This is a genomic window from Kitasatospora sp. NPDC058444 (assembly GCF_042721415.1).
Lineage (GTDB): Bacteria > Actinomycetota > Actinomycetes > Streptomycetales > Streptomycetaceae > Kitasatospora.
The window spans coordinates 115,343-172,306 of sequence record NZ_JBHXLL010000005.1 but is presented as its reverse complement, the minus strand read 5'-3'; the positions used below and the strand labels follow the sequence as shown (position 1 = coordinate 172,306).

At 75.2% G+C, this 56,964-nt stretch carries 50 protein-coding genes (2 of these 50 only partly in view); 32 read left to right on the top strand and 18 right to left on the bottom strand.

All coding sequences use genetic code 11. From position 1 onward, the window contains the following. Nucleotides 1–173, top strand: the 3' portion of a protein-coding gene (locus ACFWP2_RS08285) for a GNAT family N-acetyltransferase (protein WP_380449460.1). The gene continues 598 nt to the left of window position 1, outside the view; only the last 173 of its 771 coding nucleotides appear in the window; its start codon lies beyond the left edge, outside the window; its stop codon occupies nt 171–173. A gap of 115 nt (nt 174–288) precedes the next feature. Here the strand turns inward: ACFWP2_RS08285 and ACFWP2_RS08280 are convergent, their stop codons facing one another. Next, entirely contained in the window at nt 289–1,221 is a 933-nt protein-coding gene (locus ACFWP2_RS08280) for a LysR family transcriptional regulator (protein ID WP_380449459.1), read from the bottom strand. Nucleotides 1,222–1,481: 260 nt separating this feature from the next. Between ACFWP2_RS08280 and ACFWP2_RS08275 the strand changes: the two genes are divergently transcribed. After that, entirely contained in the window at nt 1,482–2,060 is a 579-nt protein-coding gene (locus tag ACFWP2_RS08275; RefSeq protein ID WP_380449458.1) for an SRPBCC family protein, read from the top strand. 103 nt (nt 2,061–2,163) lie between these two features. Further along, a complete protein-coding gene (locus ACFWP2_RS08270) occupies nt 2,164–2,505 on the top strand; it encodes a hypothetical protein (RefSeq protein WP_380449457.1) in 342 nt (113 codons plus the stop codon). A gap of 32 nt (nt 2,506–2,537) precedes the next feature. Here the strand turns inward: ACFWP2_RS08270 and ACFWP2_RS08265 are convergent, their stop codons facing one another. After that, nucleotides 2,538–5,081 carry an FtsX-like permease family protein gene (locus ACFWP2_RS08265; RefSeq protein WP_380449456.1) on the bottom strand — a complete coding sequence of 848 codons (2,544 nt, stop codon included), beginning with the start codon at nt 5,079–5,081 and terminating at the stop codon, nt 2,538–2,540. Further along, nucleotides 5,075–5,821, bottom strand: coding sequence for an ABC transporter ATP-binding protein (locus tag ACFWP2_RS08260; protein WP_380449455.1), 747 nt, complete (start codon nt 5,819–5,821; stop codon nt 5,075–5,077). Before ACFWP2_RS08260 ends, ACFWP2_RS08265 begins: the two co-directional genes overlap by 7 nt. Before the next feature lie 110 nt (nt 5,822–5,931). Between ACFWP2_RS08260 and ACFWP2_RS08255 the strand changes: the two genes are divergently transcribed. Both ACFWP2_RS08255 and ACFWP2_RS08250 read left to right on the top strand, forming a co-directional pair. Beyond that, on the top strand, nt 5,932–7,203 hold the full coding sequence (locus ACFWP2_RS08255) for a sensor histidine kinase (RefSeq protein WP_380449454.1): 1,272 nt from the start codon (nt 5,932–5,934) through the stop codon (nt 7,201–7,203). Next, nucleotides 7,185–7,838, top strand: coding sequence for a response regulator (locus tag ACFWP2_RS08250; protein ID WP_380449453.1), 654 nt, complete (start codon nt 7,185–7,187; stop codon nt 7,836–7,838). Before ACFWP2_RS08255 ends, ACFWP2_RS08250 begins: the two co-directional genes overlap by 19 nt. A gap of 77 nt (nt 7,839–7,915) precedes the next feature. Here the strand turns inward: ACFWP2_RS08250 and ACFWP2_RS08245 are convergent, their stop codons facing one another. Together ACFWP2_RS08245 and ACFWP2_RS08240 are read right to left on the bottom strand one after the other, a co-directional pair. Then, nucleotides 7,916–8,563 (bottom strand): ankyrin repeat domain-containing protein, encoded by a 648-nt coding sequence (locus ACFWP2_RS08245; RefSeq protein ID WP_380449452.1) that lies wholly within the window; start codon nt 8,561–8,563, stop codon nt 7,916–7,918. Nucleotides 8,564–8,755: 192 nt separating this feature from the next. Beyond that, the gene (locus ACFWP2_RS08240; protein ID WP_380449451.1) at nt 8,756–9,247 is read right to left on the bottom strand and encodes an HPP family protein; all 492 of its coding nucleotides are present in this window, start codon (nt 9,245–9,247) and stop codon (nt 8,756–8,758) included. Nucleotides 9,248–9,303: 56 nt separating this feature from the next. Here ACFWP2_RS08240 and ACFWP2_RS08235 point away from each other — a divergent pair, with 56 nt between their 5' ends. Next, nucleotides 9,304–10,608: an amidohydrolase gene (locus ACFWP2_RS08235; RefSeq protein ID WP_380449450.1), complete on the top strand. Its 1,305-nt coding sequence runs from the start codon at nt 9,304–9,306 to the stop codon at nt 10,606–10,608. Nucleotides 10,609–10,818: 210 nt separating this feature from the next. Here ACFWP2_RS08235 and ACFWP2_RS08230 read toward each other — a convergent pair whose 3' ends face one another. Beyond that, nucleotides 10,819–12,273, bottom strand: coding sequence for an erythromycin esterase family protein (locus tag ACFWP2_RS08230; protein WP_380449449.1), 1,455 nt, complete (start codon nt 12,271–12,273; stop codon nt 10,819–10,821). Between the two features lie 262 nt (nt 12,274–12,535). Then, nucleotides 12,536–12,835, bottom strand: coding sequence for a hypothetical protein (locus tag ACFWP2_RS08225; protein ID WP_380449448.1), 300 nt, complete (start codon nt 12,833–12,835; stop codon nt 12,536–12,538). 310 nt (nt 12,836–13,145) lie between these two features. On the opposite strand from ACFWP2_RS08225, the gene ACFWP2_RS08220 reads away from it, so the two are divergent. From ACFWP2_RS08220 to ACFWP2_RS08205, 4 genes are all read left to right on the top strand, one after another. Then, a complete protein-coding gene (locus ACFWP2_RS08220) occupies nt 13,146–14,381 on the top strand; it encodes a glycosyltransferase (RefSeq protein ID WP_380449447.1) in 1,236 nt (411 codons plus the stop codon). Nucleotides 14,382–14,816: 435 nt separating this feature from the next. Beyond that, nucleotides 14,817–15,380 carry a DUF6461 domain-containing protein gene (locus tag ACFWP2_RS08215; RefSeq protein ID WP_380449602.1) on the top strand — a complete coding sequence of 188 codons (564 nt, stop codon included), beginning with the start codon at nt 14,817–14,819 and terminating at the stop codon, nt 15,378–15,380. Between the two features lie 441 nt (nt 15,381–15,821). Further along, complete coding sequence (locus ACFWP2_RS08210; RefSeq protein ID WP_380449446.1) at nt 15,822–17,411, top strand: alpha/beta hydrolase; 1,590 nt, start codon at nt 15,822–15,824, stop codon at nt 17,409–17,411. Nucleotides 17,412–17,696: 285 nt separating this feature from the next. Continuing rightward, the gene (locus tag ACFWP2_RS08205; protein ID WP_380449601.1) at nt 17,697–18,251 is read left to right on the top strand and encodes a DsbA family protein; all 555 of its coding nucleotides are present in this window, start codon (nt 17,697–17,699) and stop codon (nt 18,249–18,251) included. Between the two features lie 73 nt (nt 18,252–18,324). Here the strand turns inward: ACFWP2_RS08205 and ACFWP2_RS08200 are convergent, their stop codons facing one another. Next, complete coding sequence (locus tag ACFWP2_RS08200) at nt 18,325–18,870, bottom strand: DUF1707 domain-containing protein (protein ID WP_380449445.1); 546 nt, start codon at nt 18,868–18,870, stop codon at nt 18,325–18,327. 732 nt (nt 18,871–19,602) lie between these two features. Between ACFWP2_RS08200 and ftsH the strand changes: the two genes are divergently transcribed. The 4 genes from ftsH to ACFWP2_RS08180 all read left to right on the top strand — a co-directional run bounded on the left by ftsH (nt 19,603) and on the right by ACFWP2_RS08180 (nt 24,371). Further along, nucleotides 19,603–21,555, top strand: coding sequence for an ATP-dependent zinc metalloprotease FtsH (ftsH, locus tag ACFWP2_RS08195; RefSeq protein WP_380449444.1), 1,953 nt, complete (start codon nt 19,603–19,605; stop codon nt 21,553–21,555). Between the two features lie 65 nt (nt 21,556–21,620). Further along, a complete protein-coding gene (gene nadE, locus ACFWP2_RS08190) occupies nt 21,621–22,460 on the top strand; it encodes an ammonia-dependent NAD(+) synthetase (protein WP_380449443.1) in 840 nt (279 codons plus the stop codon). Further along, nucleotides 22,457–23,437, top strand: coding sequence for an ADP-ribosylglycohydrolase family protein (locus ACFWP2_RS08185; RefSeq protein ID WP_380449442.1), 981 nt, complete (start codon nt 22,457–22,459; stop codon nt 23,435–23,437). Before nadE ends, ACFWP2_RS08185 begins: the two co-directional genes overlap by 4 nt. 166 nt (nt 23,438–23,603) lie before the next feature. After that, a complete protein-coding gene (locus ACFWP2_RS08180; protein WP_380449441.1) occupies nt 23,604–24,371 on the top strand; it encodes an SDR family NAD(P)-dependent oxidoreductase in 768 nt (255 codons plus the stop codon). 34 nt (nt 24,372–24,405) lie between these two features. Here ACFWP2_RS08180 and ACFWP2_RS08175 read toward each other — a convergent pair whose 3' ends face one another. Together ACFWP2_RS08175 and ACFWP2_RS08170 are read right to left on the bottom strand one after the other, a co-directional pair. Continuing rightward, entirely contained in the window at nt 24,406–25,098 is a 693-nt protein-coding gene (locus tag ACFWP2_RS08175; RefSeq protein WP_380449600.1) for a hypothetical protein, read from the bottom strand. Nucleotides 25,099–25,534: 436 nt separating this feature from the next. Then, nucleotides 25,535–25,972: a DUF5997 family protein gene (locus tag ACFWP2_RS08170; protein WP_380449440.1), complete on the bottom strand. Its 438-nt coding sequence runs from the start codon at nt 25,970–25,972 to the stop codon at nt 25,535–25,537. 58 nt (nt 25,973–26,030) lie between these two features. Here ACFWP2_RS08170 and ACFWP2_RS08165 point away from each other — a divergent pair, with 58 nt between their 5' ends. Together ACFWP2_RS08165 and ACFWP2_RS08160 are read left to right on the top strand one after the other, a co-directional pair. Then, nucleotides 26,031–26,855, top strand: a complete 825-nt coding sequence (locus ACFWP2_RS08165) for a LysR family substrate-binding domain-containing protein (protein ID WP_380449439.1) — start codon at nt 26,031–26,033, stop codon at nt 26,853–26,855. Nucleotides 26,856–26,909: 54 nt separating this feature from the next. Then, a complete protein-coding gene (locus ACFWP2_RS08160; protein WP_380449438.1) occupies nt 26,910–27,491 on the top strand; it encodes a DUF421 domain-containing protein in 582 nt (193 codons plus the stop codon). A 97-nt stretch (nt 27,492–27,588) separates the two neighbouring features. Here ACFWP2_RS08160 and ACFWP2_RS08155 read toward each other — a convergent pair whose 3' ends face one another. Both ACFWP2_RS08155 and ACFWP2_RS08150 read right to left on the bottom strand, forming a co-directional pair. Then, entirely contained in the window at nt 27,589–28,314 is a 726-nt protein-coding gene (locus ACFWP2_RS08155; RefSeq protein ID WP_380449437.1) for a rhomboid-like protein, read from the bottom strand. 138 nt (nt 28,315–28,452) lie between these two features. After that, the gene (locus tag ACFWP2_RS08150; RefSeq protein WP_380449436.1) at nt 28,453–29,802 is read right to left on the bottom strand and encodes a cytochrome P450; all 1,350 of its coding nucleotides are present in this window, start codon (nt 29,800–29,802) and stop codon (nt 28,453–28,455) included. Nucleotides 29,803–30,157: 355 nt separating this feature from the next. Here ACFWP2_RS08150 and ACFWP2_RS08145 point away from each other — a divergent pair, with 355 nt between their 5' ends. Beyond that, entirely contained in the window at nt 30,158–31,561 is a 1,404-nt protein-coding gene (locus ACFWP2_RS08145) for an amidase (protein WP_380449435.1), read from the top strand. Between the two features lie 27 nt (nt 31,562–31,588). On the opposite strand, the gene ACFWP2_RS08140 is transcribed toward ACFWP2_RS08145, so the two are convergent. After that, on the bottom strand, nt 31,589–33,529 hold the full coding sequence (locus ACFWP2_RS08140) for an FUSC family protein (RefSeq protein ID WP_380449434.1): 1,941 nt from the start codon (nt 33,527–33,529) through the stop codon (nt 31,589–31,591). Nucleotides 33,530–33,963: 434 nt separating this feature from the next. On the opposite strand from ACFWP2_RS08140, the gene ACFWP2_RS08135 reads away from it, so the two are divergent. The 6 genes from ACFWP2_RS08135 (at nt 33,964) to ACFWP2_RS08110 (ending at nt 40,687) form a co-directional block, all read left to right on the top strand. Beyond that, nucleotides 33,964–35,073 carry a phytanoyl-CoA dioxygenase family protein gene (locus ACFWP2_RS08135; protein ID WP_380449433.1) on the top strand — a complete coding sequence of 370 codons (1,110 nt, stop codon included), beginning with the start codon at nt 33,964–33,966 and terminating at the stop codon, nt 35,071–35,073. Continuing rightward, nucleotides 35,055–36,368 carry a DUF6271 family protein gene (locus ACFWP2_RS08130; protein WP_380449432.1) on the top strand — a complete coding sequence of 438 codons (1,314 nt, stop codon included), beginning with the start codon at nt 35,055–35,057 and terminating at the stop codon, nt 36,366–36,368. The genes ACFWP2_RS08135 and ACFWP2_RS08130 overlap by 19 nt, the downstream gene beginning before the upstream one ends. A gap of 147 nt (nt 36,369–36,515) precedes the next feature. Next, nucleotides 36,516–37,730 (top strand): type III PLP-dependent enzyme, encoded by a 1,215-nt coding sequence (locus tag ACFWP2_RS08125; RefSeq protein ID WP_380449599.1) that lies wholly within the window; start codon nt 36,516–36,518, stop codon nt 37,728–37,730. After that, a complete protein-coding gene (locus ACFWP2_RS08120; RefSeq protein ID WP_380449431.1) occupies nt 37,727–38,356 on the top strand; it encodes a GNAT family N-acetyltransferase in 630 nt (209 codons plus the stop codon). The genes ACFWP2_RS08125 and ACFWP2_RS08120 overlap by 4 nt, the downstream gene beginning before the upstream one ends. Further along, complete coding sequence (locus ACFWP2_RS08115; RefSeq protein WP_380449598.1) at nt 38,356–39,576, top strand: MFS transporter; 1,221 nt, start codon at nt 38,356–38,358, stop codon at nt 39,574–39,576. The genes ACFWP2_RS08120 and ACFWP2_RS08115 overlap by 1 nt, the downstream gene beginning before the upstream one ends. Before the next feature lie 370 nt (nt 39,577–39,946). Then, nucleotides 39,947–40,687: a PIG-L deacetylase family protein gene (locus ACFWP2_RS08110; RefSeq protein ID WP_380449430.1), complete on the top strand. Its 741-nt coding sequence runs from the start codon at nt 39,947–39,949 to the stop codon at nt 40,685–40,687. A 93-nt stretch (nt 40,688–40,780) separates the two neighbouring features. Here ACFWP2_RS08110 and ACFWP2_RS08105 read toward each other — a convergent pair whose 3' ends face one another. From ACFWP2_RS08105 to ACFWP2_RS08095, 3 genes are all read right to left on the bottom strand, one after another. After that, a complete protein-coding gene (locus tag ACFWP2_RS08105) occupies nt 40,781–41,437 on the bottom strand; it encodes a DedA family protein (RefSeq protein WP_380449429.1) in 657 nt (218 codons plus the stop codon). Nucleotides 41,438–41,481: 44 nt separating this feature from the next. Continuing rightward, on the bottom strand, nt 41,482–41,676 hold the full coding sequence (locus ACFWP2_RS08100; RefSeq protein ID WP_380449428.1) for a DUF1918 domain-containing protein: 195 nt from the start codon (nt 41,674–41,676) through the stop codon (nt 41,482–41,484). Nucleotides 41,677–41,813: 137 nt separating this feature from the next. Continuing rightward, entirely contained in the window at nt 41,814–42,476 is a 663-nt protein-coding gene (locus ACFWP2_RS08095; RefSeq protein ID WP_380449427.1) for a TetR family transcriptional regulator, read from the bottom strand. A gap of 376 nt (nt 42,477–42,852) precedes the next feature. Between ACFWP2_RS08095 and ACFWP2_RS08090 the strand changes: the two genes are divergently transcribed. Genes ACFWP2_RS08090 through ACFWP2_RS08060 form a run of 7 tightly spaced genes read left to right on the top strand, consistent with a single transcriptional unit; the run spans nt 42,853 to nt 52,597 of the window. Continuing rightward, nucleotides 42,853–43,773: a phytanoyl-CoA dioxygenase family protein gene (locus ACFWP2_RS08090; RefSeq protein WP_380449426.1), complete on the top strand. Its 921-nt coding sequence runs from the start codon at nt 42,853–42,855 to the stop codon at nt 43,771–43,773. Between the two features lie 11 nt (nt 43,774–43,784). Continuing rightward, nucleotides 43,785–44,363 carry a DUF6309 family protein gene (locus ACFWP2_RS08085; RefSeq protein WP_380449425.1) on the top strand — a complete coding sequence of 193 codons (579 nt, stop codon included), beginning with the start codon at nt 43,785–43,787 and terminating at the stop codon, nt 44,361–44,363. After that, nucleotides 44,360–48,871, top strand: coding sequence for an AMP-binding protein (locus ACFWP2_RS08080; protein WP_380449424.1), 4,512 nt, complete (start codon nt 44,360–44,362; stop codon nt 48,869–48,871). The genes ACFWP2_RS08085 and ACFWP2_RS08080 overlap by 4 nt, the downstream gene beginning before the upstream one ends. Before the next feature lie 11 nt (nt 48,872–48,882). Beyond that, complete coding sequence (locus ACFWP2_RS08075) at nt 48,883–50,157, top strand: aspartate aminotransferase family protein (RefSeq protein WP_380449597.1); 1,275 nt, start codon at nt 48,883–48,885, stop codon at nt 50,155–50,157. A gap of 14 nt (nt 50,158–50,171) precedes the next feature. Then, nucleotides 50,172–51,035, top strand: a complete 864-nt coding sequence (locus ACFWP2_RS08070) for a TauD/TfdA family dioxygenase (protein WP_380449423.1) — start codon at nt 50,172–50,174, stop codon at nt 51,033–51,035. Further along, on the top strand, nt 51,032–51,817 hold the full coding sequence (locus tag ACFWP2_RS08065) for an SDR family oxidoreductase (protein ID WP_380449422.1): 786 nt from the start codon (nt 51,032–51,034) through the stop codon (nt 51,815–51,817). The genes ACFWP2_RS08070 and ACFWP2_RS08065 overlap by 4 nt, the downstream gene beginning before the upstream one ends. Before the next feature lie 3 nt (nt 51,818–51,820). Then, nucleotides 51,821–52,597, top strand: a complete 777-nt coding sequence (locus tag ACFWP2_RS08060; RefSeq protein WP_380449421.1) for a class I SAM-dependent methyltransferase — start codon at nt 51,821–51,823, stop codon at nt 52,595–52,597. A gap of 66 nt (nt 52,598–52,663) precedes the next feature. Here the strand turns inward: ACFWP2_RS08060 and ACFWP2_RS08055 are convergent, their stop codons facing one another. After that, nucleotides 52,664–53,350, bottom strand: a complete 687-nt coding sequence (locus ACFWP2_RS08055; RefSeq protein ID WP_380449420.1) for a Tat pathway signal sequence domain protein — start codon at nt 53,348–53,350, stop codon at nt 52,664–52,666. A 365-nt stretch (nt 53,351–53,715) separates the two neighbouring features. Here ACFWP2_RS08055 and ACFWP2_RS08050 point away from each other — a divergent pair, with 365 nt between their 5' ends. Beyond that, complete coding sequence (locus ACFWP2_RS08050) at nt 53,716–54,585, top strand: NAD-dependent protein deacetylase (protein WP_380449419.1); 870 nt, start codon at nt 53,716–53,718, stop codon at nt 54,583–54,585. Nucleotides 54,586–54,696: 111 nt separating this feature from the next. On the opposite strand, the gene ACFWP2_RS08045 is transcribed toward ACFWP2_RS08050, so the two are convergent. Beyond that, entirely contained in the window at nt 54,697–55,353 is a 657-nt protein-coding gene (locus tag ACFWP2_RS08045; protein WP_380449418.1) for a hypothetical protein, read from the bottom strand. An 863-nt stretch (nt 55,354–56,216) separates the two neighbouring features. On the opposite strand from ACFWP2_RS08045, the gene ACFWP2_RS08040 reads away from it, so the two are divergent. Beyond that, nucleotides 56,217–56,964, top strand: the 5' portion of a protein-coding gene (locus ACFWP2_RS08040; protein ID WP_380449417.1) for an MFS transporter. 542 nt of this gene lie beyond the right edge of the window; 748 of the gene's 1,290 nt are visible here — the first part of the coding sequence; its start codon is at nt 56,217–56,219; the stop codon falls past the right edge of the window.

Genomic DNA, 56,964 nt, shown 5'->3' with positions numbered 1-56,964 from the left:
ACCGCGGCGCGGGGCACGGCGACACCCTGCTGGCGACCGGCCTGGCGCTGGCGGCCGAGGCCGGCATCCCCCGGCTGTTCCTGCTCGCGGACGCGGCGGACTGGCCGCGCGCGTGGTACGGCCGCCGGGGCTTCACAGAGATCGGGTGCGGCCACTCCTTCTACGGCTGCTGAATTCTCGTGGCCGCCGGGCGGCCCGGACTGCCACGGCAGTTGCGCCGCGAGGTGGCGCTCGCGGTGCAGGGCGGGGACCGGGCGGCCCGGCAGGATGAGGGGCGGCCTTGGCCGGTCACATCCCGGCAGTCCCCTCCTCCGGGCCGGCGGCCGGCAGGGGTTCGCGGCCGCAGTGGGCGGCGACGGTGTCGGCGAAGGCGCGGGCGAGCGGGCCGAGGTTGTCCCAGTCCCGGACGGCCCAGCCGGCGGTGAGGGCGGGCAGGTCGGGCAGCGGGAGCAGCCGCAGGCCGGGGTGGCCGGGGCCCTGCCACTGCGGGAGGGCGGGGACGACGGCGTGGCCGAGGCCGAGCCCGGCGAGCAGGATCGCGGTGTCCCAGTCCGCGACGCTGGTGTCGAAGACCGGCCGGACGCCCGACTTCCCCAGCCAGGCCTCGACCTGGGAGCGGGAGACGGAGTTCTGCGGCAGCCCGATCAGCCGGGCGTCCTGGAGGTCGGCGGGCCCGATCCGGGCCCGGGCGGCGAGCGGGTCGCCTGCCGCGACCGCGAGCACCCAGGGCAGGTCGACCACCGGCCGCTGGTCGATGCCCCGGGCCGGGACGCCGAGGGTGATCCAGGCGAGGTCGGCCCGGCCGGCGTTGAGCGACTCCAGGCAGCTGCGGCTGGAGACCTCGGTCTGGAACTCCAGGCTGACCCGGGGGAAGCGCCGCCGGAAGTCCACCACGGCCGCGGACATGAAGTGCCGGATGCTGGTGGCCCCGGTGGTGATCCGTACGGATCCGCCCTCGCCGCGCGCGAGTTCGGCGATCCGGTGCAGCGCGTGGTCGATGCCGCCGAGCCCGGTGGCGACCGCCGTGCGCAGCAGGTTCCCCGCCTTGGTGGGGACGACCCCGCGCGGATGGCGCTCAATCAGGGCGACGCCGACCTCCCGTTCGAGCCGTTTCACGTGCTGGCTGACGGCGGACTGGGTGCAGCCGAGGTCGCGGGCTACGGCACTGAGCGAGCCCGCCCGGCAGACGGCGGCGAAGACGCGGAGGTCGTCGATGGTCACGGGGACCCAAGGTATCGCTTGGGGATTCCCCAGCAAATCGGCGGATTGACTTGGGTGTTCCGCCGGATCGATCATCGACCCAGGGCCCAGGGCGGCAACCCGCCCGCTGTCCTCCCCGGCGTTCCGGACGCCGTGGCGGGGCACGGGCGGGTGTCGACCCGCATCCGAGCAGGACGACAGGACGATGAGCACGCCGGTGCGCACCTTGGTGCGCACCTCGCCGTGCGAGAGCGATGACATGTGACGGAGGGGGAGCGGACATGCGGTACGCCGATGGTCCGGGTACGCAGTGCGAGGTGCTCGTCGGGGCACCGGTGGACCGGGTGTGGGAGCTGGTGACGGACATCGGCCTGCCGGCCCGGCTCAGCCCGGAGCTGCGGCGGGTCTCCTGGCTGGGCGGCGCGGACGCCCCCGCGGTGGGTGCCCGCTTCGAGGGGCACAACAGCCGGGCGGACATGCCCGACTGGCGGACGGTCTCCGAGGTGACGGAGCTGACCGGGCCGGATGACGGGCCGGCCGACGGGACGGGGCCGGAGGGGCCGGACGGCCGGCGCGTCTTCGCCTGGGGAGTGATGGACGCGGACGGCCGCTACGGCGAGCCGGTGTCCGACCTCGGCGGGGCACTGGCCCGGTGGCGCTTCGAGCTGACCCCCGAGGACGGCGGCACCCGGCTGCTGCAGTCGGTGGTGATCGGCCCGGGCCGCAGCGGCGCCAGCCTGGTCATCGACGCCAGGCCGGAACTGGAGGAGCGGATCGTCGACTTCCGGCTGAACGAGCTCCGCACCGGCATGACGGCCACCCTCGAAGGCATCAAGTCGCTGGCCGAGCAGGAGCACTGACCCCGTCCGGCCGCCCGGTCCGACGCCCTCGGACGGGGGCCGGGCGACCGGGACCACGGGCACGTCCACCGGGCCGTGCCGTCCGCGCGGAAGGAACGGTGACGTGGCACGCGTGAACTGGGCGGGCTCCGAGGTCATCTGGGTGGGAAAGCTCGGCCGGCTGCTCGCCGTGGTGCGCGAGGTGGACGGTGAGCGGATCCTGCACATCGACGACTGGTCCACGGTGGTCGACGGCCGGACCGAGGTCCGCCACACCGGTCTGGTGCGCTGCCGCCTCACCGTCAGCCGACCGGGAGAGCCACCGGTCGAGTTCCGCTACCGGCTGTCCTGGCTGGTCCCGGTGATGATCCTCCTCGATCCCACCTATGACCGGTGGGACGCCGAGGAGGACGATCCGGGCCTGCTGCTGGTCGAACTGCTGGGCGGAACGGACGACTGGGAGTAGCCGATCCGCGCGGGCCGACCGTCAGCCGACCGTCAGCCGGCCGCCCGGGCACCGGGGCGGCGCAGCGCCGCCCGGGCCGGCAGCACACCGGCGGGCAGCGCCAGGGTCAGGCAGACGCCTATGGTCAGCGCCATCGTCGACCAGGGAAGGGCGAGGTCGACCCGGGTGCCGAGCTGGGCGGAGAGGCCGGAGCGGACGCCCGCCAGGGTGACCACCGCGATCAGCAGGCCGAGCGCGGCACCGATCCCGACCGCCAGGGCCGACTCGGCGGCCACGATCCGCAGCACCTGACGGCGGGTCGCACCGGACAGCCGCAGCACCGTGAAGTCCCCGGCCCGCTGGGCGGTGGCCATCAGCAGGGTGTTGGCGACGGCCAGGCAGCTGTAGCCGAGCGACGTGCCGATCAGGACGACCAGGAAGATCCGGACCAGGGCGTCGTCCTCGGAGGAGGTGCGGGAGGCGTACTCGGCGCTGCTCAATGCCTGGGCGCCGAGCGGGGCGAGGACGGCCGGGGAGGTGGTGCCGGCGGTATAGACGACCGAGGTGAGCGCCGAAGGGTCGTGTGCCCGGACGGTGCGGGTGGTCAGCAGCACGCTCGCGGTGGCGGAGCCGTCGGTGATCTCGGCGACGACCGTGACGTCCACGGTGCGGCCGTCCTCGAAGGTGACCTGGACGCGGCGGCCGGTGGTCCAGCCCAGCCAGGCGGCCGTGCCGGCCTTGACCACCATGGTGTTCTCGCCGGTCAGGCCGTCCAGGGAGCCGGAGGTGACGGTCATCCGGGTGCGGGCCCCGCGGAACGCGGCCTCGCTCATCCCCACCGCGCCGACGTGGTCGGTGCCGCCGGCGTAGAGGCGGGTGGGCAGCAGCGAGGCGCCGCCCGGGACGGCGGCCACGGCGGCGTCGGAGAGTCCGGGCGTGCCCTGCGGGGTGACCACCGAGGTGGCCTGCTGCCGGACGGTCTCCTCCAGGGCGTAGCCGCCGGCCCGGAGCTGGAACAGTCCGGCGACCAGCACCGCGAAGCCCACCGTGACCAGCACCGGAGCGGCGGTCGAAGCCGTGCGCCGGACGGCGGTCACCGCACTTTCCCGGGCGACCGTGGCGGTGGCGCCGGGCAGCCCGGCCAGCGGGTGGCAGACCGCGCGGACGATCGGCGGGATGACGGCGGGCGCGAACAGGGTGAGGCCGACGATCAGCGCCATGGCCGCGTACAGGGCGTCATTGATCATGCTGTCGGACTCGCTGCCGGCCGCGACCACCACCAGCCCGAGTCCGAGCGCGGTGCACGCAGCGCCGGCGATCCACCGGCCGCGGGTCATCGGCCGGTGTTCGACGGCGGCCTCGCGCAGCGCCTCCAGCGGCGCCGTCCGGGCCGCCCGGCGGGAGGCCGACCAGACCCCGAGCATCGCGACCACCAGGCCCAGCGCGAAGGAGCCGAGCAGCGGCAGCGCCCGGAACCGTACGGTGAAGCCCGTCGGCTCCAGGCCGCCCTCCACCATCAGCGCACCCAGCGCGGGCGCCAGCAGGGCGCCGAGCAGCACGCCCGCCCCGCCGGCCAGCACGCCCACCCCGAGCGCCTCGGCGTACACCGTCCGCGCGATCTGGCGCGGGGTGGCGCCGATGGTGCGCAGCAGGCCGAACTCGCGCCGCCGCTGGACGATCGCGAAGGCGAAGGTCGAGGCGACCACGAAGACGGAGACGAAGGCGGTCAGCGCGGCCATCGCGGTCAGGATCTGCAGGCCGATCCAGCGGGTCTTCTCGGCGCTCCGGTCCTCCAGCGCGGTGAGCGCGGCGCCGTGCAACACCGTCCCGTCGCCGCCCACGGCGGAGGCCGCGGCCGCGGCGACGGCCGGGACGTCGGCGCCCGGCACGGTGACCAGGCCGATCACCCGGACCCCGGGGGCGAGGGCCTCGGCGGCGCGGTCGGACAGGTAGAGGGACGGCGGGTCGACGGGCCCGGAGGCGGCTTCGGACCCGGCCTCGGACGCGGCCTTGGACGCGGCCTTGGAAACGGTGCCGGAGTCGGCCCCGGAGACGACCGGGTGTCCGGCCCCGGAGACGATGCCGGACACGGTGTAGCGGGCCGGCCCGGCGGCGGTGAGCAGGGTGACCGGCGAGCCGGGCGCCAGGCCCAGCGAGGCGTCCAGCACCACCTGGTGCTCGTCGGCCGGAGGGCCGCCCGCGACCAGCCGCTCGGGCCCGAACGCGGTGCCGGACCAGTTGCGGCCGCGCGGCTCCGGGCCCGGGTCGCCGACCGGCGTGCCGTCGATCACCGCCTGGGCGTAGAAGGCGCGGTCCGGCACGGCCCGCGCCACGCCCGGAACGGCGGCCAGGGCCCGCAGCAACGCGTCCGTGCGCTCCGGGGACCAGGGCCGGCCCGGGGTGAAGGTGCCGTCGGACTGGTCGACGGCGGGGCTCTGCACCACGACCCGGGCGCCCGCGTAGCGCCGGGGCACCTCCGGTTGGGCCGAGGTGAGCACCAGGGCGGTCATGGCGAGGACCGTCACGCCAAGGCCGAGCGCGACGAAGGTGCCGAGGAAGGACGTCCAGCGGGCGCGGACGGTGGCGAGGCTCAGCATGCCGGTGCCTCCAGGGCGGCCATCCGGCCGGCGATGACCGCGGGCTCGCTGCGGCCGTGCAGCTCCTCCACGATCCGTCCGTCGGCGAGCAGCAGCACGCGGTCGGCGTAGCCGGCGGCGGTCGGATCGTGGGTCACCATGATCACGGTCTGCCGGTGGCGGTCGACGATGCCGCGCAGCAGGGCGAGCACCTCGTGCGAGGTACGGGTGTCCAGGGCCCCGGTCGGCTCGTCGGCGAACAGTACGGCGGGCCGGGTGATCAGCGCCCGGGCGATCGCGACGCGCTGCTGCTCGCCGCCGGACAGCTCGCTCGGCCGGTGCCCGCCGCGGTGGCCGAGCCCGACCTCGCTGAGCGCCGCGGTGAGTTCGGCCCGGTCCGGACGGCGCCCGGCCAGCCGTAGCGGCAGGGCCACGTTCTGTTCGGCGGTCAGCGCGGAGACCAGGTTGAAGGACTGGAACACGAAGCCGAGCCGCTCGCGGCGCAGCAGGGTCAGCCGGGTCTCGTCCAGGGCGCCGAGTTCGGTGCCGTCGATCACCACGGTGCCACCGGAGACCCGGTCCAGGCCGGCCGCGCAGTGCAGCAGCGTCGACTTGCCGGAGCCGGAGGGGCCCATCACCGCGGTGAAGCTGCCGCGCGGGAAGGCGACGGTCACGTCGTCCAGTGCGGTGACGGCGCGGGCGCCGGTGCCGTAGCGCTTGGTCACGGCCCGCAGGAGGACCGGGTCGGTCGAGTTCGTCATGCTCCCAGACAACCCGTCAACGGTGGGGGAGCGCAGGGGTGTTGGGGCGAGATCGGAAGTAGTGCCAGCACCCCTGCGGCGGGCGGTGGGCGGCGGCTAGGGTCGGCAGCGTGATCGCTGTCCGCAACACCCTGGAGGCGCTGGCCCAGCGGCCGGCGGCCTTCCTCGGCTCCGTCTGGCCGTGGCGCGCGCTGGGCTTCCTGCTCTCGGGAGCGGTGGTGGGGGCGACGGCCGTCGGGCTGGCGGCGCTGACGGTGCTGCTGTGGGGAGGGCTGGGGCCCGGGGCGGTGGCGGTCGTGCCGCCGCCGCTGGCCCTGGCGGGGTGGGCCGTGGCCGGGTACGAGCGGTGGCGGCTGCGGCTGGTGCTGCCGGGGCGGAAGACGGAGGGGCCGGCGGTCGCGGGGCGGGCGGTCGCGGGGCGGGCGGAGCAGGGGCGGACGGCGGGGGGCCGGCGCGGTCGCGCCCGTGAGCTGCTGCTGCGCCGGCGGCCGGCGGCCCGGCGCGACCTCGGCTACGGGCTGATCTCCCTGCTGCTGCTCTGGTGGATCGACCTCGGACTGGTCACGGTGGGCCTCGGCACCCCGCTGTTCCTGCTGGCCGCGCCGTTCCAGCCCACCGCGAACCCCGCCGCCTCCTGGCTCGGACCGCTCGCCGGACTGGTGCTGCTCCCGGTGGCGGCCTACCCGCTCGCGGCCTGGGCGGGCGTACGGGCGGTGACCGCCCGGGCCCTGCTGGAGCCCGCCGAGGACGAGCTGACCCGGGTGGTGGCCTCCCGGGCCCGGCTGGTGGACGCGTACGAGGTGGAACGGCGCCGGATCGAGCGCGACCTGCACGACGGTGCCCAGCAGCGGCTGGTCTCGCTCTCCGTCAAGCTCGGCCTGGCCGGCCTGGACCTGCCCGAGGGCTCGGCCGGCGCCCGGCAGGTCCGGGAGGCCCGGGAGGAGGTGCGGGTGGCGCTGCGGGAACTGCGCGAGCTGATCCACGGCATCCACCCGCAGGTCCTCACCGACCGGGGCCTGGAACCCGCGGTGCGGGACCTCGCGGGCCGCTCGGCGGTGCCGGTGGACGTCGACATCGCGCTGCCCGGGCGGCCGCCCGCCCCGGTCGAGGCCGCCGCCTACTTCGTGGTCTGCGAGGCGCTGGCCAACGTGGTCCGGCACAGCGGCGCCCGGCGAGCCTCGGTGCACGGCCGGGCGGCGGCGGACGGACTGGTGCTGGAGATCCGGGACGACGGGGGCGGCGGCGCCGACCCGGCCGCCGGGACCGGCCTGCTGGGCATCGGCGACCGGCTCGCCGTCATCGACGGCACCCTGTCCCTGCGTTCCCCGGCCGGTGGGCCGACCGTCCTGCGAGTGGAGATCCCGTGCCGGAACTTCGGCTAGTCGTCGCGGAGGACTCGGTGCTCCTGCGGGAGGGCCTGGTCTCCCTGCTGGAGCGGTTCGGGCACACCGTGGCGGCCGCCGTGGGCGACGCTCCGGCGCTGATCGCGGCGGTCCGGGAGCACCGGCCGGACGCGGTGGTCGTCGACGTCCGGATGCCCCCGGACAACACCGACGACGGACTGCGCGCGGCCCGGCGACTGCGCGAGGACGATCCGCGGCTGCCCGTGCTGGTGCTCAGCCAGTACGTCTCGCAGGGGTACACCGCGGAGCTGATCTCCGCCGGCGACCGGGGCGCGGGCACCGGCTACCTGCTCAAGGACCGGATCGGCGAGGTGCGCGAGTTCGTGTCCGCCCTCACCGACGTGGCCGGGGGCGGGACGGTGGTGGACCCGGAGGTGGTCCGCCAGCTGCTGACCCGCCGGCACGACCCGCTGCGGCGCCTGAGCCCCAAGGAGCGCGAGGTGCTGGCGCTGATCGCGGAGGGCCGTTCCAACGCGGCCATCGCCCGTCGGCTGGTGGTCACCGAGGCCACGGTGTCCAAGCGGATCGCGAGCATCTTCACCAAGCTCGACCTGCCGCAGGCGCCGGACGACCACCGCCGGGTGCTGGCGGTGCTGAGGTACCTGGGGTCCTGAGGTGCCTGGGGTTCTGGGGCGCCTGAGTTCTGAGGGCGGCGGCCCGGCGGCCCGGCGGCCCGTCGGCCGGTCGGGCGTCAGCCGGTGCTGCCCGTACCGTCGCTGGCGGCCCCGGCCTCCGCCGTGCGCAGCGCCTCGGCGATGCCGCGGAAGCCGCGGCGCTCGGCGTGGGCGCGGGCGGTGACGCCGTCGGCGTCGGGGAGGTGGGGGTCGGCGCCGTGGGCGAGCAGGAGGTCGACGATCTCCCGGTGGGCCGGGCCGCCGTCGCCGAGGAGGACGGCTTCGAGCAGGGCCGTCCAGCCGAGGTCGTTGACGTGGTCGACGTCGATGGCGGTCTCGGTGAGGACCGCGCGGACGTAGGCGACGTGCCCGCGTTCGGCGGCGGGGATGACCGACACCCCGCCGTAGCGGTTGCGGCGGGTGAGGTCCGGACCGCCGGGGAGCAGGGCGCGCAGCATCGGGACGCTGCCCGTGATGCCGGTGACCAGCCAGGGGCTGTTCAGCTGGGCGTCCTGCGCGTTGACGTCCGCACCGGCCTCGACCAGCAGCCGGGCGACGGCGACCCGGTCGGCGAAGGCGGCCCGCAGCAGCGGGGTGCGGCCCTGGGCGTCGCGGGCCCCGGCCTCCGCGCCCGCGGCCAGGGCCGCGCGGACGGCGTCGAGGTCGCCGCGGTCGGCGGCGTCCAGCAGGGCCTGGTCGGCGGGGGAGAGCGGTCGGGCGGCCATGGCGGGGGCTCCTCGGCGGGGTGGGCGGACGGCGCGACGGTCCCAGCCTGCCGTCCCGGACGTACGGCGGCGTCGGCGGGGCGGCCGTCCCTGTCGGGCGGAACGGATGACGGCCGGGTCGTCCGATCGGATGACCCGGCCGTCGGTGTTCGGCGGGAGAGTGGAGAGCCGGTCGTCAGTGCGGTGCGGCCGTCACCAGGACACCGGGTAGCGGACCGGGTGCCCGCCGATCCGGCCGGGCAGCAGGCCGATGGCGACCAGCAGCACGGTGGCCAGCACGAGCAGCGGGAGGAACGGCACGGGATGCGGTGCCTGGAGGACCACGATCACGGCGGTGGCCGCGGCCGGGGAGTGCGAGAGGTGGGTGAGCATCATCGCGCCCAGTGAGAGCCCGGCGGCGACGGCCGCGCCCCAGGTGGTGCTGCCGGTGACGGCCAGGGTGGCGAAGCCGATCAGGGCCGACATCAGCTGACCGCCGACCAGGTTGCGCGGCTGCGAGATCGGCAGCCCGGGCGCGCCGTGCACCAGTGCGGCACTGGCGGCCAGCGGCGGGATCAGCAGCGGCTGGTCGAGCAGTACGCCCACCCCGACCAGCAGGAGCAGGGCGCCGATGGCGAAGACGGTGGCCCGCAGGACGTGCAGCGGGTGCGGTCGGGGCGTGGCGGCGGGCGGTGGCGTGGGCATGCGTGGGCGACTCCGGACGGGGAACGGGGACCCGGAGATGATAAACAGACTGTTGAATGAAACGTAGGACGTTTTGCCTGGTGGGCAAAATCCGTCCACGGCAGCCGGACCACCTCGGGAACCAGAGCGAAAGCGAGCAGCCCGTGACCACGCCTTCCGTCACCGTCTTCCGGAACGTCCGCCCGTACGGTGCCGACCGGGCCGCCGACCTGATCGCCGTGGACGGCCTGCTGGCCGAGCGGGTGCCGGACGGGGTGGTGCCGGAGCTGGTCGAGGGCGGCGGCCGGATCGCGCTGCCGACCCTGGTGGACGCGCACATCCACCCCGACAAAACCGCGTGGGGCGAGCCCTGGTACAGCCGGCGCCCGGCCGGCTCGCTGTCCGAGTACGTCCAGGGCGACGTCGACCTCCACCGGCACCAGCGCACCCCGATCGCCGACCGCGCCCACCGGCTGCTGACCCACGCCGTCACCCGCGGCACCCGCGCCGTGCGGGCCCACGTGGACGTGGCGCCCGCCTACGGCCTGGACGGGGTGACCGGGCTCGCCGAGGTGCGCGAGCGCCTGGCCGGCGCGCTGGACGTCCAGGTGGTGGCCTTCCCGCAGCACGGCGTCCGCCGGATGCCCGGCGCGGGTGCGCTGCTCGCGGAGGCGGCGGCGAGCGGACTCGTCGACGCCATCGGCGGCATCGACCCGGCGGGCTTCGACGGCGCCCCGGCCGACGGCACCGACGGCGAGGGGCCCGCCCAGCTGGAGCTGCTGTTCGGCCTGGCCGACCAGCACGGACTGCGCCTCGACATCCACCTGCACGACCGGGGCGAGCACGGCCTCGGACCGATCCGCGACATCGCCGCGCGGACCAGGGCGGCCGGACTGGCCGGGCGGGTGGTCGTCAGCCACGCCTTCTGCGTCCCCGAGCTGGTCGGCGCCCCGCTCGCCGACCTCGCCGACGAGCTGGCCGAATCCGGTGTCGGCCTCACCACCGTGGCGCCCTCGGCCCACCAGGTGCTGCCGTTCCGCGAGCTGCGGGCGCACGGGGTGCGGGTCGGGCTCGGCTCGGACGGGGTGCGCGACTCGTGGAGCCCGTTCGGCAACGCCGACATGCTGCACCGCACCCACCTGCTCGGCTGGACCACCGACGCCCGCACCGACGAGCAGCTGGCCGACTGCTTCGCCGTGGCGGCCGACGGCGGCGCCGAACTCCTGGACCTGCCGGCCGCCACCCTGGAGGCCGGCTCGCCCGCCGACTTCATGCTGGTCACGGGCGAGTGCCTGCCGCAGGTGGTCGTCGACCTGCCGACGCGCGAACTGGTGGTCCGCGCGGGCCGGGTGGTGGCACAGGACGGGCGGTTCACGGGCTGAGCGGCGCCGAGCGGCGCTGAGGGGCGGCGAGGGGCGGCGAGCGGCGGTGCGAGCCGGTGTGCGGCGGTCGATCCGTGGGCCCGCCGAGGACTGATCAGGCCGCGCCCACCAGCGTCGCCGGGGGCCGGGGGCGGAGGGCGGAGGATGGGCCCGGCTCCCACCCGTGCGCCCGGCCCACGGGTCCTGCCGGACGACGACCGGGCCCGACGCCTAGAGGAGGCGGGCCGCGCCGGTCTCGTGGAGGTGGACCAGCGCGTCGTAGGCCGGACCGATCGCCAGACGCGGCAGCGGGTCGCCGCGGAACTCCGTCCCGGCGTCGTAGGTCGGTCGGGCGGTGTCCAGCCAGGCGCGGGTGGCCGGCGGGGCGGAGCGCAGGTCGAGGTAGTAGTCGCGGGGACGGACCCGGTCGAGGACGTACTCGTTCATGCCGGCGGTGGCCGGGGGAACGGTGACCACCTTCCAGTCGGGCGCGAACGGGGAGTCCTTGGTGAGGAACGAGCCGCGGCCGAAGGTGAAACCGATGGCGACGTAGTCCGCGCCGAGGGCGTCGCGCAGATGCTCGCCCTGGGTCCTCGGGTAGAGCTCGGGATCGCTGCTCCGGTACCCGACATGGCCGTTGTGCGCGGACAGCAGCACCTTCCCGCCGGTGCGACGCTGCCACCAGAGGGTGTTGTCGGTCATCGCCCGGTCACGGAGGCTCTGCATCGCGGTCATGTCGGCGGCGTCCTCCAGGTCCACGGCGCAGAAGGCGAAGGTCCTGGCGATGCTCCGGGCGTTCTGCACGGCCCAGGCGTACGCCTCGTCGCTCTCGCCCCCGCTCTCGCCCCCACCCCGGGCGGCGGTGACCAGCTCCAGCGTGCGCTGCGCCACGGCGGCGTTCTGTCGCCGTTCGGTGAGCGGACGCGTGGTGAGGTAGCCGATGGCGTCGTCGAACGGTCGCAGGCCGGCGTACAGCTGCTCCAGTCGCGGCAGCGACCCGGGGGCGGCCTCGCGCACGTAGGCGGTCACCCGGTCGAAGAGATGGTCGCCGATGGCGGGGAACTCCAGGTCGTCGCCGAGGAAGTGCACCGGGCGCAGCGGGTGTTCACGGTTGTGGTCGCGCATCCAGTCGATCAGGTCGGCGAACTCCTGGCGCTCCCAGGGCGACCTGCCCATCGTCTCCTTCACCAGCTGCCGGGCGTCACCGCCGGTGCGGCCCTGGACGTAGTCGTCGATCCGCAGGCCGCCGGACCAACTCGTCTCCAGGGCGAAGGTGGTGAATCCCTTCTCCTCGACCAGGTGACGCAGCACCCGTTGCTTCATGGTGAAGAACTCGTGCGCGCCGTGCGTGGCCTCGCCGAGCCCCACCACCGTGGCGTCGCCGATCATCGCGTCCAGCGGCCGCAGGTCGCTGGTCCGGCCGGTGGGTTCCGTGGACCGCAGGGGATGGGAGAGGGCGTTCAGTTCGCGGACCACTGTGGAGACCTGACGGTCCGCGCGATTCGCGCTCCCGGGCTGATCGGCGCTGCCCGGCTGGTCCGCGCGGGCCGCGGGGGCGAGCAGGGTGGCGGTCACGGCGGCCGCCGTGGCGGTCAGCAGGGCGCGTCGGTCGATGCGCTTGCCGCGCTCCTCGCTGCGTACGGGCATGTCGGGCTGCTCCTCGGGTTCCTCGGACCGTCGATCCATCGATCCGTCCATTCGACGATCCGATGATTCGACGAGTCGGAGAGTCGGGTCGATGGGTGCGACGGGTGCGATGGGTTCGCCGACGAATGTCGGCCAACGAATCGTCGATCACCGAGGGTTGGAGAAGCGCTGGGGAATGCCACCGGATCCGGCAGGGGGACAACCCCCGGGTGGTCCCGCGAACCGGCCGGGCGGGTCGGAGCGCGGGACCACCGTACGGAGAACGAAAGCGGAGGACAACGGAATACGGGGGTCGTGCGGTTCAGGACGAATGGACGAACTGCTGGTAGCAGGCGACGTCGTACTGGGACGGTGCGCCGGCGTTGCTGTACGCCTGGCCGCCCTTGCCGCCGTTCGGCTGGCTGCCGAAGCCCGGCTCGTCGAAGGGGGAGCCGGGGGAGGAACTGGTGTGGCCCGGGGCCTGTCCGCCGGCCGCCAGGAAGTCCTGGCAGGTCTGGTTCGGCGGCCCCGGCTGGTTCGGGGTGGGGTTCGCGAACGCGGCGGACGCGCCACCCAGGCACAGGAGTCCGGCGAGCAGCCCGGTGGCTGCGGTGCGGAGCATCGTGCCTCCTCGGTCGGGCACGTGCGCGGGACCGGTCGGCCCCGCACCCCCCGATCAGGGGTACGCGGCGGGGCTGCCGGGCGTTCAGGCCGTTCCTTCGGTCCGTCCGGTCCGTCCGGTCCGTGCGGTTCGGCCGGATTGGCCGGTTCGGGGGAGCGGGTGGGACCGGGCGGCCAACGGAAACGGCAAGGAGAGCCGATCTCCCTGCCACTATCAAGCTATAGCGTCACCCGGGGCTTGCGGCAAGGCCCCCGTGATGCCGCAGAATCCCGACCGTAAGGCCATGACCTGCGGAAACGGGAGTCGTGAAATGCGCGTGTTGATGACGACGTGGGGATCGCGCGGGGATGTCGAACCGCTGGCGGGGCTGGCGGCGGCGTTGCGCGGGCTCGGTGCGGAGGTGCGGGTGTGCGCGCCGCCGGACGAGGAGTTCGCGGCCCTGCTGGCGCGGGTCGGGGTGCCGTTGGTGCCGCTCGGCCCGTCGGTGCGTTCGGTGGTCGCCGGTCCGAAGCCGCCGACCGCGGAGGACGCGTTCCGGCTGGCCCGCGAGCTGGTCGCCGCGAGGTTCGAGACGCTGAGCGCGGCGGCCGAGGGCTGTGACGTGGTGCTGGCGACCGGCCTGATGCCGGCCGGGGCGCGGGACGTCGCGGAGAAGCTCGGCCTGCCCTATGTGCTGGCCTGCTTCCACATCTTCGGCCTGCCCTCGCGGCACTTCCGGCCCGGGCGGCGTCCGGGCACGCCGTCGCCGGAGGACGAGACCGACTACCGGAAGCTCTGGGAGCAGGACGCCCAGCGGGTCAACGCCCTGTACGGGGAGGCGCTCGACAGCCACCGGGCGGCCATCGGTCTGCCGCCGGTGGAGAACGTCCGCGACCACGTCTTCACCGAGCGGCCGTGGCTGGCGGCGGACCCGATGCTCTGCCCGTCGGAGGGCATGACGGAACTCGACGTGGTGCCGACCGGGGCGTGGATCCTGCCCGACGACCGCCCGCTTCCGGCCGACCTGGAGGCGTTCCTGGCGGCCGGTGAACCGCCCGTGTACGTCGGCTTCGGCAGCATGGCCTCGTACGCCCCGGAGGGGATCGCGCGGGTGGCCGTCGAAGCCGGCCGCGCGCACGGCCGCCGGGTGCTGCTCGCCCGCGGCTGGGCCGGGCTCGCCCCGGTCGACGACCGCGAGGACTGTCATGTCGTCGGCGAGGTGAACCAGCAGGCCCTGTTCCGCAGGGTGGCCGCCGTCGTCCACCACGGCGGCGCCGGCACCACGACGACCGCGGCCGCGGCGGGCGTGCCCCAGGTGGTCCTCCCACTGATCGCCGACCAGCCGTACTGGGCCGCCCGGGTCACCGAGTTGGGCATCGGCGCGGCCCACCTCGACCGTACGCCGACCGTCGAATCGCTCTCCGCCGCGCTCGGCACGGCCCTGGCACCCGAGACCCGGGCTCGGGCGGGGGTCGTGGCCGGCGGCATCCGCACCGACGGGGCGACGGTGGCCGCGAAGCTGCTGTTCGAGGCGGTGGGTCAGAAGGTGCCGGACGTGTCCGGGTGAGTTCCCAGGGAGCCGGGGCCGCACAGATTGCGGGTGAACGGCGGCGCGGGCCGGGTGAGTTCATCCGCCGGTTCGGTCTCCTTCCGGTCGATCAGGGGTGGTTGTCGGCCCGCGCACGGCCGGTTCCGGCATCGATCCGGCGACCGGCGGCCGGGTGTCGGCAGGGTCGGTTAGGGTGCCCACGGGCGCGCCCGGGTCACCGCAGGCCATGCGCGAGGGGAGGGCGGCATGACCGACGGCACGCACGGGGGAACAGGGCAGGACGGCGACGGCATTCAGTGGCTCGCAGAGCTCGGTCGGCCGGCCGCGGACCGCTCGTCAACGGGCCGATCGTCAACGAGCGGACGGTCAACGAGTGGACGGTCAACGAGCGGACGGTCAACGGGCGGTCCCGACCCGGACGGTGAGGTCGGCGGGGTCGTCTTCGCCCGGGGGATCACGCCCGAGGAGCTCGCCCGCCGGATGGGCGCCGACCCGGCCGCCGCGACCGAGCCGATCAGCGACGCCGAGATCCGGGGCCTGGACATCGAGGTCTACCGCCCCGGTGACGACGGCGACGGCGTGGTCCGGGTCGGCACGTGTGTCGGCTGGTCGTTCGCGATCGAGTACGGCGACTCGACCGGCGGCGAACTGCTCACCGAGATAGCGCGCGACGGCGTCGAGGTGGTGCACTTCCGCCCGATGCCGGAGCAGCGGCCGGCCCTGCTCGACTACGCCCGCGACGGCGCCGTGCTGTGCGGCTTCGGCCTCGGCGAGGAGCGCTGGCGCTGGGGCCAGGAGCCGGACCTGCTGGTGCCGGACCTGATCGCCGCCAGAGTCCTGGAGGCCGACGGCGTGACCTCCTGCGACCCCGGGCGGGAGCCCGACGGGGCCGCCCGCCGCCGAACCCTTGGCGCCGTCGAACGGCGCTTCGGGCTGAGCCTGCCCCGGGCCGCCCTCGGCGGGCTGCGCCTGCCGGCGTACGCGGTGCGGGGAACCCCGGGCATGGCGTTGCGCTGAGACGGTGCGCCGGCGACGCAGGGCGAACGACAGGAAGGCGAACGACAGGCGCGGGAACGCCAGAAGCGGGAACGTCAGGCGCGGGAACGAGAACACGGCAGTCATGGGAGGGCTCCTTTCCGGGCCCCACCGGCGGGACCTCGCTGGCCGCAATCCTTGCGCGCTGCCCGCCCGTCGCACATGTGCCGATCGGGAGGTTCCCGAGACACCACCCCTGGCTTGACCCTGCCGATCGGCAGGGTCAAGCCAGGGCAAGGGTCCGGTGACGGTCGGGCCGCGCGAACCGGTCCTTCACCCGGTCGGCCGGTGGCAGCCGGTTCGGCGCACGCCCCCTTCCAGGGGGCTCCACGGGGCATCGGCGGTGTCCGGCCCCTAGGGTCTGTGGTGCGTCGACGAACCGAGCGCCGGGTGCCCGGCAAACCCGAGAGGTGGACCCACCCCATGCACACCGTCGCCCGCCGCGCCGGAGCGTTCGGCCTGGCCACCCTGCTGCTCACCGGCGCCACCGGCTGCCAGGGCGACGGCTCCTCCGTCGCCGAGCCCGCGCCCACCTCCGCGGCCGCCGACACGGGGACGGGGACCGACGCCGCCACCGGACCGGCCGCCCGACAGCTGGACTGGCACGCCTGCGCCGCCCCCACCAACGCCCAGGGCACCGGCACCGCGCCCGCCGCCGACGAGTGGCAGTGCGCCACCCTCAAGGCCCCGCTGGACCACGGCAAGCCGGACGGTGCGACGATCGACCTCGCGCTGATCCGCAGCCCCGCCAAGGACGAACAGCACCGGATCGGCTCACTGCTGTTCAACTTCGGCGGCCCCGGCGCCTCCGGCGTGGCCACCCTGCCCGCCCTCGCCGCAAGCTACAGCTCCCTCAACTCCCGCTACGACCTGGTGAGTTTCGACCCGCGCGGGGTCGGCGCCAGCGCCGGGGTGACGTGCCTGGACGACCGCGCGACGGACGCCGCCACCGCCGCCGACAGCACCCCCGAGACCCCCGACGCGGTGAAGGCCCTGGACGACGGCAACGCCCGCTTCGTCACCGCCTGCGAGCACAACTCCGGCGCGGTGCTGCCGTTCGTCGACACCGAGAGCGCCGCGCGCGACCTGGACCTGATGCGGCAGGCGCTGGGCGACGAGAAGCTCTCCTACTTCGGCATCAGCTACGGCACCCAGCTCGGCGGCGTCTACGCGCACCTGTTCCCGCAGCAGGTCGGTCGGGTGGTGCTGGACTCGGTGGTCGACCCGACCAAGGACCCGCAGCAGTCCGCGCTCGGCCAGGCCCAGGGCTTCCAGCTCGCTCTCGGCGACTTCATGAAGGCCTGCGCCGCCCAGGCCGGGACCGCCTGCCCGACCGGCGAGGGCGGCGACGACGGCACCGCGAAGGTCGCCGCGCTGGTGCAGAAGCTGGCGCAGTCGCCGCTGCCCACCAAGCAGGGGCGGCAGCTCACCGAGAGCCTGGCCGTCACCGGCATCGCGGGCGCCCTCTACAGCCAGGAGACCTGGCCCGCGCTGGCCACCGGGCTCACCGAGGCGATGGAGCTGGGGACGGGTGACACGCTGCTCCAGCTCGCCGACGCGCTGAACGGGCGCGACGCGCAGGGGCACTACAGCAACCTGAACGCCGCGAACCGGGCGATCAGCTGCGTGGACGCCCGGCAGCGCTACTCCGACCAGGACGTGCAGCAGCAGCTGCCGCAGTTCCGTGCCGCCTCCCCGGTGTTCGGTTCCTTCACCGCCTGGGGGCTGACCGGCTGCACCGGCTGGCCCGTCCCCGGCAAGGCCGCCCACCCGGAGGTCTCCGCGCCGGGCGCCGCCCCGATCCTGGTGGTCGGCACCACCGGCGACCCGGCCACCCCGGTGGAGGGCGCCCGCACGATGGCGCAGCAGCTCGGCGCGGGCGTCGGCGTCACCGTCACGCTGCAGGGCGAGGGGCACGGCGGCTACAACACCGGCAACCCGTGCCTGAAGCAGACCGTGGACGCCTACCTCCTGGACGGCACGGTGCCGGCGGACGGGACCACCTGCGGCTGAGCGGCTGAGCGGCTGAGTGGCTGAGCGGCTGAGCGGCCGAGCGGTCGAGTGGCGTGAAAGTGGCCCGCTGGGGTGGCTGTCGATTGGCTCTGGAGAGCGGGCCACTCGGACACTAGTCTCTCCGGTGTGACGAACGATCTGACGAACGATGTGACGACCAGCGAGCCCCACCGGCACCTCGAGCAGCAGCTCGACAACGACCCCCGGACCGGCGACGGCCACCGGGCCGACAGCGACACCGTCAAGGTCGACTTCTACTTCGACCCCGTCTGCCCCTTCGCCTGGATAACCTCCCGGTGGATCCTGGAGGTCGATCGGCAGCGCGAACTCGACCTGAACTTCCGGGTGATGAGCCTGTCCGTCCTCAACGAGGGCCGCACCGACCTGCCCGAGCGCTACCAGCGCCTGATGACCACCGGCTGGGGCCCGGTGCGGGTCTGCATCGCCGCCGCCGAACAGCACGGCCCGCAGGTGCTGCGCGAGTTGTACACCGAGCTCGGCACCCGGCTGCACGACCAGGACCGGGAGGCCGACGACGCCGTCATCCGGGAGGCGCTCGTGGCGGCCGGCCTGCCGGAGGAGCTGGCCGAGGCGGCGAACAGCTCCGCGTACGACGAGGCCCTGCGCAAGAGCCACCACGAGGGCATGGACCCGGTCGGCGAGGAGGTCGGCACGCCGACCATCCATGTGGACGGCGTCGCCTTCTTCGGCCCCGTGCTGAGCGCCATCCCGCGCGGTGAGGACGCCGTACGGGTCTTCGACGGCGTGCGGCTGCTGGCCGGGTACCCGAAGTTCTTCGAGCTCAAGCGGACCCGGACGGGCGGGCTCGACTTCTCCTGAACCGGCCGGCCCGCCCAGGCCCGCCCCGGCCCCTCCGTCCCCTCCGTCCCGGCCCGCCCGTCCCGACCGACCGTCAGCCCCGGCGGCGCTGCTTGATCCTGATCGGCCCCGAGCGGGGGTGGCCGATCACGGTCAGCGTCGGGGCGCCGGGCTCCGCCTGCGCGGCGGCCTTGTTGACGATGTTTCCGGTGTTGGTGCTCGAGGGGTCGATCCGTACGCCCCAGCCGCGCGGGACGATCAGCCGGATGTGGCCCAGGCCGGTCGACGCCGTCACGGTGATCTCCTCGTGGGGGCACACGGCCTCGCTGAAGTCGACCGTGAGCAGCGAGAGCTTGGTCTCCGCGACGATCCGGCGGGGCACGGACCACCGGCCGCCCTGCACCATGTTGTTCATCCGGGGCCGGAGCACGAGGACCTCCTCCGCCGCGGACTCCTCCCGGGTCTTCGCCCGGCCGCCGAGGTCCGCCACCAGGGCGTCGAGTTCGCGGTAGGTCCGCGCGGCATAGGCCTGCTCGAGCCGCTCCTCCAACTCCCCGAGGTCGATGCGGCCGTCGCCGGCGGCTACCCGCAGCTGCTCGGCCACCGCCTCCCGGTCGCTGTCCCCGGCCCGGGCTTCCACAGCGGCCTCGGGCGTCCTACGTGTGGCTGGCAGTTCCTCGTTGACCATGTGGCTACTCTAGGTCACGAAGCGCTCCGGTTGGCAGCTTGATCGCCAACTCCCCGTGCTCCGGAGGGCCTTGAGCACATCGAAAGAGCCGCTGGAGGAGCCGCTGAAGGGACGGCCGAAAGCAGGGCCGAGAACGGGGCCGGACGCACACGCGCCGCCGGGGCGGTGGACGCGCCCGGGGGCTTCCGCAGGCGCTCGCGATCACCCCGCGCCCAGGCGCCGGGCCGACGTTCGGCGAGCGCGTTCCGGCGTCGCGGGCCGGGGTGCCGACCGGGTCGTTCTCGCCCGAGTGGACCGCTGCCACCCGCTTCGGGCTCCCGTCCGGGCCCGGACCGTCCGACCATGGAGGGGCGGAGGCTGTTCGGCCCCCCCGAGAGGCGGTGAGCGTGGATGATCGTACGAATCCGGCTGCGCGCTGCCCGTCACCCCGTGACTCCGCCTGGTCCCGGTTCCGGCCCCGCCCCTGGCTCCGGCCCGGACCCTGGTTCCGGCCCGGACCCCGGCTCGGGCGCCGACCCGCGCCCGAAGCAGAGCTGGGGCCAACCCCGGGACCAGGGCCAGGGCCCCGGCCCTGGCCGGAACCAGGGACCAGGCCAAGGCCCCGGGCAGGGCCGGAACCAGGGCCCGGGCGGCCCGGCCAAGCCCCCACCGCCCTCGTGGCGCCGCTGGCTGCTGCCCGTCGCCGTGCTGGTCACGCTGCTCCTGCTGGTGCTCTTCTCCTCCAATCCCGGCAAGCCCGGCACCCGCTACGGCTACTCCGACTTCGTGAGCCGGGTCGACGCCGGACAGGTGCAGACCGTGGACGTCAGCGACACCGGCGGGGTGAGCGGCACGCTCAAGGACGGCACCCACTTCACCAGCCAGATCCCCACCGCCCTGGACACCTCCCAGCTCAGCAGCGCGCTCTCCGAGCACGACGTGACCGTGACCGGCAGCCGGGCCAGCAGCGGCGGCTCGATCTGGTCGACCCTGCTGCTGTTCCTGCCGCTGCTGATCTTCGGCGCGCTCTTCCTCTGGTCCGGCCGGATGGCCGCCCGCTCGCTGGGCGGCGGCCTGAGCGCCATCGGCCGGTCCCGGGCCAAGATCATCGAGGCCGAGCGGCCGGACACCGGGTTCGCCGACGTGGCCGGGTACGAAGGGGTGAAACAGGAGGTCAGCGAGGTGGTCGACTTCCTGCGCAGCCCGGAGCGGTACGCCGCCGCCGGGGCCAAGGGGCCACGCGGGGTGATCATGGTCGGGCCGCCCGGCACCGGCAAGACCCTGCTCGCCCGGGCGGTCGCCGGCGAGGCCTCGGTGCCCTTCCTCTCGGTGACCGGCTCCGGCTTCGTCGAGATGTTCGTCGGCGTCGGAGCCTCCCGGGTCCGCGACCTCTTCGAGGACGCCCGCAAACGCGCGCCGTCGATCATCTTCATCGACGAGATCGACGCCGTCGGCGGCCGCCGCGCGGGCGGCACCAGGCTCGGCGGGAACGACGAGCGCGAGCAGACCCTGAACCAGCTGCTCGCCGAGATGGACGGCTTCGACCAGAGCACCGGCATCGTCGTCATCGCCGCCACCAACCGCCCCGACGCCCTCGACCCGGCCCTGCTGCGCCCCGGCCGCTTCGACCGGCAGGTCACCGTCCCGCTGCCCAACCAGGCCGAGCGGGCCGCCATCCTCGCCGTGCACGCCCGCGGCAAGACCCTGGCCCCGGACGTCGACCTCGGACGGCTCGCCCGAGGCACCCCCGGCTTCTCCGGCGCCGACCTCGCCAACCTCGTCAACGAGGCCGCCATCAACGCCGTGCGCGCCGACCGGGCCACCCTCACCGCCGACGACCTCGACGCCGCCCGCGACCGGGTGCTGCTCGGCCGCCGGGAGTCCTCCAACGCGCTGCTGCCCGAGGAGCGGTACGCCGTCGCGGTGCACGAGTCCGGCCACGCGCTGATGGCCGCGCTGTGCGAGCGCGCCGACCCGGTCGCCAAGGTGACCATCCTCCCGGCCGGCGTCGCCCTCGGCGCCACCGAGCAGCTGCCCGAGGCCGAGCGGCACCTGTACAGCGAGGGCTACCTGACCGACCTGCTCACCGTTCAGCTCGGCGGCCGCGCGGCGGAGCTGGTGGTCTTCGGCGAAGGCTCCACGGGAGCCGCCAACGACCTCGCCAACGCCACCTCGGTCGCCACCCGGATGGTCCGCGAGTTCGGCCTCTCCCCGGAACTCGGACCGGTCGGCTACTCCAGCGGAACCCCGCACTACCTCGGCGACAACCCCGAGGACCTGCTGCGCCGCCCGTACTCCGAGCGGACCCAGCGCGCCGTGGACGAGGCGGTGGCAGGCCTGCTGCGCCGGGCCGAGCGGCGCGCCCTGGACCTGCTCACCGAGCACCGGCACCACCTGGACGAGCTGGCGGCGCTGCTGGTCGCCAAGGAGACGGTGGACGGCGCGGTGGTGCTCGACATCCTGGCGCACCCGGCGCCGGGCCCGGAGCAGCCGCTCTCGCTGCGGAAGCCGGACGGGCCGGCGGACGTGGGTAGGCCGGCGGAGGTGGAGGGGCCGACGGAGGCCGAGGGGCCGGCGGAGGTGGAGCGGCCGGCGGAGGCAGAGGGGCCCGGCACGGCAGAGGGCCCCGCGGAACCGGGGGAGACCCCCCGCCCGTGACGGCCGCGTCGCCGGTGGTCGTATCCTCGTGACCGCGTCACCCACCACCGTCCCGAGGAGTCGGAATGACCGAGCCCCTGCCCGCCGACGTCCAGCGGGAGATCGCCCGTGCCCTCGGGGTCGTGCCCGTGCCGGACCCCGCGAAGGAGGCCGAGCGCCGGGTGGAGTTCCTGGCCGAGCAGGTCCGGGCCACCGGCGCGCGCAGCCTGGTGCTGGGCATCAGCGGCGGCGTCGACTCCACCACCGCCGGACGGCTCTGCCAGCTCGCCGTCGAGCGGCTGCGGGCCGAGGGCCGCCAGGTGACCTTCACCGCGATGCGGCTGCCGTACGGCGTCCAGGCGGACGAGGCGGACGCCCAGCTCGCGCTCGGCTTCATCCGCGCCGACGAGGTGCTGACCGTCGACGTCAAGCCCGCCACCGACGGCGCGCTCGCCGCCCTGAAGGCCGCCGGTCTGACCTACACCGACCACGGCCACGAGGACTTCCTCGGCGGCAACGTCAAGGCCCGCCAGCGGATGGTGGTCCAGTACGCGGCGGCGGGTGCCAAGGGCGGGCTGGTGGTCGGCACCGACCACGCCGCCGAGGCCGCCGTCGGCTTCTTCACCAAGTTCGGCGACGGCGCGGCCGACGTGATGCCGCTGTCCGGCCTGACCAAGCGCCAGGTGCGGGCGATCGCCGAGGCGCTGGGCGCGCCGGCCGAGCTGGTCAAGAAGGTCCCGACCGCGGACCTGGAGAACCTCGCCCCCGGCCGCCCCGACGAGGACGCCCTCGGCGTCAGCTACGACGCCCTGGACGACTTCCTGGAGGGCCGACCGGTCAGCGACGAGGTCTTCCGCACCGTCCTCGGCCACTACCGCCGCACCGAGCACAAGCGCAACCTGCCGGTCGTCCCGCCGGTGGCATGACCGGCCCGGCCGAGCGCGCCGCGGGCGCCGTCCTCGGAGCCGCCGTGGGCGACGCCCTGGGCGCTCCGTACGAGTTCGGCCCGGCGGGTGCCTTCTCCGCCCGCTTCCCGGACACCCCCGGTGACCTGGTCGCGGGCGGAGGCTGGGGCCTGGGCGAGGCCACCGACGACACGCAGATGGCCGTCCTGGTGGCCGAGTCCCTGATCGAGCGGGGCGGCCTGGACCTCCCGGACGTCTTCGACCGGTTCCGTCGCTGGGCCGCCGCCGAGCCCAGCGACATCGGCATCCAGACCGAGGCCGTCCTCACCAGCGGCCTGCCCTGGGACCTCGCCGCCGGAGTCCACTTCAACACCACGCTGCGTGCCGCCGGCAACGGCGCCCTGATGCGCGCCTCGACCTCCGCCGTCGCCTTCGCCCGTGCCGGGCGGCAGGCCACCATGGACGCCGCCCGGCGCATCGCGGCGCTGACCCACGGCGACCGGGCCGCCTGGGAGGGTACGGCGATCTTCCACGAGCTCGTCCGGCTCGCGCTCCACGGCGCCGACCCGCTGGCCGAACTCCCCGCCGTCCTGGCCCACGTCGACCCCGGCCACCGCGAGCGCTACGCCACCGTCCTCGCCCCCGACTGGCACCCGGGGCGCGCCACCGAGGCCAACGGCGCGGTCTGGCCCTGCCTCGGCTCGGCCGTGTGGGCGCTGCGCACCACCGACGGCTTCGAGCAGGCACTGCGCGCCGCGATCGACCTCGGCGGGGACACCGACACCGTGGCCGCCGTCACCGGTGGCCTGGCCGGGGCCCGGTACGGCCTGGCGGCGATCCCGGAGCGCTGGACCGAACCACTGCACGTGAGCCTGCCCGGCTTCGACGACCGGGTGCTGCGCGCGGCCGAACTGCTCGACCTCGCAAGGAGGTTGACGGCCTGGGAGGCCGGTGGCGCGGATCCGGGCAACCGGGGTGCCCGTCAGTACGACCAGTGACGCGGTGCCCAGGGGCCCCGGCGCCGTCCCGCTCGGGCGGCCTGGCCACGGTGCCGGGGTGCGCGGCGGCGGCCAAGGGGTGGGAGTGCCACCATGGGCGTGCGCGGCCCGATCGGGGGGCGGCGCGACCGGCGTGCGGCCGGTGGACGAGCGTGGGGGCGGAGTGATGACGGTGGATCGGCTCGCGGTGGTGTCCGGGGGCGGTACGGGGATCGGCCGGGCGATCGCCGCGCGGCTGGCCGGGGACGGGCACCGGGTGGTGATCCTGGGCCGCAGGCCGGCCGTGCTGGAGCAGGCCCGGGAGGAGATCGAGCGGGCCGCCGGCCCGGGGCGGGTGGTGCCGGTCGCGGCCGATCTGACCGACCCGGCGGCGGTCGAGGCGGCGGCGGCCCGGATCGCCGGACTCGGGCCGGTGGACGTGCTGGTGAACAACGCGGGTGCGATCGTCACCCCGCCGGCCGACGGCACGCTGGCCGCGCTGGCCGCTTCCTGGCGGCGCGACCTGGACGGCAACCTCCTCACCGCCGTGCTGCTGACCACCGCGCTCCAGGGCGGGCTGCGCCGTCCCGGCGGCCGGCTGGTGGTGGTCAGTTCGGCGGCGGCCCAGCGCGGTGGCGCGGGCCCGCACTCGGCGGGGTCGTACGCCGCCGCCAAGGCGGCCCTGCACGGCTGGGCGTTCGGCCTGGCACGGCAGTTGGGGCCGGACGGGATCACGGTCAACGTGCTCGCGCCCGGCTACATCGAGGACACCGAGATCTTCGGGGCCGGCTGGAGCGAGGAGTTCCACGCGCGGAAGGTCGCGGACACCCTGGTCGGGCGGGCGGGCACCCCGGCCGACGTGGCCGAGGCGGTCGCCTACCTCGCCTCGCCGGCCGCCGGGTACCTGACCGGCCAGGTGATCGGGCTCAACGGCGGTGCGGTGCTGGGGCGTTGAGCCGTGCAGCCGCCGAGTCGGGCGGACCGGTCGGTCAGTCCCCGTCGGCGTCGGGCTCGGGGGCCGGGGAGGAGCCGGTGCGCAGGGCGAGCTTGGCCTCGGCGGTCGACCAGTCGGTGGCGATCGCCTGCTGGGCGGCGGTCAGGGTGACCTGGCCCTTGCAGATCGCGGTGTGCAGGTGGGTCTCCACCGAGTCCTTGGGGTTGTTCGGGCCCTTGCCGGGGACGTGGCCGGGGGAGGGCGGCTGGACCCACAGGTTGCGCGGGTCGTTGGGGTCGCCGCCGAGCTGGAGGCTGATCAGGTGGTCGTACTCGGCATCGCCCATCGGGCCGGTGTAGCCGTAGGACTTGGCGTTCTCGGCCTTCTCCTTGCCGGTGATGTTCGACGGCGGGCGGATGGTTGAGGTGTAGCCGCCCTGCTTGCAGATGGTGTCCTTGAGGTTGTCCTGGCTCACCGCCGGGCTGATCGCGCCCGGGGTGCAGGCGGGGTCGGGCAGCGGCTGCTTGTCCGCGGTGTAGCGGTAGTGGCAGCTGCCCGGCGCGGGCTGCGGCTGGACGTCGTAACTGCCCTTCGGGCCGGGGCCGGTGACGATCGCGGTGGCCGCGGGCGGCGCGCCCGCCGCGGCAGGGGCGGAGCCGGACTTGGCGTCCTTGGCGCCCTTGGCGGTGTGGTCGCCGCCGGGTGAGCAGCCCGCGGCCGCGGCGGCGAGCAGGACGGCCGCGGCCATGGCCAGGGCGCGGCGGGCGGGAGCCGACACGGGTTCCTCCATCGGGGTGAGCGCGGGCGGCGACCGCCGGGCATGCCGGGGCCGCGCCAGCGGACACTACCGTGCCTGCGGGGCCGATGGGGTGACGCCATGTGGGGCGCGGGAAGCCTTTGCCGGGCGCGCGGAACCGTTTCCGCGGGTGGAGGGGATCAGAGGCCGCCGCCGGTGGCTGGTGGCTGGTGGCTGGTTCCGGTTCCGTCGCTGCCGTGAAGGGAGTGTGGTCGGGCGGGGTTCCGGTCGGTCCCGGTCGCGTCCCGGTCACTCACCCGCCGGGCCCGCGCACGACTGTGCCGACGCCCGTCGGGACGGACGTCGGCACAGTCGTGCGCGGGAGCGACGAGCACGGGCCCGGCGAGCCGCGCCGGAGCGCCGCCCTGCCGGGCCGGGGAGGCGGGTGTCAGCGGGCCTGGGCGGCCTTCGCCTCCTTGGCGGCCTGGGCTGCCTGGGCGGCGGCCTCCTTCTCGTGCTTCTCCTTGATCCGGACGGCCTCCTTGCGGACGTCCACCTGGTTGGCGCGCTCGTGCTGGAGCCAGAGCGGGTTCTCGGCCTTGATCGCCTCGATCTGCTCGGTGGTGAGCGCCTCGGTGACGCCACCGCGGGCCAGGCCGGAGATCGAGATGCCGAGCTTGGCGGCGACCACCGGGCGCGGGTGCGGGCCGTTCTTGCGCAGGTCCTGGAGCCACTGCGGCGGCTCGGCCTGCAGCGCGTTCAGCTCCTCGCGGGAGACCACGCCCTCCTGGAAGTCGGACGGCGCGGCGTCGAGGTAGATCCCCAGCTTCTTGGCCGCCGTGGCCGGCTTCATGGTCTGGCTGGTCTTCTGCTTGAGCGATGTCATGGTGACAAGGGTAAGGGAGCGCGCGGGCGCTTCCGGTCACGGTCGGTAGCCTTGCCCTGTGACAGACATGCAGGTGAACCCGTCCTTCCGGCTCGTGTACGTCCCGGGCGTGACCCCCGGCAAATGGGTCCGGGTCTGGGCCGAGCGGCTCCCGGACGTACCGCTGGACCTCCTCGCGGTCGAGCCCGGCGACGGCGAGCGGACCCTCCGCGAGGGCGGCGCGGACGCCGGGCTGGTCCGGCTGCCGGTCGACAAGGACGTGCTGAGCGCGATCCCGCTCTACACCGAGACCACCGTCGTGGTCTTCCCCAAGGACCACTGGCTCGCCGCCGCCGAGGAGGTTCCGCTGGCGGACCTGACCGAGGAGGTGGTCTTCCACCCGCTCGACGACACCCTCGGCTTCACCGCCGACACCCTGCCCGGGCGCCCCGCCATCGCCCGCCCGGACAGCACGGCGGACGCGATCGAGCTGGTCGCGGCGAACGTCGGCGTGCTCCTGGTGCCGCAGTCGCTGGCCCGGCTGCACCACCGCCGGGACCTCACCTACCGGCCGGTGGTGGAGGCGCCGCAGTCCCAGGTGGCGCTGGCCTGGCCGCAGGAGCGGACGACGGACCTGGTGGAGGAGTTCATCGGGATCGTCCGCGGCCGTACGGTCAACAGCTCGCGCGGCCGCGGGGCCGGGCAGGCGGCCCCCGAGGCGCAGCCGAAGAAGGCGGCGGCGGGCCGGGGCAGGCCGCAGCAGAAGGCCGGCGGGCAGAAGAGCGGTGCGCAGAAGTCCGGCGGGCAGCGGACCGGCGGGCAGAAGGCGGGCGGAGCCAAGGCCGGGGGCGCCAAGGCCGCCGGGCGGGGCGCGGCGGCCCGGCGCGGCAGGCCGAAGCGGTGACCGTGGCGTAGCGTCTGCCCCGTTCCCTGCTGTCGAGGCGGAAGGAGCGGGGCAGTGTGGCACGACCTGGTGGCCGTCCAGATGCCGATCGTGGAGAAGGTCCTCCGCACGATCGCCGTGTACGTGCTGATCCTGCTGCTGTTCCGGCTCGCCGGGAAGCGCGGGCTGGCGGGGCTGAACAGCTTCGACATGGTCGTGGTCTTCCTGCTCTCCAACGTGGTGCAGAACGCCATCATCGGCACGGACGACAGCCTGCTCGGCGGCGTCATCGGGGCGGTCACCCTGGTCGCGGTGAACGCCCTCGTCACCCGCTGGCTCGCCCGCGACCCGAGGGCCGCCCGCATCCTGGAGGGCACCGCCACGACCGTGGTGGAGGACGGCAAGCTGGTGCCCGGCGCGCTGCGCGACCTGGCGCTGCGCCCGTCCGAGCTGGAGCACGCCATCCGGATCCAGAACGGCGACGACCTCGGCGAGGTCGCCCGTGCCCGACTGGAGCCGGACGGACAGCTGCTGGTCGCCCTCAAGGCGGACGAGCAGAACGCCACCCGCGGCGACGTCGAGGACCTGCGGCGCCGGCTGGCGGAGATCGAGCGGCTGCTCACCGCCATCGCGGCCGACCGCCGCCCGCCCCACTGACGACGCGCCCGGGCCCGGGCGGCCGGGGCCGGACGACGTGGACGGTGGCGGACGGACGTCCGGGTGGGCGATCGCGGGTATGCGTCCAGGTGGACGATCAGCGGCGGACGTCCGCCGGGGCGCGGGCCTCGGCGCGGCGGCGGCGCGCGGTGGTGAGGGCCACGGCGGCGGCCAGGGCGAAACCGAGGGCGGCGGCGAGCAGGTGGCCGACGGTGGTGAAGTCCGGGAGGGGGCCGGGCCAGTCGCCGCCGGAGAGCGGCCAGGCGACGATGAAGGCGGCCCAGGGCAGCCGGGCCCGGCGGGGCACGGCGAGAACGGCGAGGGCGAGGACGGTCTGGGCGCCGTAGCTGATGCCGTAGTCCGAGGCCTGGCGCACGCTCTCCGGGTACCAGCCGTGGCGCAGGGCGAGCAGGATCACCGCGGCGGTGATCAGGGTGGCGCCGATGTGCCCGCCGAGGAAGACGGCGGCGGCGCGCAGACCGCCGAAGCGGCGTTCGGCCCAGGAGAGGCAGCAGCAGACGCCGAGGCCCAGGGTGATCAGGGTGCTGCCGAAGCCGGTGGTGAGGACCTCGGTGAGGGTGCCGTCGAAGAGCAGCGCGCTGCCGAACAGGGCGGTGACCGGGTGGTCGTGCAGGTTGTCGAGGTTGGTGCTGATGTGGTCGCGCAGCGCGTCCGCGCGGTCGGCGCTGAGCAGGTCCTCGACCCAGACGTGCCCGAGCAGGAGCAGGACGACGTAGCCGAAGGTCAGCGGGGAGCGGCGCGGGTACGTCCGGACGGTGCGGAGCAGTCCGGGCAGGAGCCCCCGTGGGGTTGGTGCGTTCATGGTCTGGTGGTGTCCCGGTCGAGTGGCCTGGTTCCGGCCGGCGCCCGTGCGGCCGGCCACGCCGGGACAGTACCGAAGCCGGGGCGGGTTCCGGCCGACGGACCCGGCGGTGAGCGGAGGGAAGGTGCCGCGGTCCGGTCAGCGGGCCCGGCGGGCGAGCGTCGCCGTGAAGGGCCGCGGTGCGAGGGAGGCGCCGCGGGTGGGGCGGACCGGTCGGCCGGGGGTGGGGGCGACGGTCCAGCGGGCGGCGATGGTGGCGATGGCGAGGACGGCCTCGGTGGTGCCGAAGGCGTCGCCGATGCAGCGGCGGGCGCCGAGGCCGAAGGGCGCGTAGGTGCCCGGGGCGGGGCGGGCGGTGGTGAGCCAGCGGTCCGGGTCGAAGCGGTCAGGGCGCGGGAAGAGGTCGGCCCGGCGGTGCAGCAGGTAGGGGCTGTACAGCAGGGTGGCGCCGGCCGGGACGCGGTGGCCGCCGAGCTCGGTGTCGGCGGTGGCGGTGCGGCTGAGGATCCACGGCGGCGGGTAGAGCCGCAGGGTCTCGCTGACGATCCGGGCGGTGAGCGGCAGCGCGGGCAGGTCCTCGTGGCGGGCGGGCCGGCCGTCCAGGACGGCGTCGAGCTCGGCGTGCAGCCGCGTCCGGACGGCCGGGTTGGCGGCGAGCAGCGTCCAGGCCCAGGAGAGCGTGGCGGCGGTGGTCTCCATGCCGGCCAGCAGGAAGGTGACCACCTGCTCGTGGACCTCGGCGTCGGACAGGCCCCGGCCGTCCTCGTCCGTCGCGGCGAGCAGGGTGGAGAGCAGGTCGTGCCGGTCGGTGCCGGCGGCGCGGTAGTCGACGATCAGCCGCCGGGTGATCGCCCGCAGGTCCTGCTGGGCGCGGCGGAAGCGGCGGTTGCCGGGGGTGGGGAGGCGGTCGGCGCCGGGCAGCGGCAGCATCACCCGCCGGCCGACGCCGCGGGTGACGACGTCCATGCTCCGGTGCACCGGCAGCGCGCCGGCCCGTTCGTGTGCGGCGAACAGGCAGCGGGCGGTGACGGCGGTGGTGAGGCGGTACATCGCGGCGGGGACGTCGACCACCTCGCCGTCGCGCCAGCGGGCGGTGACGCCGGCGATCTCCTCGGCCATCAGCGCCGCGTAGCCGGGCAGCCGGTCGCGGTGGAACGCGGGCTGAAGCATCCGGCGCTGGCGCCGGTGGGCGGCGGCGGGGCAGGTGGCGAGGCCGTTGCCGAAGACCTCCCGGGCCTTGTCGAGCAGGGGCCCGCCCTTGTCGAAGGTGCGGTCGTCGGCGAGCATCCGGCGGACCAGCTCGGGGTGGCAGACCACGTACGCGTGGAGCGGGCCGAGGCGCAGCCGGACGAGGTCGCCGTGGGCGGGCAGGCCGGCGACGAACTCGTGCGGGCGGTGGAGGAAGGCGGGGGCGTGGCCGAGCAGCGGGAGACCGCCGGGGGCGGTGGCCGCGGTGAACCGGGTGGGCGGGAAGAAGGGGGTCGGCACGGGCGTCACCTTGGTTGGGGCGGGAGGACCGGGTCGGTCGGGGCGGGAGGGCCGGGTCGGTCGGGCCTGGAGGACCGGGACGAATCGCGAACGTGATCTTTCCCGGCGGCGTGCGGCGAAACGATCGCGGACCGGCGGACGGGGTGAACGCGGGGGCGCGGGCCGAACGGTCATGCGCCCTGGAAGATTTGATGGAGCGTTTACCCCCCGGAGGTGACCCCGGTCGGGTCGCGGCCGCCGGTCGTGCCTACACTCGGAGCCCCGGCGAGATTACCCGCCGGTAGAGCCGGGCAGGTACGACCAGCCGTTGTGATCGCCGGACGGCGGAACGTCCGGCAGGGAGTGGGGAGTTCGGATGACCGACGAGCGGGTCCACGCGTTCGCCGACGACGCCCTGGGCGCCCATGACGCGGTGGCGCTCGCCGCGCTGGTCCGGGCCGGCGCGGTCAACCCGCGGGAACTGGTCGGCGCGGCCGTCGACCGGGCCGCGCGGGTGGACGGCGCGCTGCTGCCCGTCGCCCATGCTTCGTACGACAAGCCGCGGATCAGCCGGGAGGGGATCGGCGGTCCGCTGTGGGGCGTGCCGACCTACCTCAAGGACAACGTGGACCTGCGCGGCCTGCCGACCGCGATGGGCAGCGAGGCCTTCCGCGCCCGCCCGGCCCGCCGCAACGCGCGCTTCACCGACCAGTTCCTCTCCACCGGCCTGGCCGTCCTCGGCAAGACCCGACTGCCCGAGTTCGGCCTCAACGCCTCCACCGAGTTCGCCGACGCCCAGCCGGTGCGCAACCCGTGGAAGCCCTCGCACTCGCCCGGCGCCTCCTCGGGCGGCGCGGCGGCCCTGGTGGCCTCCGGCGTGGTGCCGATCGCGCACGCCAACGACGGCGGCGGCTCGATCCGCATCCCGGCGGCCTGCTGCGGGCTGGTCGGGCTCAAGCCCACCCGGGGCCGGCTGGTCACCAACGCCCAGAGCGGCAAACTGCCGATCGACCTGGTCACCGACGGCGTGCTGACCCGCTCGGTGCGCGACACCGCCGCCTTCTTCGCCGCCGCCGAGCGCCACCGCGCCAACCCCGCCCTGCCCCCGCTGGGCCTGGTCGAGGGGCCGGGCGAGCGGCGGCTGCGCATCGGCCTGGTGGTGGACTCGCCGATCGCCAAGACCGACGGGCCGACCCGGCAGGTGGTCGAGGAGACCGCCGCCCGGCTGGAGGCGATGGGCCACCTGGTCGAGCCGACCGAGCTGCCCTTCGGCGAGGAGTTCTCCCGCGACTTCGTCAGCTACTGGGGCTACATCGCCTGGGCCATCGCGGCCACCGGCCGGCTGCTGATCGACCCGAGCTTCCGGGCCGGGAAGCTGGACGGCCTGACCACCGGGCTGCGCCGCCGCTTCCAGTCGGAGTTCCCGCAGACCCCCGGCGTGCTGCGGCGGCTGCGCCGGGCCGAGGGGGTGTACGCGCGGATCTTCCGCGGCCACGACGTGATCCTCTCCCCGGTGCTGGCCCACACCGCCCCGCCGATCGGGCACCTGAGCCCGAACGTGGACTTCGACGAGCTGATGGACCGGCTGATGCGCTACGTCGCCTTCACCCCGGTCAACAACGTGACCGGCGGCCCGGGCATCGCGCTGCCGGCGGGCTCGGAGCCCGGCGGACTGCCGGTCGGGGTGCACCTGTCGGCGGCGCACGGGCAGGAGCGGCTGCTGCTGGAGCTGGCCTTCGCGCTGGAGGCGGACCGGCCCTGGCGGCGGATCCAGGACTGAACCCGCCAGGTCCGGGCCCGGCCGTGCTCAGGGTGCCGGCGCCAGCACCGAGCGGGCGGCGTGCACCTCGTGGTGCAGCCGGGCGAGCGCGCAGTGCGGCGACAGCGCGTCCGGCTCCGTCGCCGGCAGCGGCTCGCCGCCGCGCAGCGCCTCGGCCAGGCCGGTCAGCTCCCGGGTGACGGCGGCGACCTCGGCGGGGGTCGGCACCGGAGCGCCGTGCTCGATCCGCACCCGGGTGGCGGTGGTGGTGTCCACGATCCGCTCGACCGCGATCACCACCGGCCACCACGCCTCCGCCCGGGTGCCGACCGGCGGCGGCTCGGTGAGCGCCCGCTGGAACTCGCTGCGCACGGTGGACAGGTCCCGGTAGAGCCGGCGCCGGTAGCGGGCGCGGGCCGGTGCGTCCCGTCCGGGCGCGGTGGCGAGGGCCAGCGACACGTACGAGGCGGTGTCCTGGACGGCGTCGGCGAGCCGGTCGCCGATCCGGGTGTGCCAGGACTCCGGCCACAGCAGGTAGCCGGCCAGCAGCGAGATGGCGCAGCCGATCAGCGAGTCGTAGAGCCGGGGTAGCACGAGGTGGAAGCCCTGGTGGTTGAGCAGGTCGGAGAGCAGCAGGATGACCGGGGTGATGGCCGCGGTCTGGAAGGCGTACCCCTTGGCGGACAGGGCCGGGATCAGCGCCGCCAGTGCCGCCATCACCGGGACGTCCCACCAGCCGTGCGGCACCTCGGCCAGGACCGGGATGGCGATCAGCAGCCCGGCCGCGGTGCCGAGGGCGCGCAGCACCGCGCGGGAGAACACCGAGCCGAAGTCGGGCTTCATCACGAAGGTCACGGTCAGCGTCACCCAGTACGAGCGGGGCACCGCGATCACCGAGACCAGCACCTGCGCCAGTCCGACGCACAGCGCGAGGCGCAGCCCGTACCGCCAGGACGCGCCGGACAGCAGCAGCGCCCTGGCCGCCCGCCGGGCCCGGACCTCGATCGCGGCCGGGCGGCCCAGCCGGTCGTCGGTGGCGTACGGGTCGGGCTCGGCCTCGTGCACGACGGCGGCGGCGTGCCCGATCGCCTCGACCAGCGCGCGGGTGGACGGGCCGGCGGGGGCCGGCAGGCCGAGCGGCGGGGCCGGGCCGGTGCGGCCCGTCTCGACGGCGTCGGCCAGCGCGTGCACGGCGGCCGGGTACTCGGCGGGCAGCGGGCCGAACTCGGGCGGGCGCAGCTGGGCCGCCGGGGCCGCCTCGACCACCGGGATCACCGCGTTGAGCTGGGCGAGCAGCCGCACCAGGGTGGGTGAGCGGCCGTGCCGGCGGGCCCGGCGGGCGAGCAGCAGGTCGTAGGAGTGGTCGAGCGACCGGGTGAGCTCGCGGCGGCGGCCGTCGTACTCCGGTGTGCCGGCGGCCTCCAGCAGGTCGGCGGCCGCGCGGTAGGTGCCGGCCACCACCGCCCGTTCGGGGACGCCCACCCGCAGCGGCCAGGCGAGCAGGGTCAGGGCGAGCACCAGCAGGCCGCCGAGCAGCAGCAGGGCGGGCGGCAGCCACCAGGGGGAGGGCAGGGGCAGGCCGGCTCCGACGACCGCGTTGAGCAGCAGGAGCAGCCCGGAGACGGAGGCGACCGCGCCGATCGAGGAGATCATGCCGGAGACCAGCGCGACGAGGGTGACCGCGGCGACGGCCGTCCAGCCGGAGCCGAACACCAGGGTGCCGCACAGCAGCCCGAGCGCGCCGAACAGCTGGGGAACGGCGATGTTGTACACCCGCATCCGGTACGCGTCGGCGGTGTCCCCGATGACACCGGACAGCGCGCCCATCGACACCAGCGCGCCGTAGGCGGGCCGCCCGGTGGCGGTGCCCACCGCGAGCGGGGCGGAGAGGGCGACGGACGCGCGGGCGACCGCGGCCCAGGGGACGGGCGCGGCCCGGGGCCGCAGGCCCTCGGTCAGCCACGGGGGAGCCGTCAGCGCGCGTGCCATAGGGCCAACGTACGGCGGGCCCGGAGGGTTCACCGCCTCTCGCTCTTATGTCAATTCCGGAAACATACCCGCGCTTATGTCAGTCTCCGAAACATAAAGCGAACCCCGAGAGGCGTCGTGAGCTGCGTGGATTTCCCAATCGGTAACCCACGGGAAAGGGTTGACACCATTAGTTGGTCTAGTCCAACGTATGGGGAGTGCGGTCCGGCAAAGACTGATGCGGGGTGAGAGGCCTTGCCGGGCGGGCCAATTGGCCTCCTGACGTGGCGCTGTCCCGCGCCCGCGGCCCGAAACGAGAAGGGCCGTGTGCGGACGGCCCCTCCGGCCCGCGCTCGAATTCCTGCTGTGGCCGGTGACCGGCCGTCGACTCGCCGTGCCCGCACCGAGCGGGCGGGGAAGCACTGCGTCGACTACGAACCGTGGAGTGACTGCCCATGCCGAGCCCCGCCGAACAGCCCGACGGACCCGCGGGGGAATACCTGTACCGGGCCGCGTCGGAGCGTCCCTACTTCAGCGCCGACACCGAGAGCTACCTCGCCCCGACGGCACTGCGCGAGATCCGCAAGAAGCACCCGCTGCGGGTGCTCTCCGAGGAGGACCACGCGTTCTGGCGGACCTACGGCTACGTGGTGGTGAAGCAGGCGATCCCGGCCGAGGCCGCGCGCCGACTGCTCGACTTCGCCTGGGAGTTCCAGGGGATGTCGCCGGACCGCCCCGAGGACTGGTACCGCGAGCGCGAGTACCGCGACGAACTCGACCGGCACCTGCACATCTACGGCTTCGTCGAGGCCTACCACCACCAGCTCATCTGGGACAGCCGCCAGTCGCAGCGCGTCTACGACGCCTTCGTGGACGTGTGGGACTGCGAGGAGCTCTGGGTCACCCTCGACCGGCTCAACCTCAACCCGCCGAACGTCCGCAACCGCGACCGCGCGCTGATCGAGCCCACCGACCGCGGCTTCGACATCGACCTGCACTGGGACGTGGACACCACTCGGGGCATCCTGCCGCAGCGCGTCCAGGGCATCATCGCGCTCGCCGACACCGCCCCCGACCACGGGGGATTCCAGTGCGACCCGGAGCTGTTCCGCCGCTTCAACGCGTGGCAGGCCGCCCAGCCGGCCGACCGCGACCCGATCCGCCCGGACGTCGACCGCGCCGAGTTCCCCGTCGTACGGCCCGAGTTGAAGGCCGGTGACCTGCTGATCTGGAACGGCCTGCTCGCCCACGGCGTCGCGCCCAACACCTCCGCGAACGGCGTGCGCGCGGTGCAGTACCTGTCGATGATGCCCGCGCTGGAGGAGTCCGAGAAGCTGCGCCGCTCCCGGGTGGAGTCCTGGCGCACGCTCGCCACCCCGGACTGGAACCGCACCCTGGTCGGCGACGCCGTCCGGCCCGAGGCGCAGCGCTACGGTGCCGCCGAACTCACCGAGCTGGGGGAGAAGTTGCTCGGGCTGCGGTCGTGGACCGGCAAGCCGTTCGAGCGGGACGGGCACGACCGGACGGATGCCACGGGGGAGCGGGAATGCGCGACGTCTGCCTGACCCTGCCCACCAACCGCGCGTGCGCGGACACCGTCACCGCGGTCGGCGCCGAAGCCGCCCACGCCGCACGGCGGTTCGGCGTCCGGGTGCACCTGCTGGTGCTGGACTCCGCCGACCCCGCGGACCGCGCCCGGCACGCCCGGGCCCTCGCCGACCTGCCGGCCGTCGAGGGCGTGGTCGTCCACCACCTGGACGAGGACGCCCAACGCGCCTTCCTGCGCGAGGTGATCGACCGCTCCGGCGCCGCCGGCCCGGACCGGCTGCTCGGCCTCATGCTGCCCGACGCCGTCTCCTACGGCGCCTGCACCAACCGGGCGTTCCTGCTGGCCGCCGCCCTCGGCTGCGAGTCGGTGCACCGCCGCGACTCCGACAGCCGCTACCAACTGCTCGACGGCGAACCCGTGTTCCCGATCGAGCACGAGCTGGCCACGCTCGGGCTGAAGGCCGCCGACGCGGCCGCCACCGTCACCGCGAACAGCCTCGACCCGGCGCACGCGGACAAACCGGTCGCACTGGTCGGCGCCTCCTTCGTCGGTGAACTCTCCGTCGACGTCGGCGAGATCCGGGAAATCGACCCCGAGGCCTACCACGACGTGGTCGCGCTCTGGGCGCCCACCGGAGCGAGCGCGGAGGAGAAGCGCGAGCTCGTCGCCGAGTCCTTCACCGGCGGCGGCACCGAGCCGTTCACCGCCGACCGCGCGGTGCTCGACCTGCCCGACATCTGGCGCATCGACATGTGCAACATCGGCCTCCACCACGAGGTGTACGAACGGGTGCCGCTGCCGCCCGCCACCGACACCATCGGCAGCGACTACTTCCTGCACCACCTGGTGCGCGACGCGACCCTGCCGGGCGTCACCCACAACCGCCACATCGTCAACTACCACACCCCGGAACGGCGCACCGGCCCCGGCTTCACCGCCTACCAGCTGCGCTACGCCAAGTTCCTGCTCTCCATGCTCTACCTCTACCCGGTCTACTCCGAGATGGAGGCGGCCGGCGGCGCCCTGCTGGACGAACAGCACCACGTCCGCCCCGAGCCGATCGCCGACGCCGCCCGTCGCAGCGCCGCGACGGACCGCGCGGAGAACCACCGCAGGCTCGCCGAACTGGACCGCTGCTACCGGCGGCTCGGCGGGAAGTACGCCGAGTTCGCGGACCACCTGGCGCCCCTGCGGGCGCGCCTGCTCGACGAGGCGCAGGCGGACATCGAGGACTTCGCGGCGCTGATCGACGCGTGGGGCCCGCTGGTGCGGGCGAGCAAGGCCACCCCCGCCGTCCGGCCGCCGCGCTAGCCGGACGGGGAACCCCACGTGATACGTCAGACCACCAGCCATGCCGCCGGCCGTGCCGCGGGCCGCACCACCGGCCGCGCGGGCGGCCCCACGGCCGGCCACGGCGCCGGCCACCCGCCGGCCCACCGCGCCCCGGCCGTCTCCGTGGTGCACACCGAGGCGCCCCGCGACGACGAGCACGACCACGCCGCGCTGCGCGCCGCGCTCGCCGCCGCCACCGACGACCGGATCATCTACGACCTCGACGGCATCGGCCGCCAGTACGCCGCGCTCCGCGACGAACTGCCCGGCGTGGCCGTCCGGTTCGCGATGAAGGCCTGCCCGGTGGACGAGGTGCTGGACCACCTCGCCGCCCTCGGCTCGGGCTTCGACGCGGCCAGCCCGCAGGAGATCACCCAGGCGCTGCGCACCGGCGTGCCGCCCGAGCTGATCCACTACGGCAACACCGTCAAGTCCGACCGCAACATCGCCGAGGCCCACCGGCTGGGCGTGCGGGACTTCGCCACCGACAGCCTGGAGGACGTCGCGGCGATCGCCGAACACGCCCCCGGCGCACGGGTGTTCTGCCGGATCGCGACCACCGGCGAGGGCGCGCTGTGGGGCCTGAGCCACAAGTTCGGCTGCTCGCCCGAGGACGCGCTGCGGGTGCTCACCGAGGCCCGCGGCGCCGGGCTCGTGCCGTCCGGTCTGTCGGTGCACGTCGGCTCCCAGCAGATGACCGCCGAGGCCTGGGGCGCGGCGATCGACTCGCTGGCCGCCGTGCTGGAGGCGCTCAACTGGCGCGGCATCACCCCGACCCGGATCAACCTCGGCGGCGGCCTGCCCGCCCTCGGCGTCCTCGACCGCGGCGGGCGTCCGCTCGACCCGCCGCTGGACAAGATGTTCGCGGTGATCCGCGAGGGCATGGAGCGCCTTCGCGCCGTCAACGCCGGACCGCTGGAGTTCCTGCTGGAGCCCGGACGCCACCTGGTCGCCGACCACGGGGCGATCCGCGCGCACGTCTCCCGGCTCACCTCCCGCCACCGCCCCGACGGCACCCGGGAGGACTGGCTCTACCTCAGCTGCGGCAAGTTCAACGGCCTGTACGAGATGGACCAGCTCCAGTACCGGCTGGAGTTCCCCACCCACCCGGGCGGCCAGTTCGTCAACGCCGTGGTGGCCGGCCCGACCTGCGACAGCGACGACGCGTACGCGCAGGACGGCGGCCTGGTGCGCGTCCCGCGCGCGATCGGCTCCGGCGAGCCGGTCTGGATCCACTCCTGCGGCGCGTACGCCACCGCCTACGCCACCCAGGGGTTCAACGGCTTCGCGCCGCTGCCGTACAGCTGCATCGGCGGGAACCGCAACGGAGGAGACGCATGAACGAGCACCGCATCCGGCTGCTCCGGGAGGAGGACTGGGACGCCGTGGTCGCGCTGGAGGAGCGCGCCTACGCCGCCAGCGGCCTGTCCGAGGGCCGCGAGGCGCTCGAGTCCCGGCAGCGGGCCTCGCCGGACACCTGCTTCGTGCTGGAGCACCCGGGCGGCCTCGGCGGCTACCTGCTCGCCCTGCCGTACCCGCTGTTCCGCTGCCCGGACCTCAGCCGCAGCGAGGACGGGGCCGGAGCGGGCGAGCGGCCGACCAACATGCACGCCCACGACCTGGTGATCTCCGAGGAACTGCGCGGCCGGGGCCTGTCCCTGCGGCTGCTGCGGCACCTGGAGGAGACCGCCCGGACGGCCGGCTACCGGACCGCCTCACTGGTCGCCGTCCGCGGCTCGCACGTGCTGTGGACGCCGCTGGGCTACCGGGCCCGGCCCGAGATCGACCTGCCCGAGAGCTACGGCACCCGGGCGGTCTACATGGCGATGCCGCTGGACCCCGTCCCGGTCCGGCCGCTGCCGCACTCCACCGTCCCGGTCCGCGGGCGGTACCCCACCGACCCGCTCCCCGGGCCGTACTCCACCGAACCGGTCCGCGGGCCGCACTCCAGAGCCGAAGTGGGCTGATACCGATGTCCCCCGTTCGCGACGACTTCCGCCGGTCCCAAGTGGCCATCGGCGCACTGTTCTTCGTCCTCGGATTCCAGTACGCGACCTGGGTCTCCCGGGTGCCCGCGCTCAAGGCCCGGCTCGACCTGGGCGAGGCCCAGATCGGCCTGCTGCTGATGACCTGCGGCATCGGCGCGGCGGTGTCCTTCCCCCTGGTCGCGGTGCTGATGCGGCGGCTCGGCTCCCGCCTGCTCTCGGTACTGTCCGGGCTCGCCCTCGGCGTGATCCTGCTCGCGCTCTCGGTGGTGCCGAACTACCCGGTGACACTGCTGGTGCTGTTCTTCGACGGCGTCGCGGTCGGCTGCCTGAACGTCGCGATGAACGCCCAGGGCGCCGCACTGGAGGCCCGCTTCGAGCGGACCACGATGTCCCGGCTGCACGCCACCTTCAGCGCCGGCTCGCTGCTCGCCGCCCTGCTGGCCTCGGGCGTCACCTCCGTCACCGACACCCTGGCGGCGCACTTCGGGGTGGCCGCCGCGCTGCTCGCGGTGCTGGTCCTGACCGCCCGGCCGGGGCTGCTGGCGGACCGGCCGGCCGAAACCGCCGAACCGCGGCAGGAAGAGGGGAAGAAGAAGCGCCGCGGCTTCGTGCTGCCGACCGTCGCGACGCTCTGGATGGGCCTGGCGATGGTGTTCGGCACCGTCACCGAGGGCGCCATGAACGACTGGTCGGCGCTCTACCTCAAGGACTACGCGCAGGCCGGCGCCGGGCTCGCCCCGATGGGCATCGCGGTGGTCTCGGTGATGATGGTCTGCGCCCGGATCTTCGCCGACGGCTGGCGCACCCGCTTCGGCGACGGCCGGATCGTGCGCACCGGCAGCCTGCTGGCCGGCCTCGGACTCGCCCTGGCCCTGGCGGCCGGCGGCGTCGTCCCGACCCTGCTCGGCTTCGCCTGCGTCGGCCTCGGCGTGGCCGCGGTGACCCCGTGCGTCTACGTCGCCGCCGCCCGGCAGGGCGCCGACGCCCTCTCGCTGGTCGCCGCCATGGGCACCACCGGCCTGCTGGCCGGCCCCGCCGTGATCGGCTTCATCGCCGGCGCCACCAGCCTGCTCTGGGGCATGGCCGCCGTCGCCGCCTCGGCGGCCGTCGTCGCGCTCTGCGCCACCCGGATCAGCTGGCCCGGCCCCCGGACCGCGGCGGCCCCCGCCGACCCGCAACTCGCCGCCGACCCCGGCTGAGGCCGGCCCCGCGCCCCCGCCCGGGCCCTCGCGCACCCCCGTCGCGAGGGCCCGGGCGGTGACTCCTCCGCCACGGCGAAGTCCCCGGGGGTGGGCAGCCCGGACGGGGCGGCGGTCAGCCGGACGACGCGGGCAGTGGTGGGCAGGGCCATGGCAGCGCTCCTCGGGGAGAGGGGAGGGCGGCGGCCGGTGCCGCCGCGCGGTGCCCGGACGCTAACCCCTGACCCTTGCGTCAGGGGCAAGACGCCCGGGTGCGGCGGTGTCTGACGGGGCGTGCGGGAAGCGGGTCTTCTAGAGTCGCGCGTGGTACGAACGTGCGAGTCCGGCGCGTCCGTACGACCGTGAGCCGCAGCGAGAGGAAACGAGCAGGATGACCGAGCAGGCCCCCGAGCCCTTCGAGCCCGTCGACGAGGACTGGCAGACCGCGCTGGCGATCGTCGCCCACCCCGACGACATGGAGTACGGCGGGGCCGCGGCCGTCGCCCGCTGGACCTCGCAGGGCAAGAAGGTCGTCTACGCGATGGTCACCAGCGGCGAGGCGGGCATCGACGCGCTGGACCCGGCCGAGTGCGGCCCGCTGCGCGAGGCCGAGCAGGTCGCCTCGGCGCGCGTGGTCGGCGTCGACACCGTCGAGTTCCTCGGCTACCCGGACGGCGTGGTGGAGTACGGGCTGCCGCTGCGCCGGGACATCGCCCGGGTGGTGCGCAGACACCGGCCGGACATCGTGATCACCAGCAACTTCCGGGACACCTACGGCGGAGTGTTCCTCAACCAGGCCGACCACATCGCGGTCGGCCGGGCCACCCTGGACGGGGTCAGGGACGCCGGGAACCGCTGGGTGTTCCGCGACCTGCTGGCCGAGGGCCACGAGCCGTGGAACGGCGTGCGGCAGATCTGGGCGGCGGCCTCGCCGGAGGCGAAGCACGCGGTGGACACCACCGAGCACTTCGACCGGGGCGTCGCCTCGCTGGCGGAGCACAAGGCGTACCTGGCCGGGCTGGGCGGGGCGATGGCCGAGCCGCGGGAGTTCCTGGAGGGCATGGGCCGGGGCGCGGGCAGCCGGCTCGGGACGCGTTTCGCGGTGCCGTTCGAGGTGTTCCCGCTGCGCTGAGCGGCGGCCGGTGCTGACCTGCCGGCCGGCGTCGACCCGCGGCCGGCGGCCATCCGCGCCCGGCGTCGACCTGAAGCCGGCGCCGACCCGCGGCTACCCGGGCCCGGCGCCGGTGCCCCTACGGCGCCGGCGCCGGCGCCGCAGCACCTGCCGGAGCAGGAAGGCGGCGACCAGTACGCCCAGCCCGACCGCGAACCAGACCTGGTAGCGCAGCGCCGTGCGGTACACCGTGCCGATGTTGGCCCCGGCGAGGTACCCGAGCGTGCCCCAGACCGCCGTCCACAGCACCGCGCCCAGCAGGTTGAACGGCCAGAACCGGCGCCAGGGCATCTCCGTGGTCCCGGCGACGATCCCGTTGTACTGGCGCAGCCCGTCCACGAAGCGGGCGACCGTGACCACCTGGCCGCCGTGCCGCGCGAAGAAGCCGTCCGCGCGCTCCATCCGGGCCGGGGTGAGCAGCACGTAGCGCCCCCAGCGGTGGACGAAGGCCCGCCCGCCGGTGTGGCCGATCAGGTAGCCGAGGCTGTTGCCGAGCGCGGCGGCGCCGGTCGCGATCACCAGCACGGCGGCGAAGTCCAGGTGCCCGGTGCCGGCGTACACCGACGCCAGCACCAGGATGGTCTGCCCGGGCACCGGGATGCCGCAGTTGTCCAGCAGCACGAGCAGCGCCACCGCGAGGTACCCGTAGTGGTCCAGCAGTGGCGCGAGCCCGGCGAGTGCCCCGGGCAGGGGAGTCGTGGGAGCGGACACCGCTCCTCACCACCTCGCGCGGGGCGGGGCGGCGGGGGCGTCGGTCAGCGGTTCGCCTCGCGCTGTTCGATGTTGCAGTCGGGGCCGGGGTAGATCAGGCCCTCGTGGCCGTCCTCGAAGCGGACCACGTACGGCGGCTGTCCGTCGGCGCCGCGCACCTCGATGATCTCGCCCTTCTGGTCCACCATGCCCACCGACCTGCTGTGGATGTGGAGCTGGTCACCTACCGCTGCCTGCATGGTCTGCTCCCTCGGATCGTGTGCCCGGCCGCCTCCACGGCCGTTCCCGCTATCCACTGTGCTGCGGGTGGGGCGAGCTCGCAACGCCTCGGGCGGAGCGGACGCGCCGGGACGCGCGGGGCCGCGGGGGCCGGGCGTCAGCGGGCGGCGGACTGTTGCGCGAGGTAGCCGCGGACCAACCGCTTGCACTCGGCGATCAGCGCCGGATCGCCGTCCGGGGCCTCCCGGAAGGCCAGTTTGAGCACCGCGTCGGCGGCCTCCAGGGCCACCCGCAGGGCCAGCGTGGTGGCCGTCGGGTCGCCCGCCCGGAACAGCTCGCCGCCGAGCGCCTGGAGCCGCAGTGCGACGGCGGTGTTGTTGTCCACGCCCGCGTCCAGCAGGTGCAGGTCGTCCTGGACGCCGGTGGGGACGGCCGGGCCCGCCAGGCCGAAGTCCAGCTGGCCGAAGCCCGGAACCGCGCGCTTCATCGCCACGAACTCCTCCACGGCGAGGTCGGTGAAGACCGCGGGGCCGACCGGCGCGGCGGCGGCCAGCCGGGCGTCCAGGCGCTGGAGGTACCGGTCGAGGTTGCGGGTGGCGAGCGCGGCCAGCAGGTCCTCCTTGCCGGCGAAGAACTGGTAGAGGGTGCCGATCGGCACCTGGGCGCGCTGGGCGACCTCCTTGGTGGTGAGCGCGGTCGCCCCGACCTCGTCCAGCAGCCCGGCGCAGGCGTCCAGGATGCGGCCGTACCGCTCCAGGCTGCGCTGCTGGACCGGGCGGCGCCTGACCGGTCCGGGGACGGGGTGACTCCTGTCGCTCATGACCTCACTGTGCCGCATCCCTCGTGACGGCGGCGAATCCCCGGGGCGCGAACGGCCCGGAGTTCCCGGTGGGGCGGGAGTCGAGTGGTGGCCGGAGCTGAACGGCACGGTGGCGGGAAGGTGTCCACGAGCCGGCAATGGCCTTGTCGTGGACGCGAAGACGGGTTCATACTCCTGAGGCGGACTACCTTGCGTGATCAACGCATGCCTCTTCGTGGTGATCGCGATTCAGCCGTGGCGGCCGAGACGCCTGTGACGGACGCTCCGCCGCCACCCGAGGTCTGGACGGACCCCGTGTGCCTCCACTGCCCGCGCCACGCCCCGTGGCGCCACGTCCCTGTGTGTGCCCGCCCGACGGAAGGAGGGGATCGGTTCGGTGACGCTGTCCTCCGGAGGGCGTGAGGCCCTCGACACCGAGCACCGCCGCCAGTTCCTGGAATCCGGGTACCTGGTCCTGCCCGGCCTGCTGCCGGAAGCGCTGCGCGAACGGCTCGCCCCCGAGGTCGACCGGTGGGTGGACGAGGGCCTGCGGGCCCGGTCGATCGCCGCGTGCGCCGACCCCTTACGCCACGGACCGCCCCCGCTGCTGGAACTGGAACTGCCCGCCCACGGCGAGCTCCTCACCCACCCGCCGCTGCTGCGCACCCTGACCCGCCTGCTCGGGCCGGACTTCGTCTTCCACCACCTGCACAGCGACCGCCAGGACCCGGGGATCCCGGGCAAGGCCTGGCACCACGACTGCGAGCCCAACGACCGCTCCGACCCGTCGCTGCTGATGGTCCACGCGCTGCACTACCTCGGCGGACTGGACGAGAAGGTCGGCAGCCTGGCCGTGCTGCCCGGCTCGCACCTGCGCGCCGCCGACAAGTCCGCCTTCGCCCACCACGGCACCGCGGAACTGCCCGGCGAGGTGGTCATCGACCGGCTGCCGCCCGGCTCGACGGTGCTGCTCAACTCGGCGCTGTTCCACACCCGCAGGCCGGCGCCCCAAGGGCCGGGCCGCCCCCGGTACTTCGTCGACGCCTCCTACTGCCAGGTCGGGGCGCGCTGGCGCCCGGTGAAGCCGTACTGGCGGCAGATGCTCGCCCGGGCCCGCGAACTGGACCTGGCCGACGGGCAGTGGCCCGAGCTGTTCGCCGAGCGGCACTTCACCGAGTACGCGGGTGGCGAGCGTGCCGGCATCGAGTACGCGGGCGGCGAGCGTGCTCGCGCCGAGTACACCGGCGGCGGCGACCGCGCTCGCACCGAGTCCACGGGCGACGACCACGCTCGCACCGAGTTCACCGGAACCGTCTGAGGAGCACTGCCGTGGAGATCGTCACCGCCGTCGCCTTCCCCGAGGTCCACGACGCCTACCTGCGGGACCACCCGGTGGAGCGGGCCCACGAGGCGAACAGCAACATCTATGGCGAGGAGAACCTCGAACGTGCCGACCGCATCCCCGGCGGCTGGTGGCGGATCCGGCTCTCCCGGGCGGACGTCCTGAACGTCGTGCTGCCCTGGCACCTCAGCGAGGGCGGGGAGCTCGAAACGGTGCCGCGCTCCGGGCTGACGGTGGCCGAGGCGGCCGAGCGGGTCCGCGCCGGCGGAGCCGCCTGGAGCGCCGCCAACCCGGTCTGCGCGGCGAAGCTGCGGCTGCTGCGGTGGGCGCCGTTCACGCCCGTCTTCCTCAGCACCGCCCCGGTCGACCACTCCGACTACGGGGACCTCGCGGTGCGGTCGGGACTGATCCACCTCGACGGCCTGCACCGCATGCTGGCCTGGGAGTTGGCCGGACGGCTGCCCGAGCGGGCCCTGCTCGACGGCTACCTGGTGGGTGACCCGGGGGTGGTCGCCGGGCCCGCCCGGGCGGGCCGGACAGGCCGGACGGAGGACGAGTCGGCGTGACCTCCGCGACGCAGCACCTCCCGTCCGCGTCCTGCGGCCCTGCGACCGACCCCGCCCGCCGCGCCCGCTCACTGCCCGAGCTGCTCGCGCACTTCGCCCGGGCCCACCCCGACCGGCCCGCCCTGGGCGACGGGATCCGCAGCTTCGACTACCGCACGGTCGACGCCGCGGCCGACCGGATCGCCGCCCGGCTGGCCGCCGCCGGCACCGGCCGGGGCGACCGGGTCGCCCTGGTCGGCCCCCGGGACGCCCGGATGCTGGTGCTGCTGTACGGGGTGCTGCGCTCGGGCGCGGCGGCCGTGCTGGCCGACCCGGACTGGTCGGCGGCCGACCTGGCCCGGCGGCTGGCCTCCGTCCGGGTGGCCCGGGTGCTGGCCACCGAGGGCGGGCTCGGCGGAGAGGTGGTGGACGTCGCGGCCGGGAGGGCGGCGGAGGCCGAGGCCGGGACGGTGAGGGACGTCGGGGCCGGGGCGGTGACCGACGCCGGGGCGGTGACGGGCGTCGCGGACGGGAAGGCGGCGGACGTTGCGGCACTGTCGGCCTCGGCCTGGGTGGCCCCCGAGGTGCGGGGTGAGGACCTCGCGTACCTCTCCTTCACCTCCGGGTCGAGCGGCGAACCCAAGGCGGTGGCCGTCACCCACGCCAACGCCGTGCACTACGCCCGGGCGCTGGCCGGGCGCCTCGACCTCACCGAGGCCGACGCGCCGTGCGCCGCGCACGTCACCACCCTGGCCGCCGACCTCGGCCACACCGCCTGGCTGCTCGCGCTGGCCACCGGCGGCTCGGTGCACCTCGTGCCGGACCGCGAGGTGCGCGACCCGGAGGCCTTCTGGGCCTCGCTGCGGCGGGCCCGGGTGGACGTGCTGAAGACCACCCCCTCGCACCTGACCGCCCTGCTGGAGGGCCGTCCGGCCGACTCCCCGCCGCTGCACACCGTGCTGCTCGGCGGCGAGCCACTGCCCCGCCCGCTGGCCGCCACCCTGCTCGACGGCGGCACCACCGCGCGGCTGGCCAACCACTACGGCCCGACCGAGACCACCGTCGGCGCCACCTGCCTGCTCGTCACCTCCGCCCGTCACCTGCCCGCCGAGGAGCCGACCGTACCGATCGGCACCGGGATCGGCGAGGTGCGGCTGACGGTGGTGGACGCCGCCGGCCGGGCGGTGCCGGACGGCTCGGTGGGCGAACTGCTCATCGGCGGCAGGGGGGTGACCGCCGGGTACTACGGCCGGCCGGACGAGACCGCGCGCGGCTTCGTCCGGCACGACGGCCAACTCGTCTACCGCACCGGTGACCTGTGCCGCCGACGGGCGGACGGAGACCTGGTCTTCCTGGGCCGGGTGGACCGCCAGGTGAAGATCCGCGGCTACCGGGTGGACCTCGCCGAGGTCGAGCGGGCCATGGACGGCCACCCGGGCGTCGCCCGCTCGGCGGCGCTGCTGCGGGAGACCGCGCTCGGCAACCAACTGATAGGCGTCGTCAGCCTGTTGGGAAGGGCCGAGGGACCGGAGCGGGAGGAGCGGCTGGAGGAGCTGCGGGCGCACCTGAGGGACCGGCTGCCCGGCTACTCCGTGCCGCAGCCGATCCTGGTGCTGCCACGGTTCCCGGTCGGGCCGAACGGCAAGCTCGACCGGCAGCGGCTGGCCGGGCTGGCGGCCGAGCTGATCGAAGCCCGGGCGGAGTCGAACGGCGTGGAGCCGGGCGGCTCGGCGTGGAGCGATGCGGAGCCGAGCGGCTCCGCCGGGAGCGGCCCGGCCGGGGAGATCGCCCGGTTCTGGGCGGGCGCCCTCGGTCTGCCCGCGGTCGGGCCGCGCACCGACGTGCTCAGCCTCGGCGGGGACTCCATCCTCGCCATGCGCACCATCGCCTTCCTGCGGCGCTCCGGCCTGCGGGTCGCCTACGAGGACTTCTACCGGCACCCGACGGCCGAGGGCCTGGCGGCGGCCGCCGTCCCGGCCGCGCCGTCCCTCCCGACCCCGCGTGGTGGCACCGGAAGGTATCAACTGGCCCCGGCGCAACGCTGGTTGTACCGGCAGCGGTCGCTGCGGGAGCCGCGGCACTGGAACCAGTCCGTGCTGCTGCGCTGCCGCACCACCGTCCACCCGGAGGCGCTCTCGGCGGCCGTCTCGGCCGTCCTGGAGCGGCACCCGGCGCTGCGCCGGCCGGTCACCCCGGACGGCTGCGGCGAGCTCCGGGCGGTGGCCGACCTCGACCCGGTCTCCTTCTCCCGGATCCCGTACGCGGCCGGGGAGATCGCCGACACCGTCGCCGGGGTCTGCACCGAACTCCACCGCAGCCTCGACCCGTCGGCCGGCCGGCTGCTGCGCGCCCACCTGTTCACCGGTCCGCCCGGCACGGACGACCGGCTCGCGCTGATCGCGCACCACCTGGTGGTCGACGGACTGTCCTGGCGGATCCTGCTGGACGACCTGGCGCACACGTACCGGGCGGTGCTCGACCGGAAGCCGGCCGACCTGCCGCCCACCGCGGACTTCTACGCCTGGGCGGCGGTCTCGTCTCCAGGGGTCTCTTCTCCCGGGGTCTCGTCTCCCGCGGATTCGTGTCCCACGGTCTCGTCTCCCGAGGGCGAGCCGGTGCCGGAGGAGCCCGCCGTCGGGGAGCCCGCCGCCGCGCCGGCCGCGGTCGGGGAGTCGCTCCTCGGGGAGCCCGCCGCCGGGGAGCTCCAGGAGCCCGGTGTGCTCAGCTGGGCGCTCGACCCGGAGGCCACCAGCCGGCTGATCGCCCGGCACGGCGCCGGGGCCGGGCTGGAGGCCGTACTGCTGGCCGCCTTCGCCGGGGCCGTCACCGCCGATCGCGGACACCCCCGGCTCGCGGTGGAGGTCGAGACCCACGGCCGGGACGCGGGCGGCGACGAGGGTGAATTCCTGGACACCGTCGGCTGGTTCACCGCCGTCAAGCACATCGGGCTGGACGCCGGGGCGACCCCGGACGCGGTGGCGCGGCGGCTGCGCGAGGCGCCCGTCCGGCCGATGGACGCGTCCGGCGAACGGCCCGCCGTCGGCTTCAACTTCCTCGGCACCTTCCGGCTGCCGGAGGAGCCCGCGCTGGACTGGACGGTCGCCGCCGAACAGGCCGGCACGGCCCGCTGCGCCGGGGGCGACCCGCTGTACGAACTGCGCCTCACCGCACGGGTGGTGGAGCAGCGGCTGGTCGCCGACCTGGTGTACGGCCGGCCCGGCCTGCCGCACCCCGCCGCCGAGCGGATCACCGCGCGGTTCGCCCGGACCGTGGCGGCCGAGGCGCGGGCACCGGAGGCCGCACCGCCCGTCCGGTCTCCGTTCTCCACCTCCGGCCAACTGCTGCACCCCGGCGTCGTCCCGACCGCCCGGACGAGGGTGCGCGAACCCGCCCGGGTGCTGCTCACCGGCGCCACCGGCTACCTCGGGCGGCACCTGCTGGCGGACTTCCTCCGGCGCGGCGCCGAGGTCACCTGCCTGGTGCGGGCCGCGGACGACGCCGAGGCGCTGAAGCGGATCGGCGCCGGGGCGGCCGGCCCCGCCCGCGCGCTCGCCGGGGACATCGACCGGGACGGCCTCGGTCTCTCCCCGGCCGGACTGGAACTCGCCCGGGGAGCCCACCTGGTGGTGCACGCGGCGGCGGACGTCCGGCTGGTGGCCTCGCCCGACGAGCTGGAGCGCACCAACCACACGGCGGTGCGGCGGCTGCTCGACTGGGTCGGGGAGAACGCGCCCGACGCCCGGGTCCACCACGTCTCCACGCTCGCCGTCGCCGGCGGCGTCGACGGCCCGCCGCGCCGCTTCAGCGAGGCGGACCTGGAGATCGGCCAGCACTTCCGCACCCCGTACGAGCGGACCAAGTACCGTGCCGAGCGGGCCGTCCGGGCCTGGGCCGGCCGCGGGCACGCCGTCTACCTGCACCGCAGCGGCCACATCGCGGCGCACAGCTGGACCGGCGCGTTCCAGGCCAACGCCGGTGACAACCGGATCTACCAGCTGATCCGCGGCTACCTGCTGGCCGGCGCCGCGCCGAGCCGGCCGGACACCGCCTTCGCGTTCTCGTACGTGGACACGGTGGCCGCCGGGATCGCCGCGATCGCCCTCGACCCGTACGCCGCGCCCGGCGCGTACCACGTGGAGACGCCGCACGCCGTTCCGCACGACGAGCTGGTGCGGTGGCTCTCCTGGCACGGCCACCGGGTGCGGCTCACCGACGAGGAGGGCTTCGCGGCCGCCCTGGCCCGGGCCGAGCGCCGCCACCCGACGGCCGCCCGGGTGGCCGCCGCGTGGGCGGCGCAGGAGGAGCGCCGGGTGCTGGTGGACAGCGCGTACACCACCGCGGTGCTCGACCGGCTGGGCGTGCGCTTCGCCGCGCCGACCCCGCAGTGGTGGTCGGCCGCGCTCACCTGGGCCGCCGAGGCCGGCTACCTGCCGCCCGCCGACCCGAGCGCGGCCAGTTGTGATGACACCCGTGACGTCGCCGGTGACGACACCCGTGACGACATCCCCGAAGGCAGGACCAACCCGTGAAGGCAGGCCCCGTGTCCCAGCTCTCCCCGGCGCTCAAGCAGGCCACCCCGGTCGTCGCCGTACGCGGCGAAGGACTCCACCTCTACGACGCCGACGGCCGCCGCCACCTCGACTTCACCTCCGGCGTCGGCGTGACCAGCACCGGCCACTGTCACCCGAAGGTGGTCGAGGCCGTCCGGGAACAGGCCGGCCGGCTGATCCACGGGCAGTACACCACCGTGCTGCACGACCAGCTCCTCACGCTCACCGAGCGGCTCGGCGAGGTGCTGCCACGCGGCCTGGACTCGCTGTTCTACGCCACCGCCGGCACCGAGGCGGTGGAGGCCGCGCTGCGGCTCGCCCGGCACGCCACCGGACGGCAGAACGTGATCGTCTTCGAGGGCTCCTTCCACGGCCGGACCATGGGCGCGGCCTCGCTCACCACGGCCGGTACCCGGTTCCGGGCCGGCATCGGCCCGTTGATGCCCGGGGTCGCGGTGGCGCCCTTCCCGGCCGCGTTCCGGCTGGGCCTGTCCGAGGACGAGGCGGTGGCGCACGCCCTGCGCGGACTGGACGAGGTGCTCGCCACCGTCTCCGCTCCCGCCGAGACGGCCGCCATGTTCGTCGAGCCGGTGCTCGGCGAGGGCGGCTACGTCCCGGCCCCGCCCGGTTTCCTGGCCGGGCTGCGGGAACGGGCCGACCGGCACGGCATCCTGCTGGTCGTGGACGAGGTGCAGACCGGCTTCGGCCGCACCGGCCGCTTCTGGGCCCACGAGCACGAGAGCGCCCACCCGCACGGGGCCGGCTTCCGCCCCGACGTCCTGATCACCGCCAAGGGGCTGGCCAGCGGCTTCCCGCTGTCCGCGATCGCCGCGCCCGCCGAGCTGATGGGGCGCGCCTGGCCGGGGTCGCAGGGCGGCACCTACGGCGGGAACCCGGTGGCCTGCGCCGCCGCCCTGGCCACGCTGGACGTGCTGCGCGAGGAGCGGCTGGTCGAGAACGCGGCCGAGCAGGGCGCCCGACTGCTGGCCGGGCTGCGGGCGGTGGCCGCCGGGACGCCCGGGATCGCCGACGTCCGCGGGCTCGGGCTGATGGCCGCCAGCGAGTTCTGCCACCCGGACGGCACCCCGGACCCGGACGCCGCCCGGCGGGCCCAGCAGGCCGCGGCCGAGCACGGGCTGCTGCTGTTGCTGTGCGGGATCCACCTCAATGTCGTCCGGATGATCCCGGCGCTGGTCGTCACGGCCGAACAGATCGACGAGGGCCTGGAGTTGTGGGCGAAGGCCGTCTCGGCCGGCGGCCGGTAGGGAGAGGAGAGGACATGGACGCGGTGACCGAAATCGGCTGGAGCAGCCTGGAGTTGGATGCCCGGCGGGAGCTCTGGTCGCTCCCGCTGGGGGAGCGGGAGCGGCGGCTGCTCTGGGCCGACGCGCGGGCCGGGCGGTGGGACGCGGCCGGGGAAGTGCGGGGCCGGTTGCGGGAGTTCGTCCGGAACGCCGCCGACTCGGTCGGCGTCACCCATGTGAGCGGCCTGGTGGACCCGTCCCACCCGGAGCAGGAGATCACCGAGGTGCTCTCCTTCCTGCTGGAGGACTTCGGCCGGATCGTCCCGCAGAACGGGCGCGGCGACCTCACCTCGGTGCTGCACGACCAGGACGGCGACGGCAACACCGAACTCGGCTTCCACTGCGACACCTGCGACCTGCTGGTCCTGCTCTGCCTGCGGCCCGCCTTCGACGGCGGCGGGCTGACCAAGCTGGCCAGCGCCCGGCACGTGCACGACCTGATCCGGCAGGAGCGGCCGGACGCGCTGGCCACGCTCCGCGAGGACTGGACCTTCGAGCGCAGCGGCCGGGCCGGCCCCCAGGTGGTGGTCACCCCCATCCTGTACGACCGCAAGGACGGGACGATCGGCTGCTACTACCAGACCCGCACCGTCCGTTCCTCCCCCGACCGCGGCGGACCGGAACTGTCGGACCGCCAGTGGGAGGCGCTCGGCGTGCTGGACGAGGTGCTCTACCGGCCGGAGATCGCCTTCGGGTTGCCGATGGCCGCCGGGGACCTGCTGATCATCCGCAACAGCCGGGTGCTGCACGGGCGTTCGCCGTTCGTCGACGAACCCGGGCCGTACGCCCGGCGGATGCTGCGGATCTGGGTCAACGAGGGGGAGGAGTGGACGCCGTGACCACCACGGGAGAGGAAGGCGGCGTGACCGTACCGCACGGGCGGGTGGCGATCGTCACCGGCGGGGGCAGCGGGCTCGGCCGGGCCTCGGCGCTGGCCCTGCTGGCGGCCGGCTGGACCGTGGCCGTCGCCGGGCGCCGCAAGGACGCGCTGGAGGAGACCGCGGCCCTGGCCGGCCCGGCCGCCGACCGGGTGCTGCCCGTCCCGACCGACATCCGCAGCCCGGAGGAGGTCGCCCGGCTCTTCGACACCGTCCTCGGCCGGTACGGCCGGCTGGACCTCCTGTTCAACAACGCGGGCGCCGCCGCCCCGCGCCGGCCGATCACCGAGACCCCCTTCGAGGACTGGAACCGGGTGCTGGACACCATCGTCACCGGCGGCTTCCTCTGCGCCCGCGAGGCCTTCCGGGTGATGAGCACCCAGACCCCGCAGGGCGGGCGGATCATCAACAACGGCGCGCCCTCCGCCTACGTCCCCCGCCCCAACTCGATCGCCTACACCGCCGCCAAGCACGCCGTCCTCGGCCTCACCAAGGTGCTCGCCCTGGACGGCCGGCCGTACGGCATCTCCTGCGGGCAGATCGACGTCGGCAACGTCACCCCGGTGGACGGCGGCCCGCAACCGGCCGCGATGCAGGCCGACCGGACCATGGCCGTCGAGGCGACCATCCCGGTGGACCGCTTCACCGAGGCGCTGGTGCTGATGGCCTCGCAGCCGCCGGGCACCACCATCCAGTCCCTGGTGGTGCTGCCGACCACCATGCCGTTCGTCGGAAGGGGCTGAGCCGTGCTGGTCAGCGCGCGCTCCTTCGCGGAGTACCGGGCGATGTTCGCGCTGGACGACCGGGACCTGGAGCAGCGCATCCTGGACTGCCCGGCCGGTGCGGCGGGCTTCGTCGCCGAGGCCGGGCGGCGCGGCATCGACGCCGTCGCCGCCGACCGCCAGTACGCCGAGCACCGCGAGGAGTTGGGCCTGCTGGTGGAGCGGGAGACCGTCTTCAAGCGCGAGCGGCTGGTGAAGGAGACGGCGGGGTACGTCTGGTCCTGGTACGCCGACGCGGACGACATGATCCGGCGGTGGACCGCCAACGCCCGGGCCTTCGGTGCCGACATCGCCGCCCGCCCGGAGCGCTACGTGGCCGGCTCGCTCCCCGAACTCCCCTTCGCCGACGACTCCTTCGACCTGGTACTCAGCTCGCACCTGCTGTTCTCGTACGGCAACCGGCTGGACGAGGACTTCCACCGGGCGGCCCTGCTGGAGCTCGCCCGGGTGGCGCGCCGGGAGGTCCGGATCTTCCCGCTGGTGGTGTACGACACGGGAGCGCGCTACGAGGGGCTGGCGGTGCTGCGCGAGGAGTTGGCGCGGCTCGGCGTCCCCAGCCGGGTGGAGCGGGTGGCCTACGAGTTCCAGCCGGGGGCCGACGAGATGCTGGTGCTCTCCACCGCCGGTCACCGCGCGCCGGCCCCGACCGCGCCGGGCCGGACCGCACCGGGCCGGACCGCACCGGGCACGGCGGGGGCCGTGGACCCGGTGCGGTGGCGCCACCGGGAGCCGGGCGCCTGAACGGCTGTCGGGGCGGGCACTTCACGGCGCCGCGAAGTGCCCGCCCCAACCGTGCTGCGGGGACGGTCAGTTGACGAAGACCGCCGGGCCGCCCGGCTGGCTGGTGTCACCGACCGGGCCGTACGTCGCGGAGAAGTACCCGTCGGCCGGGCAGAGCGTCGAGCCGCCGCTCTTGGCGAAGTGCTCGGTGCGGAACGCCAGGCTGTGCGCGGCGTTGTCGGCGCTGCCGGTGAACGCGCCGCTCAGCTGGTAGGAGCAGGTGATGGTGCCGAACCAGGTGTCCAGCACCGCGGTGGCCTGGATCGTCCCGGCGGACCCGCCGGTGAGGGTGACCGGCAGGCCGGGCGCGTCGGAGACGGTCACCCCGTACGGCAGGTTGCCGACCGTCAGGCTGCGCACCGAGGTGACCCCGGTGACGTTGGCGGTGCACGAGCCGAAGGTCAGCCCGGTCAGCGACGCGGTCGCGCTGCCCGGCGCCGCCGGGTTGCTCAGCACCGAGGCCGAGAGCTGCGAGGTGGCGCAGGTGACGCCGGTGGTGCTGGTCGCGGTCGAGTAGAAGGTGGCCTTGGTGCCGGCGGCGAGCGGCGCGGCCAGCGCGTCGCCCACGGCGACGGCGGTGCCGCCCGCGCCCCCGGTGGTGAGCACCGGACCGGCGGAGAGGGGTTGCGACGACGCGGAGGCGGGGACGGCGGCCAGCACGCCGGTCGCACAGACGGCGGCGGCGGTGACGGCGAGGTGACGGCTGAAGCGCATGGGAAAACCTCTTCCTCGGTGAGGGGGCGAGAAGACGTCCTCTCGCGGCTCCCGAGCGGTGGGGACCGGGGAGCGCGCGGCGTTTCCGGGTCCATAGGGTCCAGCCGTGACCGGGTGCCGTCAAGGCGATGGGACGAACTTGCTGACTTTTCGTCAACAAGCCGCGCCAAGCCCCGGCCGGGCGGCGGCGTCGCCGATCGGGTTTTGGACGCCGATCGCGCGGGACGCCCCCTGCCTGGCCGTGGACACCACCCGGGGCTGGAACCCGCCCCCGGGGCGGATCACGGCCTTCGCCGCCGGCGCCGTCGCGGAGTCCTCCGGCCGGGCGGAGAGCCACGGGCCGCTGTCGGTCTAACCTCGAGGGTATGGACGCGTTCGAACACCCGGGCGGACAGGCCGCCGTTCCGCCGGAGGAGGGGCTGGAAGCCCTGGTGCGGCTGCTGGACCGGCGCGGCACGGTGGTGCTCAGCGGGGCGGGGCTGTCCACCGAGTCCGGCATCCCCGACTACCGTGGCGCCACCGGCCGCCGCCGCAGTGGCACCCCGATGACGTACCAGGAATTCACCGGCAGCGCGGACGCCCGGCGCCGCTACTGGGCCCGCAGCCACACCGGCTGGCCCGCGATCGCCGGGGCCCGGCCCAACGCCGGGCACCACGCGGTGGAACGGCTGCGCCGGGCCGGGCACGTCGCGGCGGTCATCACCCAGAACGTGGACGGCCTCCACCACGCGGCCGGCACCCGGGAGGCCGTCGAACTGCACGGCGGACTCCGCCGGGTGGTCTGTCTCGACTGCCGCCGCACCAGCAGCCGGGCCGAGCTGGACCGGCGGCTGGACGAACTCAACCAGGGCTTCCGGCCGAACCGGGCGGAGCTGCGGCCCGACGGCGACGCGCAGCTGCCGCAGCCCGTGGTGGACGGCTTCCGGGTCGCCGCCTGCACGGACTGCGGCGGAGTGCTCAAGCCCGACGTGGTCTTCTTCGGCGAGAACGTTCCGCCGCCCCGGGTCGAGCACTGCTATGAACTGGTCGACGCGGCAAGCTCGTTGGTGGTCCTCGGCTCCTCCCTGGCGGTCCTGTCCGGGCTGCGCTTCGTCCGCCGCGCCGCCCGAGCGCGGCTGCCGGTCGCGATCGTCAACCAGGGGCCGACGCGCGGCGACGAACTCGCCGCGCTCCGGCTCGACCTGCCGCTGGGGCCGGCCATGACGGAGGTCGCCCGGCTGCTCGACGCGGTCTGACCGGCCCGTTCGGAGGTCCGAGCGGTAGGTCGAACCGGATCGGCCGGACCGGCCGGACCGGCCGGACCGGCCAGAGCGGGCTGACCGGTCCGCTCGGCCCGAGCGGCGCCGTCAGCCGGCCGGCAGGGCGGGCCGGCCCGGCACCCACAGCGGCACCCGGCCGCCGCGCGGCATGGAACGCGCCGCGTCCTGCTCCAGCCACCCGCCCACCCGTTCCGGATCGCCCTCGCACAGCTCCACCAGTGCGGCCGCGGCGATCCGGGTGCAGCACAGCACCAGCGCCAGGGTGTCCTGGCGGCGGTGCCGCTCCCGCACGTACGCCTCGCCGCGCTCCTCGATCCGGCGGGCGTGGCCCGGCCCGTCCTCGGCGGTCAGCGCCTGGACGCCGTGCCACACCATGGTCAGCGCGCAGGGCTCGGCCGGGTGCGAGGCGCCCTCCCGCTGCGCCTGCTCGCGGGCCTCCGCCGAGCGCTGCCCCAGCCACTCCAGCGCCGTCGGCCCGTCCTCCCGGCAGGAGCGCAGCACCAGCTCGGCGGCCCGGGCCACCACGGCCCGCAGTACCGCCGGCGCGGGCACCCGCAGCCCGGACGCGGGTCCGTCGCCGAACGCCAGCCAGGCGTCGGCGAACGAGGCCGCCCGCAGTCCTCCCACCCAGGCCGGCGTCCCGGCCTCCCCGCTCAGCCAGTCCTGGGCCCCCAGTCGCACCAGCCCCACGGCCGTCAGCCGTGCCGCGTCCCCGTCCAGCTCGCGCAGCCATCCACTCCGCACCAGTACACCCCCGTCAGCGGTTTCATCCCCGTGAGGCCTCATCCCACCACACCAGGACGGGAACGAACTAGACAGGGTCACGTCACAAATTGGAACCGGTCCTTCCGGACTGTTTCCGGCGGCGTCGGTCACGGGCCGCGGGCGGATGGCGGGGCCGGGCCGGGCTCTGGCGGGGCCGGGGTCGTGGCGGGGTCGGCCGCGTGGGCCGGCGCCGGGCGTCCCGGCGGGCCGGTCGTGCAAGGGCTCCGGGCGCCCCGGCGGGGGTGGCTGTGGCGGTGGGGCCGGGCGGATGGGTCGGGGCTCGCGGCGGGATTCGGCCAAGTGTGTGGGGCGGGGTGTCGGGGTGGGGCGGGCGGGGCGGGTTTGGTGGCCGGGGTGTGGGCGGCGGGTGGGTTGGGCAGGGGCACGTCAGGACCCGGGCGGCTGTGCGGACGCCCGGTGCGTCGGGACGGGGCCGGAGGCGGCCCGTCGTCAGTGTGTCGCGAGCCCGTCGATCAGAGCGAGGGCGTCTCCACGGACCCCCGCCGGGTCGGTCACCGGGTGGAGCGCGCCACGGACGGTGCGGGTGGCGTCCAGTACGAGGGTGAGCCGCTTGAGCCGGTCGACGCCCGCGGTCCCGGAAGGTGGGCAGGCGTCGCGCGGCGGCCGGTTGGAGGTCGGCGTCGGAGAGCAGCGGGGAGGGGACGCGGGCGTGTTCGGCGAACGCGGCCGGCTGGTCCCGGCGTTGCGTGCTGCTGCCGTGGACCCGGGCGTCGCGGGCGGTGAACTCGGCCATGCGGTCGCGGCGACCAGCGCCGTGAGGCAGTCGGTGAGGAGCGGGCGGGTGGGCAGTGGTGACAGAAGGGGTGGGCCCGAGGGTGGATGTGACGACGCGGACAGCGGTCGCGACGGAGAACGGAGCGGAGAACGGAGCGGAGCGTGGAGCGGCGGACGAGGCGCGGCGCCGGGCTTCGGCGGGAGTGTTCCGGCGCTACTGGACGGGATCGCTGGTCAGCCGGCTCGGGGACCAGGTGACCGGCGTCGCCCTGCCGCTGATCGCCGTGCTCACCCTGCACGCGACGGCCTGGCAGGTCGGACTGGTCACCGGCGCCGGGTACCTGGCGTGGCTGCTGGTCGGACTGCCGGCCGGCGTCCTCGTCCACCGGCTCCCGCTGCGCGGCACCCAGGTGGGGATGGACCTGGTGCGCGGGCTGGCCGTGGCCTCGGTGCCGGTGGCGGCCGCACTGGGCGGCCTCGGCCTGCCGCACCTGGTGGCGGTCGCGCTGCTGGTGGGGCTGGCGAGCGTGGTCTTCGACGTCGGCAACTCCACCTTCCTGCCCTCGATCGTCCCCAAGGAGGAGCTGACCGCCCGCAACAGCCTGCTCTCCGGCAGCAGCGCCGCGACCGAGCTGGCCGGTCCCCCGCTCGGCGGGGTCCTGGTTCAACTCGTCGGCGGCGCGGCCGCGATGGTGCTGGACGCGGTCAGCTACCTGGTCTCGGCGGCCCTGCTGCGCAGCCTGCCGCGCGCGCGGCGGCCCGCCGCCCGGCCGTCCGGTGCGGGGATGTGGGAGCAGATCCGCGAGGGCCGGCACTTCGTCACCCGGCACCCGGTGATCGGACCGTGCGCCGCCT

Excerpts from the sequence above, each read along its gene's own strand:
- ACFWP2_RS08275 (WP_380449458.1), top strand. The coding sequence starts at position 1,482 with ATGCGGTACGCCGATGGTCCGGGTACGCAGTGCGAGGTGCTCGTCGGG.
- ACFWP2_RS08265 (WP_380449456.1), bottom strand. The coding sequence starts at position 5,081 with ATGCTGAGCCTCGCCACCGTCCGCGCCCGCTGGACGTCCTTCCTCGGC.
- ACFWP2_RS08260 (WP_380449455.1), bottom strand. The coding sequence starts at position 5,821 with ATGACGAACTCGACCGACCCGGTCCTCCTGCGGGCCGTGACCAAGCGC.
- ACFWP2_RS08245 (WP_380449452.1), bottom strand. The coding sequence starts at position 8,563 with ATGGCCGCCCGACCGCTCTCCCCCGCCGACCAGGCCCTGCTGGACGCC.
- ACFWP2_RS08240 (WP_380449451.1), bottom strand. The coding sequence starts at position 9,247 with ATGCCCACGCCACCGCCCGCCGCCACGCCCCGACCGCACCCGCTGCAC.
- ACFWP2_RS08235 (WP_380449450.1), top strand. The coding sequence starts at position 9,304 with ATGAAACGTAGGACGTTTTGCCTGGTGGGCAAAATCCGTCCACGGCAG.
- ACFWP2_RS08230 (WP_380449449.1), bottom strand. The coding sequence starts at position 12,273 with ATGGATCGACGGTCCGAGGAACCCGAGGAGCAGCCCGACATGCCCGTA.
- ACFWP2_RS08225 (WP_380449448.1), bottom strand. The coding sequence starts at position 12,835 with ATGCTCCGCACCGCAGCCACCGGGCTGCTCGCCGGACTCCTGTGCCTG.
- ACFWP2_RS08220 (WP_380449447.1), top strand. The coding sequence starts at position 13,146 with ATGCGCGTGTTGATGACGACGTGGGGATCGCGCGGGGATGTCGAACCG.
- ACFWP2_RS08210 (WP_380449446.1), top strand. The coding sequence starts at position 15,822 with ATGCACACCGTCGCCCGCCGCGCCGGAGCGTTCGGCCTGGCCACCCTG.
- nadE (WP_380449443.1), top strand. The coding sequence starts at position 21,621 with ATGACCGAGCCCCTGCCCGCCGACGTCCAGCGGGAGATCGCCCGTGCC.
- ACFWP2_RS08185 (WP_380449442.1), top strand. The coding sequence starts at position 22,457 with ATGACCGGCCCGGCCGAGCGCGCCGCGGGCGCCGTCCTCGGAGCCGCC.
- ACFWP2_RS08180 (WP_380449441.1), top strand. The coding sequence starts at position 23,604 with ATGACGGTGGATCGGCTCGCGGTGGTGTCCGGGGGCGGTACGGGGATC.
- ACFWP2_RS08175 (WP_380449600.1), bottom strand. The coding sequence starts at position 25,098 with ATGGCCGCGGCCGTCCTGCTCGCCGCCGCGGCCGCGGGCTGCTCACCC.
- ACFWP2_RS08170 (WP_380449440.1), bottom strand. The coding sequence starts at position 25,972 with ATGACATCGCTCAAGCAGAAGACCAGCCAGACCATGAAGCCGGCCACG.
- ACFWP2_RS08155 (WP_380449437.1), bottom strand. The coding sequence starts at position 28,314 with ATGAACGCACCAACCCCACGGGGGCTCCTGCCCGGACTGCTCCGCACC.
- ACFWP2_RS08145 (WP_380449435.1), top strand. The coding sequence starts at position 30,158 with ATGACCGACGAGCGGGTCCACGCGTTCGCCGACGACGCCCTGGGCGCC.
- ACFWP2_RS08140 (WP_380449434.1), bottom strand. The coding sequence starts at position 33,529 with ATGGCACGCGCGCTGACGGCTCCCCCGTGGCTGACCGAGGGCCTGCGG.
- ACFWP2_RS08135 (WP_380449433.1), top strand. The coding sequence starts at position 33,964 with ATGCCGAGCCCCGCCGAACAGCCCGACGGACCCGCGGGGGAATACCTG.
- ACFWP2_RS08130 (WP_380449432.1), top strand. The coding sequence starts at position 35,055 with ATGCGCGACGTCTGCCTGACCCTGCCCACCAACCGCGCGTGCGCGGAC.
- ACFWP2_RS08120 (WP_380449431.1), top strand. The coding sequence starts at position 37,727 with ATGAACGAGCACCGCATCCGGCTGCTCCGGGAGGAGGACTGGGACGCC.
- ACFWP2_RS08110 (WP_380449430.1), top strand. The coding sequence starts at position 39,947 with ATGACCGAGCAGGCCCCCGAGCCCTTCGAGCCCGTCGACGAGGACTGG.
- ACFWP2_RS08100 (WP_380449428.1), bottom strand. The coding sequence starts at position 41,676 with ATGCAGGCAGCGGTAGGTGACCAGCTCCACATCCACAGCAGGTCGGTG.
- ACFWP2_RS08095 (WP_380449427.1), bottom strand. The coding sequence starts at position 42,476 with ATGAGCGACAGGAGTCACCCCGTCCCCGGACCGGTCAGGCGCCGCCCG.
- ACFWP2_RS08070 (WP_380449423.1), top strand. The coding sequence starts at position 50,172 with ATGGACGCGGTGACCGAAATCGGCTGGAGCAGCCTGGAGTTGGATGCC.
- ACFWP2_RS08055 (WP_380449420.1), bottom strand. The coding sequence starts at position 53,350 with ATGCGCTTCAGCCGTCACCTCGCCGTCACCGCCGCCGCCGTCTGTGCG.
- ACFWP2_RS08050 (WP_380449419.1), top strand. The coding sequence starts at position 53,716 with ATGGACGCGTTCGAACACCCGGGCGGACAGGCCGCCGTTCCGCCGGAG.